The 55,225-nt window shown below is 61.5% G+C and carries 55 protein-coding genes and 1 pseudogene (1 of these 56 cut by a window edge); 32 read left to right on the top strand and 24 right to left on the bottom strand.

Annotation, left to right across the window (positions count from 1 at the left end):
• Nucleotides 1-625: the 5' portion of a 23S rRNA (adenine(2030)-N(6))-methyltransferase RlmJ gene (locus CON76_RS01720; protein ID WP_101101540.1), read on the bottom strand. The gene continues 296 nt to the left of window position 1, outside the view; the window shows 625 of its 921 coding nt (coding positions 1-625); it begins with the start codon at nucleotides 623-625; its stop codon lies beyond the left edge, outside the window.
• A gap of 103 nt (nucleotides 626-728) precedes the next feature.
• Here CON76_RS01720 and CON76_RS01715 point away from each other — a divergent pair, with 103 nt between their 5' ends.
• From CON76_RS01715 to erpA, 4 genes are all read left to right on the top strand, one after another.
• Nucleotides 729-932 (top strand): putative motility protein, encoded by a 204-nt coding sequence (locus CON76_RS01715; RefSeq protein WP_101101464.1) that lies wholly within the window; start codon nucleotides 729-731, stop codon nucleotides 930-932.
• 175 nt (nucleotides 933-1,107) lie between these two features.
• Nucleotides 1,108-1,542 carry a 50S ribosomal protein L13 gene (rplM, locus tag CON76_RS01710; RefSeq protein WP_101101462.1) on the top strand — a complete coding sequence of 145 codons (435 nt, stop codon included), beginning with the start codon at nucleotides 1,108-1,110 and terminating at the stop codon, nucleotides 1,540-1,542.
• Between the two features lie 9 nt (nucleotides 1,543-1,551).
• Entirely contained in the window at nucleotides 1,552-1,944 is a 393-nt protein-coding gene (gene rpsI, locus CON76_RS01705) for a 30S ribosomal protein S9 (protein WP_101101460.1), read from the top strand.
• 209 nt (nucleotides 1,945-2,153) lie between these two features.
• Nucleotides 2,154-2,531, top strand: coding sequence for an iron-sulfur cluster insertion protein ErpA (gene erpA, locus CON76_RS01700; RefSeq protein ID WP_101101458.1), 378 nt, complete (start codon nucleotides 2,154-2,156; stop codon nucleotides 2,529-2,531).
• Nucleotides 2,532-2,555: 24 nt separating this feature from the next.
• Here erpA and CON76_RS01695 read toward each other — a convergent pair whose 3' ends face one another.
• The 3 genes from CON76_RS01695 to CON76_RS13410 are packed head-to-tail and all read right to left on the bottom strand — an operon-like array spanning nucleotide 2,556 to nucleotide 5,029.
• Entirely contained in the window at nucleotides 2,556-3,680 is a 1,125-nt protein-coding gene (locus CON76_RS01695; RefSeq protein ID WP_101101456.1) for an anhydro-N-acetylmuramic acid kinase, read from the bottom strand.
• Nucleotides 3,681-3,689: 9 nt separating this feature from the next.
• On the bottom strand, nucleotides 3,690-4,880 hold the full coding sequence (locus tag CON76_RS01690) for a M23 family metallopeptidase (protein WP_240592712.1): 1,191 nt from the start codon (nucleotides 4,878-4,880) through the stop codon (nucleotides 3,690-3,692).
• A complete protein-coding gene (locus tag CON76_RS13410) occupies nucleotides 4,844-5,029 on the bottom strand; it encodes a hypothetical protein (protein WP_240592711.1) in 186 nt (61 codons plus the stop codon). The genes CON76_RS01690 and CON76_RS13410 overlap by 37 nt, the downstream gene beginning before the upstream one ends.
• A 219-nt stretch (nucleotides 5,030-5,248) precedes the next feature.
• Here CON76_RS13410 and tyrS point away from each other — a divergent pair, with 219 nt between their 5' ends.
• Both tyrS and CON76_RS01680 read left to right on the top strand, forming a co-directional pair.
• Nucleotides 5,249-6,502 carry a tyrosine--tRNA ligase gene (tyrS, locus tag CON76_RS01685; RefSeq protein ID WP_101101454.1) on the top strand — a complete coding sequence of 418 codons (1,254 nt, stop codon included), beginning with the start codon at nucleotides 5,249-5,251 and terminating at the stop codon, nucleotides 6,500-6,502.
• 80 nt (nucleotides 6,503-6,582) lie between these two features.
• Entirely contained in the window at nucleotides 6,583-7,422 is an 840-nt protein-coding gene (locus CON76_RS01680; RefSeq protein WP_101101452.1) for an HDOD domain-containing protein, read from the top strand.
• 33 nt (nucleotides 7,423-7,455) lie between these two features.
• Here CON76_RS01680 and CON76_RS01675 read toward each other — a convergent pair whose 3' ends face one another.
• Together CON76_RS01675 and CON76_RS01670 are read right to left on the bottom strand one after the other, a co-directional pair.
• Nucleotides 7,456-8,574 (bottom strand): S-(hydroxymethyl)glutathione dehydrogenase/class III alcohol dehydrogenase, encoded by a 1,119-nt coding sequence (locus tag CON76_RS01675; protein ID WP_101101450.1) that lies wholly within the window; start codon nucleotides 8,572-8,574, stop codon nucleotides 7,456-7,458.
• 98 nt (nucleotides 8,575-8,672) lie between these two features.
• Complete coding sequence (locus tag CON76_RS01670; protein WP_101101448.1) at nucleotides 8,673-9,770, bottom strand: NAD(P)-dependent alcohol dehydrogenase; 1,098 nt, start codon at nucleotides 9,768-9,770, stop codon at nucleotides 8,673-8,675.
• 173 nt (nucleotides 9,771-9,943) lie between these two features.
• Here CON76_RS01670 and dbpA point away from each other — a divergent pair, with 173 nt between their 5' ends.
• The gene (dbpA, locus tag CON76_RS01665) at nucleotides 9,944-11,377 is read left to right on the top strand and encodes an ATP-dependent RNA helicase DbpA (protein WP_101101446.1); all 1,434 of its coding nucleotides are present in this window, start codon (nucleotides 9,944-9,946) and stop codon (nucleotides 11,375-11,377) included.
• Nucleotides 11,378-11,381: 4 nt separating this feature from the next.
• Here the strand turns inward: dbpA and ybeY are convergent, their stop codons facing one another.
• The 5 genes from ybeY to CON76_RS01640 all read right to left on the bottom strand — a co-directional run bounded on the left by ybeY (nucleotide 11,382) and on the right by CON76_RS01640 (nucleotide 15,580).
• Nucleotides 11,382-11,846, bottom strand: a complete 465-nt coding sequence (ybeY, locus tag CON76_RS01660; protein WP_101101444.1) for an rRNA maturation RNase YbeY — start codon at nucleotides 11,844-11,846, stop codon at nucleotides 11,382-11,384.
• Nucleotides 11,847-11,987: 141 nt separating this feature from the next.
• Entirely contained in the window at nucleotides 11,988-13,844 is a 1,857-nt protein-coding gene (locus CON76_RS01655; protein ID WP_101101442.1) for a DNA recombination protein RmuC, read from the bottom strand.
• A gap of 8 nt (nucleotides 13,845-13,852) precedes the next feature.
• Nucleotides 13,853-14,875: a PhoH family protein gene (locus tag CON76_RS01650; protein WP_101101440.1), complete on the bottom strand. Its 1,023-nt coding sequence runs from the start codon at nucleotides 14,873-14,875 to the stop codon at nucleotides 13,853-13,855.
• Between the two features lie 25 nt (nucleotides 14,876-14,900).
• Nucleotides 14,901-15,140: a hypothetical protein gene (locus CON76_RS01645; RefSeq protein ID WP_101101438.1), complete on the bottom strand. Its 240-nt coding sequence runs from the start codon at nucleotides 15,138-15,140 to the stop codon at nucleotides 14,901-14,903.
• Entirely contained in the window at nucleotides 15,140-15,580 is a 441-nt protein-coding gene (locus tag CON76_RS01640; RefSeq protein WP_101101437.1) for a putative toxin-antitoxin system toxin component, PIN family, read from the bottom strand. Before CON76_RS01640 ends, CON76_RS01645 begins: the two co-directional genes overlap by 1 nt.
• 78 nt (nucleotides 15,581-15,658) lie before the next feature.
• Here CON76_RS01640 and ruvA point away from each other — a divergent pair, with 78 nt between their 5' ends.
• From ruvA to CON76_RS01600, 8 genes are all read left to right on the top strand, one after another.
• Nucleotides 15,659-16,240: a Holliday junction branch migration protein RuvA gene (gene ruvA, locus CON76_RS01635; RefSeq protein ID WP_101101435.1), complete on the top strand. Its 582-nt coding sequence runs from the start codon at nucleotides 15,659-15,661 to the stop codon at nucleotides 16,238-16,240.
• Nucleotides 16,241-16,253: 13 nt separating this feature from the next.
• A complete protein-coding gene (locus tag CON76_RS01630) occupies nucleotides 16,254-17,864 on the top strand; it encodes a site-specific DNA-methyltransferase (RefSeq protein WP_101101433.1) in 1,611 nt (536 codons plus the stop codon).
• 2 nt (nucleotides 17,865-17,866) lie between these two features.
• Nucleotides 17,867-18,136: a DUF4160 domain-containing protein gene (locus CON76_RS01625; protein WP_101101538.1), complete on the top strand. Its 270-nt coding sequence runs from the start codon at nucleotides 17,867-17,869 to the stop codon at nucleotides 18,134-18,136.
• A 12-nt stretch (nucleotides 18,137-18,148) separates the two neighbouring features.
• Nucleotides 18,149-18,400, top strand: coding sequence for a DUF2442 domain-containing protein (locus CON76_RS01620; RefSeq protein WP_101101431.1), 252 nt, complete (start codon nucleotides 18,149-18,151; stop codon nucleotides 18,398-18,400).
• Nucleotides 18,397-21,099: a DEAD/DEAH box helicase gene (locus CON76_RS01615; RefSeq protein ID WP_101101429.1), complete on the top strand. Its 2,703-nt coding sequence runs from the start codon at nucleotides 18,397-18,399 to the stop codon at nucleotides 21,097-21,099. Before CON76_RS01620 ends, CON76_RS01615 begins: the two co-directional genes overlap by 4 nt.
• Complete coding sequence (gene ruvB / locus CON76_RS01610; RefSeq protein ID WP_101101427.1) at nucleotides 21,099-22,169, top strand: Holliday junction branch migration DNA helicase RuvB; 1,071 nt, start codon at nucleotides 21,099-21,101, stop codon at nucleotides 22,167-22,169. The genes CON76_RS01615 and ruvB overlap by 1 nt, the downstream gene beginning before the upstream one ends.
• Before the next feature lie 105 nt (nucleotides 22,170-22,274).
• Nucleotides 22,275-22,616 (top strand): energy transducer TonB, encoded by a 342-nt coding sequence (locus CON76_RS01605; protein ID WP_145995298.1) that lies wholly within the window; start codon nucleotides 22,275-22,277, stop codon nucleotides 22,614-22,616.
• 81 nt (nucleotides 22,617-22,697) lie between these two features.
• On the top strand, nucleotides 22,698-23,924 hold the full coding sequence (locus tag CON76_RS01600; protein WP_101101423.1) for a hypothetical protein: 1,227 nt from the start codon (nucleotides 22,698-22,700) through the stop codon (nucleotides 23,922-23,924).
• 24 nt (nucleotides 23,925-23,948) lie between these two features.
• Here CON76_RS01600 and CON76_RS01595 read toward each other — a convergent pair whose 3' ends face one another.
• Entirely contained in the window at nucleotides 23,949-24,599 is a 651-nt protein-coding gene (locus tag CON76_RS01595) for a histidine phosphatase family protein (protein WP_101101421.1), read from the bottom strand.
• Between the two features lie 134 nt (nucleotides 24,600-24,733).
• Between CON76_RS01595 and CON76_RS01590 the strand changes: the two genes are divergently transcribed.
• Nucleotides 24,734-25,720 carry a chemotaxis protein gene (locus CON76_RS01590; protein WP_101101419.1) on the top strand — a complete coding sequence of 329 codons (987 nt, stop codon included), beginning with the start codon at nucleotides 24,734-24,736 and terminating at the stop codon, nucleotides 25,718-25,720.
• A 17-nt stretch (nucleotides 25,721-25,737) separates the two neighbouring features.
• Here the strand turns inward: CON76_RS01590 and ttcA are convergent, their stop codons facing one another.
• Genes ttcA through CON76_RS01570 form a run of 4 tightly spaced genes read right to left on the bottom strand, consistent with a single transcriptional unit; the run spans nucleotide 25,738 to nucleotide 28,391 of the window.
• Nucleotides 25,738-26,682: a tRNA 2-thiocytidine(32) synthetase TtcA gene (gene ttcA / locus CON76_RS01585; RefSeq protein WP_101101417.1), complete on the bottom strand. Its 945-nt coding sequence runs from the start codon at nucleotides 26,680-26,682 to the stop codon at nucleotides 25,738-25,740.
• Between the two features lie 49 nt (nucleotides 26,683-26,731).
• Nucleotides 26,732-27,115: a dihydroneopterin aldolase gene (locus CON76_RS01580; protein WP_101101415.1), complete on the bottom strand. Its 384-nt coding sequence runs from the start codon at nucleotides 27,113-27,115 to the stop codon at nucleotides 26,732-26,734.
• A 14-nt stretch (nucleotides 27,116-27,129) separates the two neighbouring features.
• Nucleotides 27,130-27,561 (bottom strand): dihydroneopterin aldolase, encoded by a 432-nt coding sequence (locus tag CON76_RS01575; protein WP_240592710.1) that lies wholly within the window; start codon nucleotides 27,559-27,561, stop codon nucleotides 27,130-27,132.
• Nucleotides 27,558-28,391, bottom strand: coding sequence for an SDR family oxidoreductase (locus CON76_RS01570; RefSeq protein ID WP_101101413.1), 834 nt, complete (start codon nucleotides 28,389-28,391; stop codon nucleotides 27,558-27,560). Before CON76_RS01570 ends, CON76_RS01575 begins: the two co-directional genes overlap by 4 nt.
• A gap of 108 nt (nucleotides 28,392-28,499) precedes the next feature.
• On the opposite strand from CON76_RS01570, the gene CON76_RS01565 reads away from it, so the two are divergent.
• The 6 genes from CON76_RS01565 (at nucleotide 28,500) to trxC (ending at nucleotide 33,686) form a co-directional block, all read left to right on the top strand.
• The gene (locus CON76_RS01565) at nucleotides 28,500-29,717 is read left to right on the top strand and encodes a class I SAM-dependent methyltransferase (RefSeq protein WP_101101411.1); all 1,218 of its coding nucleotides are present in this window, start codon (nucleotides 28,500-28,502) and stop codon (nucleotides 29,715-29,717) included.
• A gap of 185 nt (nucleotides 29,718-29,902) precedes the next feature.
• A complete protein-coding gene (locus tag CON76_RS12710) occupies nucleotides 29,903-30,487 on the top strand; it encodes a hypothetical protein (protein WP_145995297.1) in 585 nt (194 codons plus the stop codon).
• A 95-nt stretch (nucleotides 30,488-30,582) separates the two neighbouring features.
• On the top strand, nucleotides 30,583-31,854 hold the full coding sequence (locus CON76_RS01560) for a DNA cytosine methyltransferase (protein ID WP_101101410.1): 1,272 nt from the start codon (nucleotides 30,583-30,585) through the stop codon (nucleotides 31,852-31,854).
• Entirely contained in the window at nucleotides 31,851-32,873 is a 1,023-nt protein-coding gene (locus CON76_RS01555) for a hypothetical protein (protein WP_205758157.1), read from the top strand. Before CON76_RS01560 ends, CON76_RS01555 begins: the two co-directional genes overlap by 4 nt.
• Before the next feature lie 59 nt (nucleotides 32,874-32,932).
• A complete protein-coding gene (locus CON76_RS01550) occupies nucleotides 32,933-33,127 on the top strand; it encodes a DUF2905 domain-containing protein (protein WP_101101408.1) in 195 nt (64 codons plus the stop codon).
• A 100-nt stretch (nucleotides 33,128-33,227) separates the two neighbouring features.
• Nucleotides 33,228-33,686 carry a thioredoxin TrxC gene (gene trxC, locus CON76_RS01545; protein ID WP_101101406.1) on the top strand — a complete coding sequence of 153 codons (459 nt, stop codon included), beginning with the start codon at nucleotides 33,228-33,230 and terminating at the stop codon, nucleotides 33,684-33,686.
• Between the two features lie 7 nt (nucleotides 33,687-33,693).
• On the opposite strand, the gene CON76_RS01540 is transcribed toward trxC, so the two are convergent.
• From CON76_RS01540 to CON76_RS01525, 4 genes are all read right to left on the bottom strand, one after another.
• A complete protein-coding gene (locus CON76_RS01540; protein WP_101101404.1) occupies nucleotides 33,694-35,031 on the bottom strand; it encodes a multifunctional CCA addition/repair protein in 1,338 nt (445 codons plus the stop codon).
• Nucleotides 35,032-35,036: 5 nt separating this feature from the next.
• Nucleotides 35,037-35,357, bottom strand: coding sequence for a metal-sensitive transcriptional regulator (locus tag CON76_RS01535; RefSeq protein WP_101101532.1), 321 nt, complete (start codon nucleotides 35,355-35,357; stop codon nucleotides 35,037-35,039).
• 102 nt (nucleotides 35,358-35,459) lie between these two features.
• Nucleotides 35,460-36,404: a complex I NDUFA9 subunit family protein gene (locus CON76_RS01530; protein ID WP_101101402.1), complete on the bottom strand. Its 945-nt coding sequence runs from the start codon at nucleotides 36,402-36,404 to the stop codon at nucleotides 35,460-35,462.
• A gap of 60 nt (nucleotides 36,405-36,464) precedes the next feature.
• A complete protein-coding gene (locus tag CON76_RS01525; RefSeq protein WP_240592709.1) occupies nucleotides 36,465-38,525 on the bottom strand; it encodes a lytic transglycosylase domain-containing protein in 2,061 nt (686 codons plus the stop codon).
• A gap of 11 nt (nucleotides 38,526-38,536) precedes the next feature.
• Here CON76_RS01525 and CON76_RS01520 point away from each other — a divergent pair, with 11 nt between their 5' ends.
• Together CON76_RS01520 and CON76_RS01515 are read left to right on the top strand one after the other, a co-directional pair.
• Nucleotides 38,537-39,160 (top strand): 5-formyltetrahydrofolate cyclo-ligase, encoded by a 624-nt coding sequence (locus CON76_RS01520; protein WP_101101400.1) that lies wholly within the window; start codon nucleotides 38,537-38,539, stop codon nucleotides 39,158-39,160.
• A 104-nt stretch (nucleotides 39,161-39,264) separates the two neighbouring features.
• Entirely contained in the window at nucleotides 39,265-40,245 is a 981-nt protein-coding gene (locus tag CON76_RS01515) for an MBL fold metallo-hydrolase (RefSeq protein ID WP_101101398.1), read from the top strand.
• 18 nt (nucleotides 40,246-40,263) lie between these two features.
• On the opposite strand, the gene CON76_RS01510 is transcribed toward CON76_RS01515, so the two are convergent.
• From CON76_RS01510 to CON76_RS01500, 3 genes are all read right to left on the bottom strand, one after another.
• Nucleotides 40,264-40,764, bottom strand: coding sequence for a DUF6691 family protein (locus CON76_RS01510; protein ID WP_240592717.1), 501 nt, complete (start codon nucleotides 40,762-40,764; stop codon nucleotides 40,264-40,266).
• Between the two features lie 87 nt (nucleotides 40,765-40,851).
• A complete protein-coding gene (gene iscB / locus CON76_RS01505) occupies nucleotides 40,852-42,180 on the bottom strand; it encodes an RNA-guided endonuclease IscB (protein ID WP_101101394.1) in 1,329 nt (442 codons plus the stop codon).
• A gap of 325 nt (nucleotides 42,181-42,505) precedes the next feature.
• Nucleotides 42,506-42,910, bottom strand: coding sequence for a YeeE/YedE family protein (locus tag CON76_RS01500; RefSeq protein ID WP_101101392.1), 405 nt, complete (start codon nucleotides 42,908-42,910; stop codon nucleotides 42,506-42,508).
• A gap of 79 nt (nucleotides 42,911-42,989) precedes the next feature.
• On the opposite strand from CON76_RS01500, the pseudogene CON76_RS13405 reads away from it, so the two are divergent.
• From CON76_RS13405 to CON76_RS01490, 3 genes and pseudogenes are all read left to right on the top strand, one after another.
• Nucleotides 42,990-43,559, top strand: a pseudogene (locus CON76_RS13405) (MBL fold metallo-hydrolase); the annotation flags it as partial.
• 204 nt (nucleotides 43,560-43,763) lie between these two features.
• Nucleotides 43,764-44,171, top strand: a complete 408-nt coding sequence (locus CON76_RS13400; protein ID WP_240592716.1) for a rhodanese-like domain-containing protein — start codon at nucleotides 43,764-43,766, stop codon at nucleotides 44,169-44,171.
• Nucleotides 44,172-44,198: 27 nt separating this feature from the next.
• Nucleotides 44,199-44,978, top strand: coding sequence for a type III pantothenate kinase (locus CON76_RS01490; RefSeq protein ID WP_101101388.1), 780 nt, complete (start codon nucleotides 44,199-44,201; stop codon nucleotides 44,976-44,978).
• A gap of 18 nt (nucleotides 44,979-44,996) precedes the next feature.
• On the opposite strand, the gene CON76_RS01485 is transcribed toward CON76_RS01490, so the two are convergent.
• Complete coding sequence (locus tag CON76_RS01485) at nucleotides 44,997-46,214, bottom strand: M20 aminoacylase family protein (RefSeq protein ID WP_101101528.1); 1,218 nt, start codon at nucleotides 46,212-46,214, stop codon at nucleotides 44,997-44,999.
• Nucleotides 46,215-46,317: 103 nt separating this feature from the next.
• Between CON76_RS01485 and rfbB the strand changes: the two genes are divergently transcribed.
• The 5 genes from rfbB (at nucleotide 46,318) to CON76_RS01460 (ending at nucleotide 55,197) form a co-directional block, all read left to right on the top strand.
• A complete protein-coding gene (rfbB, locus tag CON76_RS01480; protein WP_101101526.1) occupies nucleotides 46,318-47,385 on the top strand; it encodes a dTDP-glucose 4,6-dehydratase in 1,068 nt (355 codons plus the stop codon).
• Complete coding sequence (gene rfbD, locus CON76_RS01475) at nucleotides 47,382-48,344, top strand: dTDP-4-dehydrorhamnose reductase (RefSeq protein ID WP_101101387.1); 963 nt, start codon at nucleotides 47,382-47,384, stop codon at nucleotides 48,342-48,344. Before rfbB ends, rfbD begins: the two co-directional genes overlap by 4 nt.
• A gap of 366 nt (nucleotides 48,345-48,710) precedes the next feature.
• Nucleotides 48,711-49,304 carry a YjbF family lipoprotein gene (locus CON76_RS12705; RefSeq protein ID WP_145995296.1) on the top strand — a complete coding sequence of 198 codons (594 nt, stop codon included), beginning with the start codon at nucleotides 48,711-48,713 and terminating at the stop codon, nucleotides 49,302-49,304.
• Between the two features lie 2 nt (nucleotides 49,305-49,306).
• The gene (locus CON76_RS01465) at nucleotides 49,307-52,783 is read left to right on the top strand and encodes a YjbH domain-containing protein (RefSeq protein ID WP_101101385.1); all 3,477 of its coding nucleotides are present in this window, start codon (nucleotides 49,307-49,309) and stop codon (nucleotides 52,781-52,783) included.
• Nucleotides 52,784-52,827: 44 nt separating this feature from the next.
• Nucleotides 52,828-55,197, top strand: coding sequence for a polysaccharide biosynthesis/export family protein (locus CON76_RS01460; RefSeq protein WP_240592708.1), 2,370 nt, complete (start codon nucleotides 52,828-52,830; stop codon nucleotides 55,195-55,197).
• Nucleotides 55,198-55,225 lie beyond the last annotated feature (28 nt).

Genomic DNA, 55,225 nt, shown 5'->3' with positions numbered 1-55,225 from the left:
GGTACCACACCGCGTAGGTGCCGGTCGGGAAGCGTTTGAGCGCGTCCTCCAGGCACGTCACCACCTCGGCGTAATCGGTCTTGAGCTCGTAGCTGGGGTCGATCAGCACCAGGCCGCGCCGCGTGGGCGGGGGCAGCAGCGCCTTGAGGCCTTCGAAGCCGTTGCGGCGCAGCACCTCGATCTGGCGCCCACGCTCCAGCTCGGCCACCTGCTTTTCCAGCAGCTTGCTGTCGGTGGGGTGGACTTCAAACAGCTTGAGCTTGTCCTGCGGGCGCAGCAGCGCTTGGCTGATCCACGGCGAGCCGGGGTAGGTGCGCCAGACCGGGCTGCCGTGGTTGAACTGCGCCACCTGCGCCAGGTAGGCCTGTACCGCCTCCGGCACCGTCTGGCCCGCAGCGCGCGCCGCGTCGGCCACCACCTGCAGCTGGTAGATGCCGTGCTCGGACTCGCCCGAGGTGCGGGCGTGGTCCTGATCCAGCCGGTACACCCCGGCCCCGGCGTGGGTGTCCACCAGCAGCAGGCCGGTGTCCTTCTGGGTCAAATATTGCAACATGGCCACCAACGTCATGTGCTTGAGCACATCGGCGTGGTTGCCCGCGTGAAAAGCGTGGCGGTAACTGAACATGCGCGCATGGTACACCGCCGGGGGCCGCCTGTCGCCGTGGCTTGCCAGCACGCGGTGGGCGCTCCATAATGAAGCATCTACCACGTTCTCAAGGAGTTGAACCATGGACATGTCCGTTACCGCCGCTGCCACCGGTGTCATGCAGATGCAGCAAGCACGTGCCAACCAGGACGCGCAGGTCAACATGATCAAGATGTCGCAAGACATGGAGAAGGTGCAGGCCGCCAACCTGCTGCAGACCCTGCCCGGCCCGCTGCCGCTGGCCAGCGAGGGCACGCTGGGCACCCAGCTCAACGTCATGGCCTGACGCCACCTGCCAAAAAGCGTTTGCACGGCTGGGTGCTTTCTTCATATAATCGTCGGCTTCGCAGCGATTTTCTGGGCTCCGCGGCGAAGTTCATCCCCACCTAAGAGGCTTCCTTCAGAGAAGCACCGACCGTGGAAAAGAGCCTGCCAAACCCTCTTTCCTCAAGAGCAATCTCATGCAAAAAACAACCGTCAGCGCCAAGCCCGCTGAGGTGGTGCACGAGTGGTTTGTTGTTGACGCCACCGATAAGGTGCTCGGACGTGTCGCCAGCGAAGTGGCACGCCGTCTGCGTGGTAAACACAAAGCCATTTACACCCCTCACGTTGATACCGGTGACTTCATCGTCATCGTCAACGCCGCCAAGATCAAGGTCACGGGCACCAAGTCCCTGGACAAGATGTATTACCGTCACTCGGGCTTCCCGGGCGGTATCTACGGCACCAACTTCCGCGACCTGCAAGCCAAGCACCCTGGCCGTGCGCTGGAAAAAGCGGTCAAAGGCATGCTGCCCAAGGGTCCCCTGGGCTACGCCATGATCAAGAAGCTCAAGGTGTACGGTGGTGCCGAGCACCCGCACACCGCCCAGCAACCCAAAGTGTTGGACATCTAAGGAGCCGCCATGATTGGTGAATGGAACAATGGCACCGGCCGTCGCAAATCCAGCGTCGCCCGCGTGTTTCTGAAAAAAGGCTCCGGCAAGATCACGGTCAACGGCAAGGACATCGAATCGTTCTTCGGCCGTCAGACCTCGATCATGATTGCCAAGCAGCCGCTGGTGCTGACCGAAAACACCGAAGCGTTTGACATCCAGGTCAACGTGCATGGTGGTGGCGAATCCGGTCAGGCCGGCGCCCTGCGCCACGGCATCACCCGCGCCCTGATCGACTACGATGCGTCGCTCAAGCCCGCACTGTCGCAAGCTGGTTTCGTGACCCGCGATGCGCGTGAGGTCGAGCGTAAGAAGGTCGGTCTGCGTTCCGCACGCCGCGCCAAGCAGTTCAGCAAGCGTTAATTCGCTGTTGCGCTGCCGGGGTGCCTGTTGGGCTGCCCCCGCCAAAACGCCGCCCCCGGCCTTGTGCTGCGGGCGGTTTTTGTTTGTCCGGCGCGTAGGCCAAACTTGGGCCGTATCCACAGGCCGCAAGACCCCAGGGCTGCATTCCCGACTGTTTTGGTTTACTATTCCGCTTCTTTTCCCTTTTTTGTTTTCCACAAGGTTGCCCCATGAGTGCCGTTGCCGCTGAAGTTGCCCAAGACGTTGAAACCGACATGCCCGCGCCGCTGGTGTTCACCGACAGCGCGGCCGCCAAGGTGGCCGACCTGATCGCCGAGGAAGGCAATCCGGATTTGAAACTGCGCGTGTTCGTGCAGGGCGGCGGCTGCTCGGGTTTCCAGTACGGTTTCACGTTCGACGAGATCCAGAACGAGGACGACACCGTGATGAGCAAGAACGGTGTCTCGCTGCTGATCGACGCCATGAGCTACCAGTACTTGGTGGGCGCCGAGATCGACTACAAGGAAGACCTGCAAGGCGCGCAGTTCGTCATCAAGAACCCCAACGCCACCACCACCTGCGGTTGTGGCTCCAGCTTCAGCGTTTAAGCTGAAAAAGCGGCCCCGCCAGCGTCAGGCGGGGTAGATGGCACCCAGCACGCGCCGCCCGCGTGCGCCGGTGACTTGGGGTTCGTTGCCGGGCAGGCCCAGCAGGGTTTGCCGTGCCAGCCACGCAAACGCGGCCGCTTCCACCCACGAGACTGGCCAGCCAGCGTCGCTGGTCGGGCGCACGTGTGCCTGCGGCAACTGCTGTTGCAGCGCAGCCATCAGGGCGGCGTTGCAGGCGCCACCGCCGCATATCCAGACGTCTTGTACCGCATCGGCCTGCCACGGCAATTGGCGCAGGCCTTGTGCGATGCTGTGCGCGGTGAGCTGCACCAGCGTGGCTTGCACGTCCACGGCGCGCAGGTGCTCAAAGCCGCGCAGGTGCTGTGCCAGCCAGTCGGCGTGGAACAGGTCGCGCCCGGTGCTCTTGGTGCCGCTGCGGCTGAAGTAGGCATCGGACAGCAGCTGTTGCAGCAGGGCGGGGTTGGCGTGGCCCTGGGTGCCCCAGGCGCCATCGGCGTCGTAGGGCTGGCCGGTATGGCGCGCGCACCACAAGTCCAGCAGCACGTTGCCGGGGCCGGTGTCCAGACCCAGCACGCGGCCATCGCCGGGCAGGGCGCTGGCGTTGGCAATGCCGCCGATGTTGACCACCGCCAGCGCGCGGCCCGGCTGGCCAAAGACGTGCTGGTGGAACGCGGGCACCAGCGGTGCGCCCTGGCCGCCCGCGGCCACGTCGCGGCTGCGGAAGTCCGCCACCACGGTGATGCCGGTGGCTTCGGCCAGCAGCGCAGGCTGGTTGAGTTGCAGCGTGTAGGCTGGCACAGCGGGTGGCGGCTGGTGCCGCACCGTCTGGCCGTGCGCGCCGATGGCGGCAATGGCGCTGGCGGGCAGGCCGCTGCGTTGCAGCAGGGCGTGCACGGCGTCGGTGTACAGTGCCACCAGTTGCTGCGCGGCGGCGCTGGCGCGGTGCAGTTCGTTGTGGCCGGGGGTGTTGAGGGCCAGCAGCTCGGCGCGCAAATCATCTGGCATGGGCACGAAGTGGCTGGCCAGTACGCGCGGCTGCGTGCCAGAAAAATCGGCCAGCACGCCATCCACCCCGTCGAGCGAGGTGCCGGACATCAGCCCGATGCAGTGGCCCGACGCGGGTGCCATCGGCTGGCTTTAGTCGGCGCTGGCCTGCACCACGGTGGCGGCGATGTCGAGTTGCCGGCGCATGGCCTGGGCCACTTGCTCGAACTCCTGGCGCGCGGCCACGGTCATGGACTGGCCACCGCCGTCGCGGGCAATGTTGAGCGGATCCTGGTGCTGGCCCGCAATCTTGTATTCAAAGTGCAGGTGCGGGCCGGTGGAGGCGCCGGTGGAACCCACCAGCCCGATGCGGTCGGACTGGCCTACGCGCTGGCCGCTGCGCACGTCGATGCGGCTGAGGTGGGCGTACACGGTGCTCTTGCGCTCGGTGTGCTCGACCTCGATCACGTTGCCGTAGCCGTTCTTCCAGCCGGCAAAGGCGACGGTGCCTTCGGCCACGCTGCGCACCGGGGTGCCGGTGGGGGCGGCGTAGTCCACGCCCAGGTGGGCCTTGAGGCGGCCCGAGATGGGATGGAAGCGCATGCCGTAGCCGCTGCTCATGCGCGAGAACTCCAGCGGCGAGGCCAGGAAGGCGCTGCGGTTGCTCTGGCCGTCTGCGCCGTAGTAGGCGCCTTTCTGGCCGGGTTCCTCGAACCACAGTTTCTGGTGTACCTGGCCCTGGTTGATGAATTCGGCCGCCAGCAGGCGGCCAAACTGCAGCACTTCGCCATCGGCTTCCAGAGTCTCGTACACCACGCTGAAGCGATCGCCCGGTTGCAGGTCGCGGCGGAAGTCGATCTGCGAGCCAAACAGGTCGGCCAGCTGGGCCGCAATCTCGTCGGGCAGGCGTGCGGCGTCGGTGGCGGCAAACAGCGAGTGGCGGATGGTGCCGCTGCTCAGGCGCGTGGAGCGCGTCAGCGGGGCTTCCTCGGTGTAGCTGTGCCAGCCCAGCGCGGGGTGTTTTTCCACCACCAGGCGGTTGTAGTGCTCGGCGCGTTCGTCGGGCAGCCAGCGCGCGGTCAGGCGCACCAGCTGGCGCTGGTCGTCGGTTTCGGCGCTGACGAGCTTGCGCGACTGGCCTTGCAGCAGCTGGCGCGCGTGGGCGTCCTGGCGCAAAAAGGCGGCGGCGGCGCTGTCCTGCACGCCCAGGCGGCGCAGCAGGCTGTGCACGGTGTCGTCGCGGCGCGTCACGTCGCTCTGGAACAGCACGAACGGGGTGCCGGCCTCGGGGCTGTGTTGCGGGGTGGTCAGCGCAGGTTGCACAGGCTCGACGAAGTTTTGCACCACCACCGGGGGGTGCTGGCCGTGGGGCTCAACGGGGCCACGCCAAAAGCGGTGACGCCGGTGCCCAGCAGCAGCACGCCCAGACCGCCCATGAAGCGTTTGGGGTAGTGCTGGAACAGGCGGGCCAGTTCTTGAAGGAGTGTGTTCATAGGTTGTGCGTGGGCCAGTTACCCCACGCAACCGGGGTTGCAGGGCCGCTGGCCTCAGGGCGAGGGCTGGCACGCAAGGCCACGCAGTCGCCGGGAAAGGGGGCATTTGCCGGGTGCCGGTCGGTGCAAGACCGTGGCGCCCACTAGAATGACAAGCCAAGATAGCGCACCAGTATAGCCCGATTGTCCGGGCACTGCACCTGTTTGTCCTGCCGTCCCATGAACCACACACCTGCTCTCTCCTCCTGTTCTTCCTCGCCCGCGCCGGTGTTGTCCGATGCGGTGCAGCACGCGCTCGCCGTGACGCGGCGCGGCTGCGAGGAGCTGATTCCCGAAGCCGACTGGGTCAAGAAACTGCAAAAAAGCGAGGCCAGCGGCGTGCCGCTGCGCATCAAGCTGGGGCTGGACCCGACCGCGCCCGACATCCACATCGGCCACACGGTGGTGCTCAACAAGATGCGCCAGCTGCAGGACTTGGGCCACACCGTCATCTTCCTGATTGGCGACTTCACCACCCTGATCGGTGACCCGTCGGGCCGCAACAGCACGCGCCCGCCACTGACACCGGAGCAGATCAAGGCCAACGCCGAGACCTACTACAAGCAGGCCAGCCTGGTGCTGGACCCGGCCAAGACCGAGATCCGCTACAACAGCGAGTGGTGCGAGCCGCTGGGTTCGGTGGGCATGATCCAGCTGGCGGCCAAGTACACGGTGGCGCGCATGATGGAGCGCAACGATTTCCACCAACGCTTTAGCGCCGGTACCTCCATCAGCGTGCACGAGTTCCTGTACCCGCTGATGCAGGGCTACGACTCGGTGGCCTTGAAGAGTGATCTGGAGCTGGGCGGCACCGACCAGAAGTTCAACCTGCTGATGGGCCGCCACCTGCAGCAGGAGTACGGCCAGGAGCCGCAGTGCATTCTGACCATGCCGCTGCTGGTGGGGCTGGACGGGGTGGACAAGATGTCCAAATCCAAGAACAACTACATTGGCATTACCGAAGATGCCAACACCATGTTTGCCAAGGTGCTGTCGATCAGCGACACGCTGATGTGGGACTGGTACACGCTGTTGAGCTTCAGAAGCGAGGCCGAGATCGCGGCGCTCAAAACCGCTATCGCCCAGGGTGCCAACCCCAAGGACGCCAAGGTGGCACTGGCCAAGGAGATCACGGCGCGCTTCCACAGCGCGGCGGCGGCGGACGCGGCGGAGCAGGACTTTATCAACCGCAGCAAGGGCGGTGTGCCCGACGAGATTCCCGAGGTGGCGCTGGCGGGCGCGCCGCTGGGCATCGGGGCGTTGCTCAAGCAGGCCAATCTGGCACCCTCGACCAGCGAGGCCAACCGCCTGATCGACGGCGGCGGTGTGCGCGTGGACGGCGCGGTGGTGAGCGACCGCGGCCTGAAGCTGGATGCGGGCACCTATGTGGTGCAGGTGGGCAAGCGCAAGTTTGCCCGCGTGACGCTTGCGTAAGGCCCGTCGGCCGCAGGGCGTGGTGGGGCGCGCATAATGAAAGCAACGCCACCACCACCCGCAGACAGGAGCACGCACACATGGCAGGACTGGAGCAACCGTTGCGGGATCTGGACGCTTGGGTGCGCCATTTCAAGCCCGCCGACATGCCCGTGTGGGACACCACTGCCACCGCGCTGGAGGCCTTGCGCGAGGCCGAGGAGCAGGTGGCGCCATCGCAGCTGGCGGCGGTGATCGAGGCCGACCCGCTGCTGACGCTCAAGTTCATGGCCGATCTGGCCACCCGTTGGCGGCGCTGGGGCGATGACGACGCCGAGCTGCCCGATTCGGTGCTGGGTGCGCTGGTGATGAGCGGCATCTCGCCGTTCTTTGCCCACTTCGGGCCGCAGATGACGCTGCAGGTCTGGCTGCAGGACCAGCCCGCCGCACTGGAGGCACTGGCCGCGCTGCACCGGCGCAGCGAGCGGGCGGGCCGCTTTGCGCTGGCGTTTGCGGTACACCGCGCCGACCCCGACGCGTCGCTGCTGGCGCTGCTGGCACGCCTGCAGGACGTGACCGAGATGCTGATGTGGTACCACGCCCCGGCGCTGATGCTGCGCCTGGCCGCCGCCCGCCAGGCCGACCCCACCTTGCGCCGCGCAGCGGCCCAGCGCCAGGTGCTGAACGTGGAGCTGGACGCGTTGCGCCAGGCCCTGCTGCAACGCTGGCGCTTGCCGCCCCTGTGGGCGCGCCTGAGCAACCCGCAGCAAATGGAGGCCAGCGCCAAGGTGCAAAGTGTGGTGCTGGCCGCGCGGCTGGCGCGTCACACCACGCGCGACTGGGAGTCCCCGCTGCTGGCCAACGACATCGACCAGATCTCCGCCCTGCTGCACGCCGCGCCCCGGGTGGCGCTGGCGTACGTCAAGAAGGTGGATGTGTAACCGTGGTGTCGCCGTAGCGCTGCGGCTGAAGGGTCAGAACAGCACCACGCCGCGGATGGATTCGCCGCGCTTCATCAGGTCGAAGCCGTGGTTGATGTCTTCCAGCGGCATGGTGTGGGTGATGAGGCTGTCGATGTCGATTTTGCCGTCCATGTACCAGTCCACGATCTTGGGCACGTCGGTGCGGCCCCGTGCGCCACCAAAGGCTGAGCCCTCCCATTTGCGCCCGGTCACGAGCTGGAACGGGCGGGTGGAGATTTCGGCGCCGGCCTCGGCCACACCGATGATGATGCTGCGGCCCCAGCCCTTGTGCGTGCATTCCAGCGCTTGGCGCATCACGGTGGTGTTGCCGATGCACTCAAAGGAATAGTCGGCACCACCATCAGTAAGTTGCACGATGGCATCCACGATGTTGCCGCCAGCGGCTTCGATATCCTTGGGGTTGAGGAAGTGCGTCATGCCGAACTGGCGGGCCATGGCTTCGCGCGCCGGGTTGATGTCCACGCCGATGATCTTGTCGGCGCCGACCATGCGCGCGCCCTGGATCACGTTCAGGCCAATGCCACCCAGCCCAAACACCACCACGTTGGCCCCGGCCTCGACCTTGGCGGTGAAGATGACGGCACCAATCCCGGTGGTCACGCCGCAGCCGATGTAGCACACCTTGTCAAACGGCGCGTCGGGGCGGATCTTGGCCAGCGCAATTTCGGGCACCACGGTGTGGTTGGCAAAGGTGCTGGTACCCATGTAGTGGAAGATGGGTTCGCCGTTCAGGCTGAAGCGGCTGGTGGCATCGGGCATTAGGCCCTTGCCTTGGGTGCCACGGATGAGCTGGCACAGGTTGGTCTTGCGGCTGAGGCAGAACTTGCACTGGCGGCATTCTGGCGTGTAAAGCGGGATGACGTGGTCGCCTTTCTTGAGCGTGGTCACGCCGGGGCCGACATCGACCACCACGCCCGCGCCTTCGTGGCCCAGGATGGCGGGGAAGATGCCTTCGGGGTCGGCACCGCTGAGGGTGTAATAGTCGGTGTGGCAGATGCCGGTGGCCTTGATTTCCACCAGCACCTCGCCAAAGCGGGGCCCTTGCAGGTCGACGGTTTCAATGGTCAGGGGCTGGCCAGCTTTCCAGGCCACGGCGGCGCGGGTTTGCATGAGGGGTGTCCTTTGCGGTTGAACGGAGGAAAAGGTTGTGGCCGCTAGTTTACAAACACCGCGCACGCGCCGCTGGCCGTGGCCCCGACGCCCGTTTTTCAGGGTTTGATGGCCACCTTGAGCACGCCGTCGCGCTGGTGCGAGAACAGGTCGTAGGCGGCCACGATGTCGTCCAGCGCGTACTGGTGCGTCACCAGCAGGCCCAAGTCCACCCGGCTGGAGGCCACCACGTTCATCAGGCGGCGCATGCGCTCCTTGCCACCGGGGCACAGCGCGGTGCGGATCTGGTGGTCGCCCAGGCCCGCCGCAAACGCCGACATCGGGATCTTGAGGTCGGACGAGTACACGCCCAGGCTCGATAGCGTGCCGCCGGGCTTGAGCACGCGCAGCGCCGCCTCGAAGGTGGTTTGCGTGCCCAGCGCTTCGATCGACGAGTCCGCACCGCGCCCGCCGGTGAGTTTCATGATCTCGTCCACCACGTCGCACTGGTTGAAGTTGAGCGTGATGTCGGCCCCCATTTTTTGCGAGATGCCCAGGCGGTGGTCGTTGCCGTCGACGGTGATGATGGTGGTGGCCCCCAGCAGGCGCGCGCCAGCGGTGGCGCACAGGCCAATGGGGCCTTGGGCAAACACCACCACGGTGTCGCCGATTTTGATGTTGGCGTTTTCGGCGCCCTTGAAGCCGGTGGACATGATGTCGGGGCACATCAGCACCTGCTCGTCGGTCAGGCCGTCGGGGATAGGGGCGAGGTTGGCCTGGGCATCGGGCACCAGCACGTACTCGGCCTGCGTGCCGTCGATGAGGTTGCCAAAGCGCCAGCCGGCGGTGGCCTTGTAGCCGTGGCAGCCGCACAGGCCTTGCGGAATCAGATAGCTGCCGTCCTGCGACGGTGCGCCATCTTGCGCGGCATAGGAGTTGAAGTTGGGGCATATGGCCCCGGCAATCACGCGCTGGCCTTCGGTGTAGCCCACCACGGCGCTGCCGAGTTTTTCGATCACGCCCACGGGTTCGTGGCCGACGGTCAGGCCCTTGGCCACGGGGTACTCGCCCTTGAGGATGTGGACGTCGGTGCCGCAGATGGTGGTGGTGGTGATGCGGATCAGCGCATCGTTGGGCCCGACGTTGGGGATGGGCTTGTCGGCCAGCTCAATGCGGCCCGGTTCCACAAACACGGCGGCTCTCATCAGGGTACTCATGGCATTTACTCCTCGGTTGTCGGGCACGGCGGCGGCAAGATGCGCCCACCCTTGGCCGTGGCGTGTGCGCTGGCGCGGGCGGGTCTGATGTGCCATTGTGCGAGGCTGGGCGCCAAACGGCTATCTGGCGTTTACCCTGATGGCGCGGCTGCCACGCCAACGATAATCACCCGATGAATATCCCTTCGCCTTCTGTTGCCCCCGCCGCCCCTGTGTTGACCGCCGCCACCGCTGGCCCGTCTTTTGCTGGCCTGAACTTGCCCGAGGCCGCCTTGGCCAACCTGGCCCAATTGGGCTACACCACCATGACACCGATCCAGGCCGCCAGTTTGCCGCTGACGTTGGCTGGGCGTGATGTGATCGCCCAAGCCAGCACGGGCAGCGGCAAGACGGTGGCGTTTGGCCTGCCGCTGGTGCAAAAGCTCGACCCGGCGCGTTGGCAGGCGCAGGCGCTGGTGTTGTGCCCTACGCGGGAGCTGGCCGACCAGGTGACGCTGGAAATCCGCCGCCTGGCGCGCGCGGTGGGCAACATCAAGGTGGTGACGCTGTGCGGTGGCGTGGCCTTGCGCGGCCAGACCTTGAGCCTGGAACACGGCACGCACGTGGTGGTGGGCACACCGGGGCGGATTCTGGACCATCTGGAGCGCGGCTCCCTTAGCCTGGACGCGGTGCAAACGCTGGTGCTGGACGAGGCCGACCGCATGCTGGACATGGGGTTCTTCGAGGACATCGCCCAAGTGGCGAAGCGTTGCCCGGCACAACGCCAGACCTTGTTGTTCTCAGCCACTTACCCCGATGGCATTGCCCAGCTGGCGGCGCAGTTCATGCGCGGGCCGCAAACGGTGAAGGTGCAGGCGCAGCACAGCGGCCACAAGATCCGGCAGGTGTTTTACGAGGTGAAAGACAGCGAACGCCTGCACGCGGTGTCGCTGCTGCTGAACCACTTCCGGCCCGAATCAACGCTGGCGTTTTGCAACACCAAGCAGCAGTGCCGCGACGTGGTGGCGGTGCTGCAAGCGCAAGGCTTCAGTGCGCTGGCGCTGTACGGCGAGCTGGAGCAGCGCGAGCGCGATCAGGTGCTGGTGCAGTTTGCCAACCGCAGCTGTTCGGTGCTGGTGGCCACCGATGTGGCCGCACGCGGCATCGACATCGCGCAACTGGCGTGCGTCATCAACGTGGACGTGACACCCGACCCGGAGGTCCACGTCCACCGCATAGGCCGCACCGGGCGCGGTGACGCCGAAGGCTTGGCCCTGACGCTGGCCAGTCTGGACGAAATGGGCAGCGTGGGCCGCATTGAGCAGTTGCAGGGGCGTGAATCCACGTGGCAACCGTTGGCCAGCTTGACCCCGGCGGCAGGCGGCCCGTTGCGCCCGCCGATGGCGACGCTGCAGATTCTGGGCGGCCGCAAGGAAAAAATCCGCGCCGGCGATGTGCTGGGTGCTTTGACCGGTGAGGCCGGTTTTGCCAAGGAGCAGATTGGCAAGATCAACATCAACGAGTTTTCCACCTACGTGGCGGTGGATCGCGCCATTGCCAAGCAGGCCGAGGCCAAGTTGGCCACCGGGCGTATCAAGGGCCGCAGCGTGAAGGTGCGGCTGCTTTGATGTTTCAGGTGGCGTAAGGGTTGTCAAACCCCAGCCCGGCCAGGATCTCGATCTCGCGCGCTTCCATGGCCTCGGCATCGGCTTCGCTGGTTTCGTGGTCCCAGCCTTGGGCGTGCAGCGCGCCATGCACCAGCAGGTGGGCGTAGTGGGCTTGCAGGCTTTTGCCTTGTTCGGCGGCTTCGCGGGCCACCACGGGGGCGCACAGCACCAAGTCGGCCATCACCACGGGGTCGGTCTCGTAGTCGAAGGTGAGCACGTTGGTGGCGTAGTCTTTCTGGCGGTAGTCGCGGTTGAGGGTCTGGCCCTCTTCGGCATCGACGATACGCACGGTGATTTCGCCGTCGGCACCGAGCGCGTGGCGCAGCCAGCGTTCCACCTTGTGGCGGGGCAGGGCGGTGCGGTGGTCGGCCACGCCGTCAAAGCGGGCAAATTGCAGGGACAGACTCAGGGCGGGCAGGCGGGTGGACATGAGGGCGTGTGGTGGTGGACAGGTAAAACGGTGGATAGATACAAAATTTCTAGCATTTATTAGCACTTGTCAACACAGGTCGCCGGAGGAGGCTACAGCGTTCTGCGTGCGGCTGCTTGCCTCAAAACCAGCAACAGACGTTCAGTCTTCGATGTCGTCGCTGGGGTTGCCCAGTGTGGCGGCAGGGGCATCCTCGGCTGACGGGCTGGGCAGTTCTTGCACCGTGCGCAGCTTGCGCTGGATGGCGCGGGTGCGTACATCGACCTGCTCGAACTTGCGCGCAGCGGCGTCGATGGACTTGCGCGTGGCTTCCACCACCTCGCCAAATTTGCTGAACTCGGTCTTGACCTGGCCCAGCACGGCCCAGACTTCGGACGAGCGTTTCTCGATTGCCAGCGTCTTGAAGCCCATCTGCAGGCTGTTGAGCATGGCGGCTAGGTTGGCCGGGCCCGTGATCATGACGCGGCAGTCGTTCTGCACCGCTTCCACTAGGCCGGGGCGGCGCATGACTTCGGCAAACAGGCCCTCGGTGGGCAGGTAGAGCACCGCAAAGTCGGTGGTGTGCGGCGGCGAGACGTACTTGACGAAGATCTTCTTGGCTTCGAGCTTGATGGAGGCCTCGAACGCGGCGCCGGTGCTCTGGATCAGCGCCTTGTCGGCAGAGTCCTGCGCGTCCAGCAGGCGCTGGTGGTGTTCGACCGGGTACTTGGAGTCGATGGGCAGCCAGACCGGCTGCTCGTCGCGGCGCCCGGGCAGGCGGATGGCGAACTCGACCAGCTCGTCGCTGCCGGGCACGGTCTTGACGTTCTTGGCGTACTGGTCGGGCGTGAGCACGTTGTCGATGATGGCGCCCAGTTGTACCTCGCCCCAGGTGCCGCGGGTCTTGACGTTGGTCATGACGCGCTTCAGGTCGCCCACGCTGCTGGCCAGGGTCTGCATCTCGCCCAGCCCCTTGTGGACTTGTTCGAGCCGGTCGCTGACGAGTCTGAACGATTCGCCCAGGCGCTGCTCCAGCGTGGCGTGGAGTTTTTCATCGACGGTGCGGCGCATTTCCTCGAGCTTGGCGCTGTTGTCGGCCTGGATGGCGGCCAGCCGGTCGTTAAGCGCCAGCCGCAGCTGCTCGGCGTTCTGGCTGGAGTTCTGCACCAGCGCCGACAGTTGCTGCCCCACGCCATCCTGCAGCGTGGCCAGCTGGTGGCGCAGTTGCTGGCCGTTGCTGTCGAGCTGGTTCTTGAGCGCCAGCGACAGCGCGCTCAGGCGCGACTGGGTGTCGGTGCGGATGGAGTCCAGCGTTTGCTGGGTGGTTTGCATCAGCGCGCCAAAGCGTTCCTGGATGTGCTGCTGCATCTGCTGCTCGAAGCGGTTGGCGCTGGCGCTGGCGCTCTGGTGCGCGTGCTGGGTCTCGCTGGACAGGCTTTGCAGGCCCTGGCCAATTTCGCTGCGGAACAGGCCCAGGGTCTGGCCCAGTTCATCGCGTGCCTGCACCGCTTGGGCTTGCGCCTGTTGCAGGTGGTCGTTGAGGGTCTGGCCGTTGTGGTCCAGGCGGCCCAGCAGGGCGTGTTGCAGGCTGTCAAAGCGTTGGCCCATGGCGCTGTCAAAGCCGCCCAGGCGCTGCTCCAGCCGTTGTTCGAGCTGCTGGAAGGCTTGCGTCAGTTCCTGGCGGCTGTGGCGGGTTTCCTCGTGCGAGCGCGCGAGTTTGTCGTCCAGCGCCTGGCGCGTGGTTTCGAGCTGGTCGCCGGTGCTTTTTTGCAGCTGCGCTATGTGCTGGATCAGGGTGTTGTCCAGGCTGGTCAGGCGGGACTCGACCCGCTCGTGGCCGCCTTCTTGCCGCGTGCTGGTCTGCAGCAGGTTGTGCAGGTTGTGTTCCAGCAGCGTCAGGCGGGTGTTGAGGTCGGGTGGCAGCTCGAACGGGCGCTTGCGCACCAGGTGCAGCACTTGCAAACCGATGACGGCCAGCAGGCCCGCCAGCAACAGGTACAACAGGGTGTCGGGGCTCATGGGGTGGGTCAATCCAAGGTGGGGCGGGGCGTGCGCCCGGTGCGGCTGGCGCGGCGCGGTGCGGGGGTGGCGTTGATGCCAGTATCGTCCAGGCTGGCGCTGGCGCTGCCGCTGTCGTAAGCGTCCACGATGCGGGCCACCAGTGGGTGGCGCACCACGTCGGCGCTGGTCAGGCGGTTGATGGCGATGCCTTGCACGCGCTTCAAGACGCGTTCTGCGTCAATCAGGCCACTGAGCTGGGTGCGCGGCAGGTCGATCTGGCTCACGTCGCCCGTGACCACCGCCTTGCTGCCAAAGCCGATGCGGGTGAGAAACATTTTCATCTGTTCGGGCGTGGTGTTCTGCGCTTCGTCCAGAATGACGAAGGCGTGGTTGAGCGTGCGCCCGCGCATGAAGGCGAGTGGTGCAATTTCAATTTGTTGGCGCTCGAACGCTTTTTGTACCTTGTCGTGGCCCATCAGGTCGTACAGCGCGTCGTACAGCGGGCGCAGGTAAGGGTCCACCTTTTGCGTCAAATCACCGGGCAGAAAGCCCAGCCGCTCGCCGGCCTCCACCGCTGGGCGCGTCAGCACGATGCGCTGCACGGCGTTGCGCTCCAGCGCATCGACGGCGCAGGCCACGGCCAGGTAAGTCTTGCCCGTGCCCGCCGGGCCTATGCCAAAGGTGATGTCGTGTGTGGCCATGCTGGCCAGGTAGCGTTGCTGGTTGGCGGTGCGGCCCCGCACCTCGCCGCGTCGGGTGTGCATGGCCACGGTGTCCACGCTGCCTTCGGGCAAGCTGGTGTCGCCCGCCAGCATGAGTTGAATTTGCTCGTCTGGGATGGGGTGGCGCGCCAGCTCGTACAGCGCCTGCAACACCTCCAGTGCCTGCTCGGCTTTGGCTTTGGGGCCTTCGATGCGGAACTGCTCAAAGCGGTGCGCGATCTTGACTTGCAACGCCGCTTCGATGGTGCGCACGTGCTGGTCCATCGGGCCGCACAGGTGGGCCATGCGGGTGTTGTCGGGGGGGGCGAAGGTGTGGGTGAGAATCAAGGTAGGTCGGGGCGGTAATGGGCTATCAAGGCAGTTCGTCACCTGGCAGGGGCCGGGCGTTGGGGCTGGCCGCCAGCCACGTATCCAAGGCGTTGAGGTCGCCTTGGGTTTGGCGTTCGCGGAAGTAGGCTTCGGTTTTGAGGGCCGAGACTTTCTCAGCAATGGCCGTGACAAAGAACTGGTTCATCGAAACGTGTTCCTCCTGCGCCACCGATCGGGCGTAGGCAAACAGCGATTCCGGCACGCGCAGTGCGTAATTGGCCATCAGGTATTCTCCTCGTTCAGTTGTTGCAGAAAAGCGCCTGGCGTGAGCACGGGCAGGCCAAAGTGAGCGGCTGGGGCAAAGTCTTTCACATTGAGCGTGATCAGCCCTTGCGCCCGCCCGTTGAGTGCGGTTTCAAGCACCATCTCGTCGGCGGGATCGCGCAATTGGGGCCGCCACAGGTAATGCAGGTGGACAGGCTCGATGCACAGCGACAAGGCGTTCAGCATGGCATCGACCATCGCCGGTGTGCGGCTCCCAGGGGCGAGCTGTTCGGGGCGCTTGAGCACAGCTTCATATTCCAACATCAGTGGCACCGACACCAGTGCTACTAACCGGCCAGTACGCAGTTGGCGTAACAGTGCGTGGGATGCACCCACTTGGCTGCGTGCCGCTGCCACCAAAATGTTGGTGTCGAGCACCACCCGCCATGCTTTTTTCATATGATTAATGATATGACGTTAGGGGCGAAAGTCAAGCTGCACAATGCGGTATAAGTGTGCATACAAAGGAATAAGCGAATGATAGGCAAACTGACCGGCACGTTGCTGGAAAAAAATCCCCCGCAAATTCTCATCGATTGCCACGGCGTAGGCTACGAGGTGGATGTGCCCATGAGCACGTTTTACCACCTGCCCAACGTGGGCGAGGCCGTGGCGTTGCTGACGCATTTTGTGGTGCGTGAGGATGCCCAGATTTTGTACGGTTTTGCCACCGCGACCGAACGTGAGGCATTTCGGCAGTTAATCAAGGTCACGGGCGTGGGGCCACGCATGGCGCTGGGGCTGTTGTCGGGCCTGACGGTGGCCGAACTGGCGCACGCCGTGACGGCGCAGGAGGTGGCGCGGTTGGTCAAGGTGCCGGGTGTGGGCAAGAAAACCGCCGAACGCCTGCTGCTGGAACTCAAGGGCAAGCTGGGGGCCGATTTGGGGCCGCTGCCCGCTGGGGCCGTGGTGGCCAGCGACGCGCACAGCGACATCCAGCAAGCCCTGCTGGCGCTGGGTTACAACGACAAAGAAGCCGCCGCAGCCCTCAAGGCCCTGCCGCCGGATGTGGGTGTGAGCGAAGGCATCAAGCTGGCGCTGCGGGCGCTGGCGCGTTGAGGGGTACCGCAACATGCCCACACTGAACTGGATAGGCAAAGATGCCGTAACCCGACACCACAAAGAAGTGCCGTTCCGTCTGCTGGAGCCGGTGCCCAACTTGTCTTGTGGCAACCACCACGGCCAAGACAGCGGCAACCTGATTGTGCAAGGCGACAACTTGCACGCGCTCAAGGCACTGCTGCCGCGTTATGCGGGGCAGGTCAAGTGCATCTACATTGACCCGCCCTACAACACCGGCAACGAAGGCTGGGCGTACAACGACAACGTCAACAGCCCGGAAATCCGCCAATGGTTGGGCGAGGTAGTTGGCAAGGAAGGCGAGACGCTAGACCGGCACGACCGCTGGCTGTGCATGATGTATCCGCGTTTGGTGCTGCTGAAGCAGTTTCTGCGTGAGGACGGGGCGATTTTTATCTCCATCGACGACAACGAAGTGGCAACGCTACGGCTGTTGATGGATGAGATTTTTGGGGCTTCAAACTTTGCTGCCACATTTATCTGGGAGAAGCGCACCACCAGAGAGAACCGTCGGGTTTTTTCGTTCAGCCATGACTATGTACTGTGCTATGCACGGCGGCTCGATATGTTCGAGAAAACTAGAGGTGAATTGCCGCTCAGTCAAGAAGTCAAAGATCGACACAAAAACCCTGATAACGATCCTCGTGGCCCATGGCAATCCGTTGCGATAACCGCACAAGCAGGCCATGGTACATCCGCACAGTTCTACACCATTACCACCCCTGGCGGTCGCCAGATTGAGCTACCACATGGCAACTGCTGGAGGTTTACACAAAGCAAACTTGACGAACTGATTGCGGATAATCGAATTTACTTTGGTGTAAATGGAAATAATGTCCCGCGCCAGAAAAAATTTCTTTCAGAAGTAAGTCGCGGTCTTACGCCACATACGCTGTGGCAGGCCGATGAAGTGGGAACAACAGATATTGCAACAAAGACCGTTCTTGAAATTATGGAGCGGGATGCAACATTTGAAACCCCTAAGTCAGTTGGATTATTGCAGCGCATCCTGCAAATCGCCACAGACCAAGACTCCATCATTTTGGACAGCTTTGCTGGTTCCGGCACCACCGGCCACGCCATCCTGAAACAAAACGCCGAAGACGGCGGAAACCGCCGTTTCATTCTCGTTGAAATGGACGAGCACATCGCGCAAAATGTCACCGCTGAACGTGTGCGCCGCGTGGCCCAAGGCTACACCAGCGCCAAAGGGCAGGCGGTGCAAGGTTTGGGGGGAGGCTTCCAGTTCTGTCGCTTGTCCGATCAGCCGCTGTTCGATGCCATGGGCGAGATCCGCAGCGATGTCACTTTCGCACAGCTGGTCAAATTCGTCTGGTTCTCTGAAACCCAAACCGGTTACAGCGGCAGCGCCGACTCGCCACTACTGGGCGTGCATGAAGGCCGTGCTATCTACCTGCTCTACAACGGCATCCTTAAAGACAAATCCGTGGGCGGAGGCAACGTCCTGACACCCCAAGTATTCAATCTGTTGCCGACGTTTGCCGGGCCGAAAGTGATCTACGCCGCCGCCGACCGCATGGGTGCCCGCGCCGCACGCGAAGGCATTACCTTCAAGCAAACCCCTTACGCGCTGGAGATTTGATCGTGCCCACAATCAGCATGTTTTACGGTATTTTGGTGGCCATGTATGTGTTGGACATCGACAGGCACCACCACCCGCACATCCACGTGCGTTACAACGAGTTCAAAGCGGTGCTTCAAATTCCAGACGGCGAGCTGCTGGATGGTGAGTTGCCAGGGCGACAAATGAAATTGTTGCAAGCGTGGCTCGAAATCCACCGTGACGAGCTGATGGCGGATTGGTACCTGGCCAGCACCGGGCAAACGCCTTTCAAAATCGATCCGTTGCGTTAAAGGAGAGCCGCTATGACTCCCGATGTGGTTCAGGTGTATCCCTTGTCCAATTACACTTTGTTGGCGAAATTTGCCAACGGCGAGCGCCGCCGTTTCGAGATGGGCAATTATTTGCATTATCCGGCCTTTTCCGCATTGCAAGACCCTGCACTGTTCCAGCGCGCCCATGTGGAACATGGCACGGTGGTGTGGACGGATGAGATTGATTTGTCGCCAGACACGTTGTACCTGCGCGGACAGTCGGTGTCAGAGGAGGCTGTGTGAAAGCATTTGCGCCAAAAATTTACCAGCAGCAGGTGCTGGACAGTGTGCAAGCCTACTTTCAATCTTGCCATGAGCTGAATTCGCCGTCGCTGGCTTTCACCAGTACTACGCAACAGCTGTGGGGCTGGGGCAACCCGTACCACGCGCTGCGGGGTTTCCCTGCCGATATGCCGTACTTTTGCCTGCGTGTGCCCACGGGGGGCGGCAAAACCTGGCTGGCGGCCAAAAGCGTGGCACTGGTCAACACTCACTTGCTGCGCTGCCAACACAGCGTGATTGTGTGGCTGGTGCCCAGCAAGCCCATCCGCGAACAAACCCTCAAGGCGCTCAAAGAGTGCACCCACCCGTACCACGCTGCATTGCGTGAGGCTGGCCCCGTCACGGTGCTGGATTTGGAGGAAGCCCGCAGCGTCACCCGCGCTACGCTGGACACTTCCACCACCATCATCGTGGCCACACGGCAAGCATTTCAGGTGGAAGAAGAGGAATTCCGCAAGGTGTACCAGTCCAGCGGCGCGCTGATGCACCATTTCGACAACTTGGCCCCGGCCCAGCGTGCCGAGTTGCTGGGGGAAGGCGAAGGCGCGCAGTGCACCACGCCGTATTCATTGGCCAACGTGTTGCGCTTGCGCCGCCCGTTTGTGGTGGTGGATGAGGCCCACAACAGCCGCACCGAATTGGCGTTTGACATGTTGGCACGCTTCAGGCCCAGCGGTGTCATGGAGTTGACCGCCACGCCCGATCTGGAGCGTACACCCAGCAACGTGTTGCACAGCGTATCAGCCGCTGAACTCAAGAGTGAGGAGATGATCAAGCTGCCGGTGGTGCTGGAGGCAGAATCCAACTGGCAGCAATGTCTGGCCGATGCCATTGCCCGGCGCGAAGCCCTGCAACAGCTGGCTGATGAAGAGCACCGTACGGGTGCGCCTTACCTGCGCCCGCTGGTGCTAATTCAGTCAGAACCCCGCCGCGCAGGTGTGGAAACGCTGGATGTTGGCAGGGTGCGCCAAGAGTTGATGGCACACCACAACATTCCGGCCAGTGAAATTGTGGTGGCCACCAGCGAAGAAAAAGGGTTGGAACAGATAGATGTCGATTACAAACTGGGGGTTGCCGACCCGGCTTGCCCGGTCAAGTTTGTGATTACCCAAAAGGCGCTGGCCGAGGGCTGGGATTGTCCCTTTGCCTACATTTTGGTCAGCATGGCAACGCTGCATTCTGCTACCGCCGTGGAGCAGTTGCTGGGCCGCGTGCTGCGCCAGCCCGGAGCGAGCCACCGCCGCGCTAAGGCGTTGAACCAGTCTTATGCTTTTGTGGTGTCGTCCAGTTTTGTGGAAACCGCTGGTGCTTTGCGCGATCGGCTGGTAGCTGGCGCGGGTTTTGAGCGGCGCGAGGTGGCCGAATTTGTCAAGGCCGCCAAAGAGGAGCAAGACCGCTTGGACTTGGAAGGCCACGCCGGGCGTGTGGTGGTGCGGCCCGTGGTGGTTGCCTTGCCCGAAAAGCCCAACCTCAAGATTGTGCCCAAACCCGTGCGTGACAAGGTGCGTTGGGACGGCAAGCTCAACACCTTGACGATTCACACGCCGCTGACGCAAAACGAGGCCGAAGCCCTTAAGACCAGTGTGAGTTCGGCCAGTGCAGTCCAAGCCATTGAGCAAGCCGCCGAAACCAGCCGCACCACTGCGATTGAGTTTTTTCAGACACCGGCTGAAAAAGGGCAGCACTTTTGTGTGCCACAGCTGGCGCTGCGTGTACAAGGCGAGTTGCAACTGTTTGACGACCCGGAGTTGCTGGAATACCCGTGGGATTTGTCGCCTTACGATGCCACCCCCACTGTCGACGATTGGAGCGCGCTGGGTGCAGGGTTGAAAGTCAAAGAAGGCGGTTTGCTGGACATTCACGACAACGGCAAGCTTGTTTCCACATTTTTACCGGAGTTGCAACGCGATTTAGGACTGGCTTACCAGCCCGAGCATTGGGATGAAGTCCGTTTGGCCACTTGGTTGTGCCACAACTTGCCCGAGCCGTCCTTGACACATGCCAGCAAGCGGGCGTTTGTGGCCGCGTGGTTGATGCACTTGTTGGAGCATGACGGGTTCACGCTGGCACGCGCCAATTTGCAAAAATTCATGATCCGCAGTTTGCTTGAAAAGCGCATCCGGCAATTGCGACAGCAGGCTGTGGCCCAAGCCTTTCAGCAAGCACTGTTTGGCGATGAAGCGGCGCAGCGGATGGCATTGACGGACGACAACGCTTTTGACTTTCAGAACCAGATGTACGCGCCCAGCCGAGACTACGACGGCGAGCGTTTTGGTAGCTTCGACTTTAAGCGCCACTTTTATGGGCGCATGGGCGACTTTGACAGCAAAGAGGAATTTGAGTGTGCCTGCACGCTCGATATTCTGGCGCAACAAGGTCGCATCCAGTTTTGGGTACGCAACTTGGTGAACCGAGGGGGTGGTTCGTTCTTTTTGCAGAAAGCCAATGGCCGTTTTTACCCGGATTTTCTGTGCCAGTTGCCCGACATCGACGGTCGGCCTGGCCCGGTCTTGATAGTGGAATACAAGGGCGCAGACCGTTGGAAGGAAGCCAGTGATGACCGGGTGATTGGTGGCTTGTGGGCCAATTTGTCGCAGGGGCGTTGCCGGTTTGTGATGGTGAAAAACAAGCGTTGGGACTGGATTGAGGAGCAGCTGTAATGGCCATTGAAACCGACGATTTTGCCCGCGCACCCGCCAAGCGCATGGTGGCGGCGGTGCCGGAATCGCCGCGCGAAGAGGCGCTGGAACGTGCCTTGCGGCCCAAGGGACTGGACGAGTACGTGGGTCAGGCCAAGGTGCGCGAGCAGCTGGAGATTTTCATTGGCGCGGCCAAGAAGCGCCACGAGGCGTTGGACCACGTGCTGCTGTTTGGCCCGCCGGGGCTGGGCAAGACCACGCTGAGCCACATCATTGCGCATGAGCTGGGCGTGAACCTGCGCCAGACCAGTGGCCCCGTGCTGGAAAAGCCCAAGGACTTGGCCGCGTTGCTCACCAACCTGGAGCCCAACGACGTGCTGTTCATCGACGAAATCCACCGCCTCAGTCCGGTGGTGGAGGAAATCCTGTACCCCGCGCTGGAGGACTACCAGATCGACATCATGATCGGCGAAGGGCCGGCGGCGCGCAGCATCAAGCTCGATTTGCAGCCCTTTACGCTGGTGGGGGCCACCACCCGTGCCGGCATGTTGACGAACCCCTTGCGCGACCGCTTTGGCATTGTGGGGCGGCTGGAGTTCTACACCCCGGCGGAGCTGGCGCACATCGTCAGGCGCAGCGCAGGCTTGTTGCAGACCCCCATGCAGGCCGATGCGGCGCTGGAGGTGGCGCGCCGTTCGCGTGGCACCCCGCGCATTGCCAACCGCTTGTTGCGCCGGGTGCGCGATTACGCCGAGGTCAAGGGCGATGGCACCATCACGGTGGAGATGGCGCAGCGCGCGCTGGCCATGCTGGATGTAGACCCGCTGGGCTTTGACCTGATGGACCGCAAGCTGCTGGAAGCGGTGATCCACAAGTTTGACGGTGGCCCGGTGGGGCTGGACAACATTGCAGCCAGCATAGGTGAGGAGGCGGGCACGATCGAGGACGTGATCGAGCCCTACCTGATTCAGCAAGGTTATTTGCAGCGCACCCCACGCGGGCGGGTGGCCACGCTGGCGGCTTGGCGGCATCTGGGCTTGGAAGCGCCGTCGGTGGAGCCGGGTTTGTTCAGCCCGGGCGCAGCGGGCTAAATTTGGCTGCAGTCTGGCCGATATGAAACGATAAGCGCGTCCTCAGGGCGCATTTTCTTGTGGGTCTGGCCGCTGGCGGGCCGTTTCAGCGCCAGACCTTGCACCATGTTTCTCAACTCCATCTCAGGCCCCGGCACGTGGTACTTGCCCAGCGCAGAGCACCTGCGCGTGGCGGGCAGCCACTCGCCTTACGCGGCGCAGGTGCAGGCCGAGCTGATGGGCAAGATCGTGTTCGAGGGCAAGGTGGACGAAGTGGCCTCTGTGGCCGAGGTGGCCATCCGTGCCCGCGCCAACGGCAGCGTGGAGGGCTTCAACCTGACGCGCTCCAGCGGCTCCGAGGCCTGGGACCAGGCCGTGCTGCGTGCGGTGCAGGGCACCACCCACCTGCCGCAGGCCGACAAGGGCAAGATGCCGAGCACCGTGATTGTGCAGCTGCGCCCGCAGTAGCGCCTGGCCCGCAGGCCAGCCGACCAACGGCGCCTTGTAACCCTTGCCGCCGTTCCCGCTTTGGCCGATGATGGGGCCACTATGCGCATTACCTCCTCTGCCTTGCAATTGGCCCAGCAACACAGCGCCAGCTCCAGCACGCAGGTGCAGGAGCGGTTGTCGGTGTGGCAGGATCGGGACGCGGCACGCCCCGCCACCGCCCGTATCGGCGCTGGTGCCGGTACTTCGGCGGGTGCGACGGTGCAGGTGCGCGCCGAGCTGTCGCAGACCACGGCGCGCTCGGGCGTGTTGCTGCAGTTGTCCGACGCCGCGCGCCAGGCCCGTGCGCAAGACGTGCCCAGGCTGGCGCTGGGGCGGCCTGCCGTGCTGGCGGGCCAGGTTCCGGCGGCCCATGGGGCCAAGGCCGATGCGGTGGATCAGACCAGCGCCACCGCCGCCACCACCGACGAGGAAGACGCGGTCGAGCCGCGCTTGCTGATGCTGGCCCGCATGGTGGAGGCCATGACCGGCTTCAAGGTGCGCGTGACGGTGGCCGACACCGGGCGCGGCAGCGGCGCTTCTGCCCACGGCGAGGTGCCACCGCAGGCGGCGGGCGGCGCAGCGGCCCAGGGCCAGTCCGAGGCCCCGCAGCGCGTGGGCTGGGGCCTGGAATACGACCGCGTGGTGGTGCGCCATGAAAGCGAGCGCAGCACCTTTGTGGCGCGGGGCCGTGTGCAGACCGCCGACGGCCGCACGCTGGACCTGGCGGTGGGCCTGCAGATGGAGCGCAGCCACAGCGAGCGCGAATCGGTGTCGGTGCGCGCGGGCGATGCGGTGATGAAAGACCCGCTGGTGCTGCACTTTGACGGCGCCTTACCCGCACTGACCGACACGCGCTTTGCGTTCGACATCGACGCCGACGGCCAGACCGAGAACATCCCGTTTGTGGGCCAAGGCAGCGGTTTTCTGGTGCTGGACCGCAACCGCAATGGCCGTGCGGACGATGGCAGCGAACTCTTTGGCGCCGTCAGTGGCAACGGCTTTGCCGAACTGGCCGCGTGGGACGACGACGGCAACGGCTGGATCGACGAGGCCGACTCGGTGTTTGCCGAATTGCGCTTGTGGCAAAAAGATGCAAGCGGGCAAGACCAGTGGCGCACCCTGGCGCAGGCCGATGTGGGCGCGGTGTCGGTGCAGGCGGCGGCTACGCCGTTCAGCTTGCGCAACGACCAGAACGCCACGCTGGGCCAGGTGCGCGCCAGCAGTGTCTATCTGCGTGAAAGCACCGGCCAGGCCGGGGTGGTGCAACAGATCGACGTGGCGGTGTAGCCCGCCTTGGGCCCAGACGGGGCGTCAGGCGGTGCTGGTGTCGTCGCGGGCGGCCTCGGGGGCGTCGCTCAGGTGGGCCACGTCGCCCCAGCCGATCAGTGAGGTACCTTGCGGCGTCCACAGCAGGCGGTTGATGGCGGCGTTGCCCAATTGCCAGGTGCGTGGGGCTTGCAAGTCCAATTGCGTGGCAATGCGGTACAGCACGTCCAGCACGCCACCGTGCGCCACCAGCACAATTTGTTCGCCGATGTGCCGGGCCGCCAGTTCGTTCAGTGCTTGTTCAATGCGTGCGCGCAGTTGCAGCAGAGTTTCGCCGCCAGTGGGGGCAAAGTCGGGCACGCGCTGGCGCCAGGCTTGGGCTTCGGCGGGCCAGCCGGTTTCCAGTTCGGCCCAGGTCTTGCCCTCGAAGTGGCCAAAGCTGCGTTCGCGCAACTGGCGGTGGGTGTGGACCGGGCGCTGCACGGCCTGGCCTATGGCCTGCGCGGTGTGGTGGGCGCGCTGCAGGTCGCTGCTGTAGATGGCGGCCACGGGCTCGTCGCGCAGGGCGTGGGCCACGCGCTGGGCTTGCCAGCGGCCGGTGGCGTTGAGCGCAATGTCAAGGTGGCCTTGCAGCCGCGTGTCTTTGTTCCAGGCCGTTTCGCCGTGGCGGATGGCCACGATGCGGGTAAATTGCACTTGCTGCTCCTGTGGGGTGGCATTTGGGGGCGGGCACGCATCAGGACGGGCCGCTTGTGCCTAGAATGGTAGCCATTTGCACAACATCAGGGGCGGTGGTTGCCGCGCCGGTTTGGCCAGAGGACACCAGATACATGAGCTCCATTCAACAAGACATCGACGAACGCACCAACCTGACCGGCTCCAACAAGTTTGAGATGCTGCTGTTTCGCCTGGGCGACACCGCTGGCAGCGACCGCTCGGAGCTGTTTGGCATCAACGTGTTCAAGATCCGCGAGATCGTGGCCATGCCGCCTGTGACGGCGATGGCGGGTTCGCCGCCCAACGTGCTGGGCGTGGTCAACCTGCGTGGTCAGGTGATTCCGGTGATCGATTTGCCCGCCGTGGTGGGCTGCGTGCCCAAGACCGGGCTCAACATCATGCTGGTGACGGAGTACGCGCGCAGCACGCAGGCCTTTGCCGCCGAGTCGGTGGAAGACATTGTGCGCCTGGATTGGAACCAGATCCTGTCCGCCGACAACTCGGTGGCCAGCGGCATGGTGACCAGCATTGCCCGCTTGGATGGCAACGACAGCAGCACCACCCGCTTGGCACAAATTTTGGACGTGGAGTCCATCCTGAGCAATGTGTTGCCCACCGATGCCGCTCCTGTGACCGAGGACTTGGTGGGCCCAGCGGTACGCATCAAAACCGGCAGCGTGGTGCTGGCGGCGGACGACTCGTTTGTGGCCCGCAGCCTGATTGAGCGCGAATTGCAGGTGCTGGAGCTGCCCTACCTCATGACCAAGACCGGCCAGGAAGCGTGGGACAAGCTGCAAAGCATTGCCGCCGACTGCCAGAGCAAGGGCATTCCGGTGCAGGACAAGGTGGCGCTGGTGTTGACCGACCTGGAAATGCCCGAGATGGACGGTTTCACGTTCACGCGCAACATCAAAAAAGACCCGCGCATGCGCGGCATTCCGGTGGTGATCCACTCCTCGCTGACGGGCGATGCCAACGAAAACCACGTCCGCACCGCTGGGGCCGACGCCTACGTGGCCAAGTTTGCCGCTGAAGAGTTGGCCACCGCGCTGCGCAGCGTGTTGGCCAAGTACGACGCCCACCGCGCGTCGGGCGGCTGAGCGGCGGTGCCTGGGCGTCAGTCGGCGCCGGGCATCAGCTGGATGATCTGCTCCCCCGGCAGCGTGGCCGGGGTCAGTGGCAGTTCTTCCTCGTCGAAGGCGGTGTCGCCGTTGGCATCGGCCACGCCGGTGGTTTTCAGGGTCTCGAACGGGAACAGCTGGCGGTCCATCAGGTGGCTTGGCACCACGTTTTGCAGTGCCGTCAGCATGTTGTTGATGCGGCCCGGAAAGCGTTTGTCCCAGTCCTGCAGCATGGCTTTCATGTTCTGGCGCTGCAGGTTTTCCTGGCTGCCGCACAGCGTGCAGGGGATGATGGGGAACTGGCGCACCTGCGCCCAGCGGATCAGGTCTTTCTCGGGCACGTAGGCCAGCGGGCGGATCACCATGAATTCGCCGTTGTCGCTCACCAGCTTGGCGGGCATGCCCTTGAGCTTGGCGCCAAAGAACATGTTGAGCAGCAGGGTTTGCAGGATGTCGTCGCGGTGGTGGCCCAGCGCAATTTTGTTGCAGCCCAGCTCTTTGGCCACTTTGTACAAGATGCCCCGGCGCAAGCGGCTGCACAGGCTGCACATGGTCTTGCCTTCGGGAATCACTTTTTTGACCACGCTGTACGTGTCTTGCGTTTCGATGTGGAACTTGATACCCAGTTGGCTGAGGTAGTTGGGCAGCACCTCGGCCGGAAAGCCGGGCTGTTTTTGGTCCAGGTTGACGGCAATCAGCTCAAAGTGGATGGGCGCACGCTGTTGCAACTTCATCAGAATGTCGAGCAGGGCGTAGCTGTCTTTGCCGCCGCTGAGGCAGACCATCACGCGGTCGCCGTCCTCGATCATGTTGTAGTCGGCAATGGCCTGGCCCATCTCGCGGCACAGGCGCTTTTCGAGCTTGTGATCCTCGCGCTCGATCTTGGCGCTGTTCTTGGGGGCGGGGGTGTCGGTGGCGGCAGGGGTGGCGGTGCTGTTCATGGGGTCAATAGGGTCGATGGGGTCGTGTATCAGGCGGAAAAGAAAGGGGTCACCACTGGCCGCTTTCCATGCGGATGGCCACTTCGCAGTCGGCAAAAATTTCGAGCTTGGCAATCTTGACGCGCACGCCAATCACGCCGGGCAACTGCATCAGCCGGTGCGCGAGTTTGCCAATCAGTGTCTCCAGCAAGTTGACGTGTTCGGCGGTGCATTCGTCGATGATGATCTGGCGCACGTGGCGGTAGTCCAGCACGTGGTCGATGTCGTCGTTGTGCGGCAGCAGTGGTTGGGTGCCTTGGTTGAGTTCGGCATCCACTTGTATGGGCTGCGGGCTGGTTTTTTCGTGGTCGAGGATGCCCAGATTGGCCACAAAGCGCAACCCGGTCAGGGTTAGCGTTTGGGTACCAGCTTGGGGGGCGAGGTTGGGTTTCATGGCGGGGTGCAGGCTCAGGGCTGGGCGTTGAAGTCGGGCTTGAGGCGGAACACTTCCACGCCCACGGTTTCGCAGTCGGGGTACACGTCGGGCTTGCTGGTCGAGAGGCGTACCGCACGCACACCGGGGTGGGCCAGCAGGCGCGCGGCCAAGTCGTCGCACAGGGTTTCTTGCAATTCGATGTGGCCTTGCGCCAGCCGGGCCACCACTTCGGCGCGGACGAAATCGTAATCGACCACTTCGTGCAACTGGTCGGCGCTGGGGGTGGATTGCGCGAGTGGCACCCACAGTTCCACGTTGATCCACAGGCGCTGCGTCACGTTTTTTTCAAACGCGTGTGCGCCGATGTGGGCGTGGACTTCGTGGTTCTTCAGGAACAGTTTGCGGCAGTGCAGCCGCAGGTCGTCCATCAGCGACAGGTGCAGGGGCGGGGTCACGTCGTTCATATGGAGGCTTCTACGGTGGGATGAGAGGGCAGGGTATCGGCAACGAACATCACGTCGCGTTCCAGCGGCACCAGGTGCTGGCCGCTGTCCACGGGCAGCGTGCAGCCGGTGATGGAGCGCGTCTGTGCCAGAAACAGGCAGGTGCGCGCCACGTCTTGCGGGTCGGTGGGACGGCGCAGCAGGTTGACGCGGCTGGCGCGGTCGAAGTTCTCTTGCGTCTGTGGCCCGCTGAGGTACAGCAGCCCCGGCGCCACGCCGCATACGCGCACCCGGGGCGCCAGTGCTTGCGCTTGCAGGGCCACCGCGCGTTCCAGTGCCAGCTTGGTCACGGTGTACGAGAAGTAGTCCGGGTTCAGGTTGAACACCTTTTGGTCCAGGATGTGGATGACGCTGGCGTTGCGCTGGTCGATGCGGCTGTCGGCGGGCAGGGCGGCGGCCATCAGGCGCGACAGGTGCAGCGGCGCAATCAGGTTCACCTCCAGCTGCTGGCGCGCCAGTTCGGGGTTGAAGCTGGCGCCGGTGTCGGGCTCGAACGCCGAGGCGTTGTTGATGAGGCAGTCCAGCGGGCCACCGGCCAGCACCTCTTGCATCAGCGCCTGGCGGCCCGCTTCGGTGGTCAGGTCGCCTGAAAGGGTCTCGATCTGGTGGCCCTGTGCGGTCAGGTTCAGGCGCAGCGCGTGGGCAGCGGCCTCAGAGGCGCGGTATTGGCACACCACCTGGCAACCCGCTTGGGCAAAGGTGGTGGCAATGGCGGCCCCCAGGCGCACGCCGCCGCCGGTGACGAGCACACGGGGCCGACGCGCCGGGGTAGAGGAGGAAGCAAGGGTCATGGTGGAGGGGCACAATTAAAAAAATGGCAAGGCGCAGAAGCAACCAGAATGCGGCGGGGCCGACGCAGGCCCGCGTGGGCACTGGGCAGGCGTGCAGGTGGGTTTATGATGGCGCGCGCCCGCTGGCCGCTGTGGCTGTGCGCGGCGTGCGTTCACCCCACCGGGCAGCTGCCCCAGACCACCTTGGCCCCCTCCAGTTCATCTTCTACCTTGCAAGCCCATATTGTCCGCGAGCTGCACGCTGCGGGCGGCTGGGTGCCGTTTGACCGTTTCATGGCACTGGCTTTGTACACGCCCGGTCTGGGCTATTACGCCAACGACTTGGTCAAATTTGGGGCCATGCCCGACAGTGGCAGCGACTTTGTGACCGCGCCCGAGCTCTCGCCCTGGTTTGGCCGCACGCTGGCGCGCCAGATTGGGCAGGCGCTCCAAGCCACCAGCACGCACGAGGTATGGGAGTTTGGCGCAGGCACCGGCGCACTGGCGCAGCAGGTGCTGCAACAGCTGGCGCACGATGGCTTGACCGAGGTGCGTTACCACATCGTGGACGTGTCGGGCACCTTGCGCGCGCGCCAGCAGGCCACGCTGGCCGCATTTGCCGACCGTGTGACGTGGGAAGACCGCTTGCCCGAGCGTCTGGAAGGTGTGCTGGTGGGCAACGAGGTGCTGGACGCGATGCCAGTGCAACTGCTGTACCGCCGCCAAGGCGTGTGGCACGAACGCGGCGTGGCATTGGCCAATGCAGCCTATCCAGCTGATGACACCCCCGCCGAAGCCAGCCCCTTCGTCTGGCAAGACCGCCCCACCGAGCTGCGCCCGCCCATCGCCATCGACGGCCCGCAGGACTATCTGACCGAGATCCACCCGCAGGCCGAAGCCTTTGTGCGCACGCTGGCCGAACGCTGGACGCGCGGGGCGGCGTTCTTCATCGACTACGGCTTTCCTGAGGCCGAGTACTACCACCCACAGCGCCACATGGGCACCTTGATGTGCCACCGCGCGCACCGCAGCGACGACGACCCGCTGGCCGATGTGGGCGACAAGGACATCACCGCCCACGTCAACTTTACCGGCGTGGCGTTGGCGGCGCAGGACGCGGGCCTGCAAGTGCTGGGCTACGCCAGCCAGGGGCGTTTTCTCATCAACGCGGGTTTGCTGGAACTGGCGCACGACGCACCGCTGGCCGAGCGCGCCCACCTGGCCAAGCTGGTGAACGAGCACGAAATGGGCGAATTCTTCAAAGTGCTGGCTTTTGCGCCCATGCCAAGCGCCGACGGTTGGGTGCCGCTGGGCTTTGTGCGCGGTGACCGTACGCATACACTTTGATTGTTCAAGATGGTGCATACTGGCAACGCCCGCATGGGCTTGACAGGCTAAGCAGGCGAAGCGCGCAGCGAAGTGTGTTGTGTGAGAGTTATAGAACGGCGGTTTCAAATCTGAAATGCAACACCCGGCGGTTTCAAAACTGAAGTGCAACACCCCTTGATGCCTTGATACTTATTTTTTAAAAAATGGCAGCAACCTACTCATCTCCAAATAGAATGGTTTGGGAGTATTTTGAAGCTCTCAGGCGTTTGTGCAGGCGCGTTCAGGAGTGTAAGAACGCAAATGAAATACGGCAAGATGCCGCGCTATGCGTGATCTTGGCAGTTAACGGTGTCGAGGTGTTTCTGAATATTTATTTCAGAATTCTCGTGCCAGAGAGAATGTTTGAAAGTTCTTATGAAAGAATCGTGCAAGATTTAAAGTCAAAAGTTGGGATTGATATAAAAATTCGTGATTGGCCACATGTAGTTTTTGGGTCGAAAATTAATTTCGGGTCTGGCATTGGTCAAAAATTTACTGAACTAAAAAACAAAAGAAATAAGCTAACTCATTTTTCTAGCTCTCATGAAACTATCAAAATTCCTGGTGTGATTATAAATGGCGTTGCAGATACATCAGCGTATGATTCCATGAGCAAAGAAATGGCAATTGCTGCACTGAATATCGCTGAGGATTTTATTTGCGAAGTGTTTCGCATAAGGGGAATTAGTGAAAATGAAATTTATCATGCGCTTCATGAGTGGACAGGCAAAGTACCAAGTCGAATATAATCCTAACAAAAAATCTATCTGAATAATTCGTCGCTTGCGCTCTTAGTAATCGGCTAATTTTGTGTGTCAGTAGATTTATTCATCTACGAAAAAATATGAGCAATACAGTATTTAGTTTATTTTCCGGCGCAGGTGGTTGTTCGCTTGGATTTAAGCAGGCTGGGTATTCTATTTTGTATGCGAACGATATTGATGAGTTTGCAGGAAAATCATATTCAGACAATTTTCCCGAAGCTGCATTTGATTGGGAAGATATTAATAAATTGGATTTCAAATCAATTTTGTTAAAATGCAGAATAAAAGAAGGCGAGCTTGATATATTAGTTGGCGGGCCTCCTTGCCAGGGATTTTCAACGGCTGGTGCTCGGTTTTGGGAAGATCCAAGAAATGAACTGCTGAAAAGCTATGTGAGGGCGTTGGGAGCAATAAAACCAAAATGGTTTCTTATGGAGAATGTCGAAGGCCTTTTGACCGCAAAAAATGGAAAATATCTGTTTGAAGCAGCTAAAGCGTTTATTGCTTTAGGATATAAAATTAGGATTGAAAAAATATATGCTCATGAATTTGGTGTCCCTCAAAGAAGAAAAAGAGTTTTAATAGTTGGAAACAGATTAGGTAAAGACTTCAACTTTCCAAAACCAGCAATTAAATTAAGCGGAAAAATATTCCGAAATTCGGATGTGACATTGGCACACGTAATAGGGGGGCTTCCTAATGCAGCTTCATCGAAGGATATTGTGCTGCCTTATATAGCACCACCAGAGGATCAGTTTGAGGCCTATTTAAGAGGCACTTCTGGTGTGATTAAAGAGCATTTTTGTCCACCAATGAGCGAAATTCAACTTCAAAGAATTATGGCACTATCTCCCGGTCAAACTATGAAAGATATGCCGGAGCATTTACAGCATGAATCTTTCAAGAAAAGAGCAAATAGGAGAGTAATGGATGGAACTCCTACGGAGAAAAGAGGAGGGTCTCCTTCTGGTCTAAAAAGGCTCATTATCAACGAACCATGCCTGACAATAACCGGTGCTGCCACGAGAGAGTTTATACATCCAACGTATCACAGACCACTAACCATCAGGGAGTGCGCGAGAATTCAAACATTTCCTGATGATTTTAACTTTCATGGAAGTGCCTCCGATAAAATTCAGCAAATTGGAAATGCAATACCTCCAATTATTGCTAAAATATTTGCTGAGCATATTCGTGACGACTACGGATTTGATGGAAATATTTCTGGTGATGGCGGTCTAATTGGATATTCTGTTACAAAAGCGAATGCAATGAGTCCATCTCTTAAAAAAACGTGTGCCTTGCTCGATAGTTTAACCATAAATTCACCCCAAAGAAAAATTGCAATATGAAAACTTTATTTATTAGAAATTTATACGCGAAGTGCAAAATGCATGGTAGTGGCGATGCACAAGTTGTTCTATCAGATGGGGAGCTGTACGCACTAATTGTTGTTGCTCTTGATAATCTTGGCTGGTTGGAAGATGGTCTACATACTAAAAATATTAATATCCCAAGGAAGAATTACTATGAAATTTCTTTGGATTGGTTTGAACAAATAAATATTGCTGTTTCAGCATCTGATATTGAGGAAACGCTTGAAAAAGCGAAAGACAAAGAAGAAGATTTTGTTTTGTTTATCGAAAACCTTGCGGCACTTCATAGAAGAAGAGTCAAATATAGAAGAATTTTGTCCTCTCAGCCAATGCCAACAATGGATCAAATTGGTCCGCGTGTCCTGCTAGAGTTTGGTGCTTGCGACTCTAAATTATTAGCAAATTGGATGACATGGAGGAAGTGGATTTACGATATTGATAACAGAGCAGCTCAAGAAACTGGTTACGTGTTTGAACCAATAATTGCAAGCTGTCTTGGTGGGGAATCTGTGGGTGCGAGAAATTCTCCAGTAAAACGCGTTGATGAATCTGGATGCCAAACCGCTAATGGAAGGCAAATTGACTGCTATGTTCCATCATTAAATACAGCCTATGAAATAAAACTTCGGGTAACAATTGCGGCTAGTGGTCAAGGTCGTTTTGGAGAAGAGCTATCATTTCCCGCTGAGTGCAAAGCTGCTGGAATCAAGCCCGTTTTACTTGTCTTAGACCCGACCCCATCAACTCGACTTGATGAATTATCACGAAAGTTCATTGATTGCGATGGTGAGTTTTATCAAGGCGAAGATGCGTGGAATTACATGGAGGAGAAATCCGGTGATGTTGTTTCAGTTTTTATTGAAAAATACATCCGTCCGGCGATCTCGGAAATTGAAGACATTCAGCTTACAACGCTGGAGCAAGTAACTTTATCTTGGGAAGAGCAGCAAATTATCATCTCTGGTTCAGAGGCTTTCTATCAAATTAAAAGATAAAATACTATAAAAATTTGTTCTGGCGAATGCGCTAAAGCGCGCCGCTAAACTCAAACGTTATGCTCCGCTGGTTGATCGTCATTGCGCTGGCGCTGTTGCTCGTAAATGGGCTGAGTGCGCTTTTGCAAAAAATCGGGCTGGGCCAATTGCCGGGTGATTTCCGCTTTCACGCTTTTGGGCGCGATTGGTTCATTCCGCTGGCCAGCACGGTGCTGTTGAGCTTTGTGGTGGGGTTGATCCAGCAGTTGCTTTGAACGCCGTGCGGGCAGGGTCAAAATACCCAATGCGGTATCTATTGAAAACCCGCTGCACCCACCCCAACATGCAGGCATCACCCGCCTTGGAGTACCTGCCATGTCCACCCCCGATCCGCTGCACCTTGTCTGCCCGCACTGTCTGGCCACCAACCGCGTGGCCGCCCAGCACCTGCACAGCGCGCCCGATTGCGGCAAGTGCCACCGCCCGCTGTTCACGGCCCACCCGCTGGCGGTGGACGAGGCCAGCTTCGACAAGCACCTTGCGCGCAGCGACGTGCCGTTGCTGGTGGATTTCTGGGCCCCGTGGTGTGGCCCATGCCGCATGATGGCTCCCGCTTTCGAGGCCGCTGCCGCGCAGTTGGAGCCTCAGATGCGGTTGCTCAAAGTCAACACCGAGGAGCAGCAGGCCTTGGCCGCGCGGTTCCAGATTCGCAGCATCCCCACGTTGGCGTTGTTCCACCACGGGCGCGAGGTTGCACGTCAACCCGGTGCCATGCGGCAGGCCGACATTGTGCGTTGGGCGCACGCGGCACTGGCGGGGCAGCGCGGCGGCTGAATGGGTTTCAGCGGGCCGCTGTGTGGGCCAGCGTGTTGAGCGCCTGTGCCACCGCCGTGGTGCGGGCCGCTTCAATCGCCTGCGCAATCAGCAGGCCGGTCTTGCGCGGGTCGGTGCTGCGGGCTTGCACCTCGGCGGCAATCGGCGCGGTTTCGACCGCCAGCGCCGCGTCCAGCGCGCGTTGCAGTCGGGTGGCTGGCGGGTAGGCATCGTTGGCGTGGCCCAGCCGGCCCCGTGCGTCGCATTCACAGGCCAGCAGCACTTCGGCAAAGCGCGCCGGGCGGCGGATGGCATCGCAACGCTCCAGCAGCCGCAGCGTGGCGGGGGCTGAGAGGTGGGCGCTCTGGTGGATGTGGCCGTGTTCGCGCGCCACCACCTCGGCCAGTTCGCGGCAGTCGCGTGGCACGCGCCAGTGGTCGCACAGCTCGCGCAACAGCTTCACGCTGCGGGCTTCGTGCCCGATGTGGCGCGGCAGCACGTCGGCAGGGGTGTTGCCTTTGCCCAAATCGTGGCACAGGCAGGCCAGCCGCACCGTCAGCGGCGCTTGCAGGCGGGCGGCCATGTCCAACACCAGTTGCAGGTGGAGGCCTGTGTCCACCTCGGGGTGGTGTTCGGCGCGTTGCGGCACCCCCCACAACTTGTCCACGCTGGGCAGCAGCACCGCCAGCGCGCCACAGCCGCGCAGCACCTCCAGCATGCGCGAGGGGCGCTGTTCCATCAGCCCACGCGACAGCTCTTGCCACACGCGCTCGGGCACCAAGTGATCCACCTCGCCATGCGCCACCATCTGCTGCATCAGGGCTTGCGTTTCGGGGGCGATGGTGAAATCGGGCCAGCGTGCCGCAAAGCGTGCCATGCGCAAGATGCGCACCGGGTCTTCGTGGAAGGCTTCGGTGACGTGGCGCAGCACTTTGGCCTGCAAGTCGCGCTGGCCGCCGTAAGGGTCGATCAGGTCGCCGTGCAGTGGGTCAAAACAACCGTCGCTGTCCAGCGCCTCGGCGGGGATGGCCATGGCGTTGATGGTCAGGTCGCGCCGCGCCAGGTCTTGCTCGATGGTGACGTCGGCCTCGGCGTAGAAGTCAAAGCCGTGGTAGCCGCGTGCGGTCTTGCGCTCGGTGCGCGCCAGCGCGTATTCCTCGCGCGTGTGCGGGTGCAGGAAGACCGGAAAGTCCCGCCCCACCGGAATGAAACCCTGCGCGTGCAGCACCTGTGGCGAGGCCCCCACCACCACCCAGTCGCGGTCGGCGTGGACGCTGCCGTCGGGCAGGCGGTGCGCGGTGTGAAAGTGGCCCAGCAGGCCGTCGCGCACGGCGCCGCCCACCAGGTAGGTGCAAAAGTCCGCCATGCCGCTCAGGCGTACTTTTCTAAGATGCGGGTGGAGCGTTCCACTTCTTGTACCAAGTCGCCGTCGGTGTTGGACACCGCTTCCAACATCGAACACGCCATCATGCGGTAAAAGGCTTTGTCCATCGCTTTGCGGGCGGCCGACATTTGTTGCGCCACTTCTTCGCAACTGCGCCCGCTTTCGATCATGTCGGTCAGGGCGCGCACCTGGCCCTCAATGCGGCGCAGCCGGTTGATGATGTCGCGTTGGTGCTCACTGCGGTGTACCGTGGTGGCGCTGGCGGGGCGGGTGGCAACATCGGTCACTGGCTGGGCGGGGTGGGGCATGGTGAATTCAAAAAGGGACAGCAATGGGGCCTGCGTGGTACAGGCCCCTTTGGTTAAAAGGCGCACAACGGCCAAGACCGCCGAAGTGCGAAGTATCGGGCTTTAGCGGCCCGCGCGCAAACGCGCTTGCAACAACGGATCGGCCCGGCCTTGCAAGTCCAAGTACTGTGCGGCGGTGGGCTCCAGCGCGGCGGGGGTGATGTCGAAGGCTTCCAGGCCCGGCAACTGGCCATTGGCCACGTTGTCGCGCATCAGCGAGCACACGTTGTCGGTGCTCATCAGCGGCTCGCCCGGCATGATTTCCATCAGGCCGGCTTGCAGCCAGCCCAGTGCCAGCGGCATACCAATGACGGGGCGCGGGTGTTCCGAGAGTTTGCCCGCCATCTGCACCAGTTCGCGCAAGGTGAACACTTGCGAGCCACCCAGTTCATAGGTTTGGCCCATGGTGTGTTCGGGGTCTTGCAGGCAGCGCAGCACGGTTTTGGCCACGTCGCCCACCCACACGGGTTGGAATTTCACATCGGCCCCGGCCAATGGCACCACGGGCAGGCAGCGTTGCAGGCGCGCAAACAGGTTCATGAACTTGTCTTCGGCCCCAAAAATCACGCTGGGGCGCAGGATGGTCAGTTGCAGGCCGGCCCCTTGCAGTGCCGCCTCGCCCGCGCCTTTGCTTTGCAGGTAGTTGGACGGGCCGTTCACGTCCGCCCCAATCGCACTGATGTGAACCAGCCGTTGCACGCCCGTGGCCTGCATGGCGCGGGCCAGCTTTTGCGGCAGTTCTACATGCAGTTTGTCAAAATTTTTGCGGCTGCCGTGCAACGCGGCCACCAAGTTCACCACCGCATCGTGGCCGGGCAACAGGCGTTGCAGCGTGGCTTCGTCGTGGACATTGGCTTCCAGCACATCCACCATGGGCAGCATTTGCACATGCTGTGCATTGATGGCGCGCCGTGTGGGCACGGTCACGCGGATACCTGCACGGGTGAGCTGTTCGCACACATGGCGACCGACAAAGCCGGTACCGCCGAGAACCAGAACTTTTTTCATGGGGAGACTCCAGGGTGTAATGAAGAAGGAAAACGGATCAACCCGCCAACGGGGGGTGGTTCAGGGCAGATCGCGTTGCACAGCAGGGGCCTGGGCCGCACGCGGCCCAATGGTGCCCAGCCGCGTGCTGGGTTTTTGCGGCTGTCCGGTCAGGCGCACCGAGTAGTTGAGCGTGTTGGCCAGCACGTTTTTCACGTAGTCGCGCGTTTCGGTGAACGGGATATTTTCAACCCAGACCGCGCCCTCCAGCACAGGGCCGTTGCGCCAGTTGCGCGGGCGGCCCGGTCCGGCGTTGTAGGCGGCGGCGGCCATGGGCATGGAGCCCTCCACGTCGTCCAGCGCAAACTTGAGGTAGGCGGTGCCGATGCGGATGTTGGTGTCGCGCTGCGTGATGTCCGACGCCTTGAAGTCGCTCAGCCCGATGCGCCTGGCCGTCCAGGCGGCGGTGGCGGGCATCACTTGCATCAGCCCCGAGGCGCCCACGCCGGAGCGCGCGTCCATCACAAAGCGGCTCTCCTGCCGGATCAGGCCATAGACGTAGGCCGGGTCGAGGTTGACCTCCTGCGCGCGGCGCGCCACCAGGTCGTGGAACGGGGTGGGGTAGCGTTGCAGGTGGTCGATGCTGGCCCGGGTGCGCTCGCTGGTGTTGATGCAGCGGTCCCACACTTCGTGCTGGCAGGCCAGGTCGGCCGCGGCCAGCAGCTCGCGCTCGTTCATGCCGCCGGGGGTGTGCAGGTTGGTGGCGTAGTTCCACTCGCGCACGCCTTCGGCGCGCAGCCCGATGCGGATGGCGTGCAGCGCGCGTTGCAGCGACGGGTTGTGTTGTGCGCTGGCGCTTTCCTGTGCGCTCAGCGGTGCGGGGGCGGGCGGCAGTGTCACCAGCTGGCCCAGGGCCTCCAGCGCCAGCTGTTCGTAAAAGCCCTTGCTGCCCGCGATGCGCTGGTACAGCGTTTGCGCTTGGGCCTGCTGGGCCGCGTCGCTGGGGTAGAGCGCCTGCAGCGCGCGAGCGCGCCAGTAAGTCCAGGCCGGTTCTTGCTGCTGGGCCAGGCCCATGGCCGCAATGGCGGCCGCCACCTGGGACCAGGCGCTCGCGCGCAGGGCGGCGCGGGTTTTCCAGGCCAGCTGGTCGTCGCTCAGGCGGGCGTCGTCGGTGTGGGCAAAGTGATCCAGCGCCTGGGGGTGGAGGTTGAGCGCCGCGCGCTTGCCAATCACGCCCCAGACCCAGCCCAGTTCCTCGTCGGTGAGCTGGGCGCGCCAGCGCAGGCGGCTGGCGTGCTCGGCGGCGGCGGCCTCGTCGCGGGTGGCCAGGCGCACCAGCGCCAGCGTCACCAGCTCCTTGGTGCGGGGGCGCAGCGCGGTGATCTTGTCGTCCAGGTAGCGTTGCGGGTTGGCGTAGATCTCCTGCAACACGGGCAGCGAGGCGCTGTCCACCAGCTCCACCGCCTGCGTGGCGGCGCGCTGGCGGCCATTTTCCAGCGCCAGCCTGGCGCGCTGCCACGCCACCGCCGGGGCCATCTGGCCGCTTTGCAGCAGCTCGCGCGCGGCGCTGGCGCAGCCCTGGTCGATGTCTTTTTGCGCCAGCCAGCGTTCGGCCACCTGGGCCGCCACGTTGGCGGGGCGGGGCTGTGCCAGCAGCAGGGCGTAGCACTGCACCTCGCGGTCGTCGTTCATGCGGAACAGGGGCAGCTCGGCGGCAAAGGTGGCCCAGTCGGCGCGCTTGCCCAGCAGCAGCAGCCAGTCGTTGCGCAGGCGGTCCTCGTAGTAGCTGCCCGCGTAGCGCGCCAGAAAGGCGCGGATCTCGTCGGGGCTGGCCTGCTCCAGCCGGGTTTTCAGGGCCCAGTACGCCGCCAGCGGCTCCAGCGGGTGGCCTTGCACCTGGGGCAGCAGCTCCTGCAGGCGCAGCGCGTCGTTCTTGCGCACGGCCTCGCGCATTTGCAGCAGCACGGCGTCACCCGTGGCGTGGCTGGCGCTGGCAGCGCCCATGATGACGCTGCCAACGACGCTACCGCTGACGCTGGCCCCCACGGGTGGGCTGGCGTGGGGGATTTCTGCCAGTGTCGGCAGCGCCAACGCCGTCATAATGGTCAACAATTGTCGCTGCATGATGGTTGTAATACGCATAGCCCGGAATTATGGACAACAAACCCCCTGCCACCGCACCCGATGCGGTTCCACGCAAAGCTTTATGGCGTCAACAACTGGTGGCAGAGCGGCTGCGCCTGCCCGACCGGCTCGCCCGCGCCGAGGCCCTGCAGCGCGTGCTGCGCGTCTGGCTGGTCGATCGGCCCGACGTGGTGATTGGTGCCTACTGGCCCATCAAGGGCGAATTCGACCCGCTGCCCGCGCTGTTCCGCTGGCAAGAGGCGGGCATGGAAGCCGACGCGCGCCACGCCAGCCAGCGCCGCCGCATCGGCCTGCCCGTCATCAACAAGATCGACCGCACCCTGAGTTTCTACACCTGGTACCCAGGCTGCCCGATGGAGGAAGACGCCTACGGCATCCCCAAGCCCAAGGACACCGAACTTATCCAGCCCACGCTGCTGTTTGTGCCTTGCGTGGGCTATGGCCCCGGCGGCTACCGGCTGGGCTACGGCGGCGGCTTCTACGACCGCACGCTGGCGCAGCTGCAACCCAAGCCCTTCACGGTCGGGCTGGGCTACACCCACGGCTTCTTGCCCGACCTGGAGCCCGAGCCGCACGACGTGCCGCTGGACGCCATCCTGAACGACAACGGCGTGGTCTGGCCGCTGGAATGACCCTTTTTGTGCCAGGGTTGGAATTCAATAATGTGTAACTCGTTTTGTTTAGGTAGAATTCCAGACGTCAAGACCTTATCCCCCCGCAACCCCGGAGACACACCATGAGCAAAGCCTTTGCCAGCCAGGCCGACCTGGAAGAAAAAAAAATCACTTTTGAGCAACTCAGCGCCCACTGCTGGGCCTATACCGCCGAAGGCGACCCGAACTCGGGCGTCATCATTGGCGACAAGTACATCATGGTCAGCGACGCCACCGCCACCCCGGCCATGGCGCGCGACCTGATCGCCAAGATCCGCACCGTGTCCGACAAGCCCATCAAGTACGTGCTGCTGACCCACTACCACGCCGTGCGCGTGCTGGGTGCCAGTGCCTACGTGGACGAGGGCGCGACCGAAATCATCGCCAGCCGTGGCACCTACGAACTCATCGTTGAGCGCGGCGCACAAGACATGAAGAGCGAGATGGAACGCTTTCCGCGTCTGTTCCGTGGTGCCGACAGCATCCCCGGCCTGACTTGGCCGACGATGGTGGTGGGCGATGGCCAACCGGGCCGTCAAGGCACGCTGGAAATTGACCTGGGTGGTGTCAAAGTGCAGATTTGGCATCCGGGCGCGGGCCACACCCGTGGCGACACCATTGCCTGGGTGGAAGAAGAAAAAGTGCTGTTCAGCGGCGACTTGGTTGAGTACGAAGCAGGCGTGTACACCGGCGACGCACAACTCGAAGAATGGCCCGCCACTTTGGAAGCTCTGCGCGACCTCAACGCCGAATTCATCGTGCCGGGCCGTGGCGAAGCCATGAAAGGCAACGACAACGTGAACAAGGCGCTGGACTACACCCAGCGCTGGGTGAGCACCCTGTTCCAGGCCGGCAAGGAAGCCGTGGCCGCCAACATGGACCTGAAAGCCGCCATGGCCCACACCCGCAAGAGCATGGACCCCGTCTTCGGCCACGTGTTCATCTACGAACACTGCCTGCCGTTCGACGTGACCCGCGCCTACGACGAGGCCAGCGGCATCAAGAACCCGCGCATCTGGACCGCCGAGCGCGACAAGGACATGTGGAACGCGCTGCAGTCCTGATGGCGGGAGCGTGGTGGTTCAGCGGCTGGTGCGTTGCGCCAGCCACATCCCCGCCAGCATGGCGGGTACAAACCACCACACGTCGCTGCCACCGGTAAACAGCGACGCCAGCGCCGGGCCGGGGCAATAACCGGCCAAGCCCCAGCCAATGCCAAACAGCGCCGCACCCGTGAGCAGGCGCGCGTCCAGCTCGGTGCGGGTGGGCAGTTCAAACCTCGGTGCCAGCCACGGCTTGCGCTGCGGGTGCTGCGGATCGGCGGGCGTGATCCAGAACGCCATCAGCGTCACCAGCACCGCGCCGCCCATCACAAACCCCAGGCTCGGATCCCACGCGCCCGGAAATTCCCCTTGCGCCATGCCCGCCAGGTTCAAAAAGCCCAGCACCTTGCCCGGCTGCGTCATACCCGACACCACAAGCCCCAGCGCAAACAGCACCCCGGCCACCAGCGCCAGCAGCAGCACCGCCACGCCCGGCGTATTGTTGGCAGGTTGATTCGGATTCAGCGTCGTTGTTGTCATCAAAGCTGCGCGGGAAACCTCGGCATTCATGCCGGGGAGGCAGAGCGCGTCGTGCCCTAGCACGACCCTTACCCGCATCCTTTTTCGTTATGCCCTGTAGTTGAAGAAATAGCCATAGCCGTCGGCGCGCTGCACCAAGTGGCAATACTTGTGTGAGATGCCTTGCACCAATTCGCCGCTGGTGCGAATGTTGAAGCTGCCGCTCGCGCGTACCGCTACACGACCAACATAGTTGCCGACTTTCTTGCCGGAAGTGACGTGAGCCCGCACCATGTCACCAGTCCCAAAGCCTTTGACGCGCTTGGTTCGCATCAAGTAGCCTCTCGGGAAGCCGTACTGATCCAGGCGTGTGCGCTGGTAGCTGCCTCGCCCCGTACACGTGATCGTCAACGTCGGTTGTTGGCTGTGGGTCACGGTTGTTCCTACTACACCCACGCAAACCGCATCTAAGGCATGGGTTTTTTGCAACCCCAAGCGAACTCGGTTGTATTTTGTTTGACCGCCTGAAGCCAGTTCGACCGGCAAGCCAGTGTCTTTGAGCGCATTGGCCAAGGCCCACCGGGTGGTGTTGACGGCAGCGGCATCTTTCAAGGGACGTTTGGCTTGCGCTAGGACGCTCGCCAGCCGTTGCGGCTCTTTAGCTAGAAACTCTTGCACCGGCCTAGCTGCCTTGCGCTCGTTGCACGGTCGGCACGCCAAGGTCAAGTTGCTGATGCGGTTAGTTCCACCTCGGGCCTTTGGCTGGATGTGCTCTACCTGCAATGGCACCTCAGTGGCGCAACAATAAGCACACTTGCGGCCCCACTTCTCCAGCAGGTATTCACGTACTTCGTAACCTGCCAGCGTGCCTTGCTGGTACTCTACGCCAGCAATCTCGGAATTGGCAAGCGCTTGCATATTGAAACGCACCAGCTCCGAAGAGATGGCCACGACAGGCGTCCAGCGCCGCAAACGTTCGACCCAAGCCACGGTGGTATCCACTCTATGCCGCAGTGACGGTGGCAACCAACCTTGCGGCTTGCGCCGGTTCAAGAACCTAGGAGCTCGGTAGCGCAAATTGCCGCGACGACACCTGCGCATACGGCTGCGCGCACTCAATGCTTCTGAAATCTGACGCCCACGGTGCACCAGCTCCATCAGGTTTAGGACAGCGGCTTCCCGCTGAATCTCACCCGTGGTGACATCAATGCGCTCCGCGTCACGCACCAATGCCAAGCCCGTGGTTTTGCTGCCTGGGTCCAACTTCACGCGCACCGGCTGCAGCGTACAGTCCGCCACCTGTCGGTCAACCAGGCGTATGACCATCGGCACGACGCGATGCACCCGGGCACGACCACGCTCGAGCAACAATCTCGCACGCTTTTCGCTGCAAGGCATTAAAGGTTTACCGCTGCGATCCAATACCAATACAGCCACGACATCTCCTACACACTGTGAACAGCACAGCTACCGGCTGGATACAGCTTTGCCCTTACGGGCCTTGTGACAGATACCTTGCGGCATCGCTCCCCTCGACCATGTTGTCAGCCAGCTTGGCACCTGAGTGCCTATCGCAGCCCGGTTCGTACGTACCCGACGCTTGTCTGCTGCTGCGACTTTCAGAGCTCAGAGCTGAGGAAGCACTCCGAGGTGAGTCTTGTACTTACTGGCAACGTAGTAGCTTTTCGACTACTCGGTCTGATCAATCTCAGGCTTCAAGCAATTAATGCCCAAGCCTCGTCCTTTAGGACGGGGTGATTGACTACAGTTGTCCCATCACAAACACGGTGGCAAACGCGGTGGCCATGAACGTCAGCACCGCCACCAGCGAACGCACGGAGCGCCGCCCCAGCCCGCACACGCCGTGGCCACTGGTGCAACCCGAGCCCCGCACCGTACCGTAGCCCACCAGCAGCCCCGCCGCCAGCAGCAGCAGCGGCGAACGCTCGGGCAGCGTCGGCGGCTCCAGCCACAGCCCGAACAGCGTGCCGCCCGCCACCAGCCCGACCAGAAACGCCCAGCGCCAGCGCACCGCTGGCGTCTGCGGGCCCATTACCCCGCAGGCAATGCCGCTGATGCCAGTGACCCGCCCCAGCCCGGCCAGCACCAGCCAGCTGGCCAGTCCAATCAACCCGCCACCCACGGCGGCCTGTACATAAGGGTGCATCACACGCTCCTTGCATTAACAAACAAACCCATACCAGTATTTTCGCACCAACCGGCCGTTTTGCCTCTTTGGTGTAAAAATGCCAAGGTTCACCCGTTCAACACCCCTTGGCCCTTCACCTGCGAGGTTCCCGCCCATGTTGCCCATCCAGCTGTTCGATCCCGACTCCAGCACCTACACCTACATTCTGTTCGACGACGTGACGCGTGAGGCCCTGCTGATCGACCCGGTGGACACCCAGCTCCAGCGCGACCTGGCCACCCTGCGCCAGTACGGCCTCAAGCTGCTGTGGACGGTGGAAACCCACGCCCACGCCGACCACATCACCAGCGCGGCAGTGCTGGCCGAACACACCGGCGCGCGCACCGCCGCCCCGGCGGCTTGCGGCATCGGCAACGCCTCGGTGCAACTGCAGCACGGTGACACCTTGGCCTTTGGCCGCCACCAGCTGCGCGCCCTGGCCACGCCCGGGCACACGGCGGGCAGCATGTCCTTCACCTGGGACGACGGCGAACAGCGCCACGCCTTCACCGGCGACACCCTGCTCATCAACGGCTGTGGCCGCACAGACTTCCAATCCGGCAGTGCGCAGGCCATGTACCACAGCCTGACGCAAGTGCTGTTGGCCTTGCCTGACGACACCCTGGTCTGGCCCGGCCACGACTACCAGGGCCGCAGCCACTCCAGCATCGGGCAAGAAAAAGCCACCAACGCCCGCGTGGCGGGCAAGACCGAGGCCGAGTTCGTTGCCATCATGGCCGGGCTGCAACTGCCTCGGCCGCGCCGCATCGACGAAGCGGTGCCCGCCAACCTCAGCTCCGGCCTGCGTCACGACGTGGACGGTGCCTTGCTGATGCAACCGCGTCCCGCCACCGGCTACGCGGGCGATGTGTCGGCACCACTGGCTTGGCAATGGGTGCAGGCGGGCGAAGCGGTGTTGGTGGACGTACGCACCGATGCCGAACGTGCCTGGGTCGGCTTTGTGCCCGGTGCCCTCAACGCCGCTTGGAAGCAATGGCCCGGCATGCAGGCCAACCCCAACTTTGATGCCGAAGTGCAACAAGCCGCTGCCCACGGCCAGAAACTGCTGATGCTGTGCCGCAGCGGCGTGCGCTCCGTGGCCGCCGCCCAACGCGCCACCGAACTTGGCCTGACCGCTTACAACATCCTCGAAGGCTTTGAAGGCGACCCCGATGCCAACGGCCAGCGTGGTCACTTGGGTGGCTGGCGATTCCACGGACTGCCGTGGCGCCAGAACTGAGGCCGAAGCCGACTATCATCCACGTCCATGAGCTTTCTTGCCCTGGACGTTGGAAACACGCGCCTCAAATGGTCGCTGTACGAAGCCCCCCGCGCCGATGCCCCCTTGCTGGCGCACGGGGTGCAGTTTCTGGAAAACATTGAATCGCTGGCCGAAGGCGACTGGCGCCGCCTGCCCGCGCCGCAATGGATACTGGGCTGCACCGTGGCGGGTGACGCCGTCAAGCGCCGGGTGCAGGAGCAGCTTGAAGTCTGGGACGTACACCCACGCTGGGTCGTCTCCAGTGCCACCGAGGCGGGCCTGACCAACGGCTACGACCACCCCTCGCGCCTGGGCTCCGACCGCTGGGTGGCCATGATTGGCGCCCGCCAACGCCTGCTGGCGCGCGGTGATGGCCACAAGCCCTGCGTGGTGGTGATGGTGGGTACCGCCGTCACGGTCGAGGCCATCGACGCCGACGGCAAGTTCCTGGGGGGCATCATCCTGCCTGGCCATGGCATCATGCTGCGCGCGCTGGAATCTGGCACCGCTGGCCTGCACGTGCCCACCGGCAACGTGTGCAACTTTCCCACCAACACCAGCGATGCACTGACCAGTGGCGGCACCTTTGCCATTGCCGGTGCCGTTCACCGCATGGTGGACAACCTGCGCCAACATACCGGCCAAGAGCCTGTGTGCATCATGACCGGCGGTGCGGGCTGGAAAATGGCCCCCAGCATGACCGTGCCGTTCGAGCTGGTGGATGGCTTGATCTTCGACGGCCTGTTGGCCATTGCCGCACACCGGTTGGCGCAGCAACCAGCTTAAAGCGGTGGCGTTGCTGGTTCAGGCGGCAGGCTGCTGTAACCAGCGCCGCGCCAGTTCCACCCAATACGTGCCCCCGATGGGCAGCAGCCGGTCGTTGAAGTCGTAGCGCGGGTTGTGCAGCGTGCAGGGGCCAGCATCGTGGCCACCCCCGGCGTAACCGGCGCGGTGTGCGCCTTCGCCGTTGCCCAGGAACACATACGCCCCCGGCTTGGCTTGCAACATGTAGGCAAAATCTTCGGCGCCCATCGTGGGTTCTTGCGCCAGCACGCGCTCCGGGCCCACCAAGTCCAGCATTACCTGCCGCGCAAAAGCGGCTTCGGCGGCGCTGTTGACGGTAGGCGGGTAGTTGCGTTCAAACTCAAACGTGCAGCTGGCCCCAAACGCGGCGCAGGTGTGCTGTGCGATATCGCGCATGCGTTGCTCCACCATGTCCAGCACCGCCACACTGAAGGTGCGCACCGTGCCCTGGATCTCGCACACATCGGGCACCACGTTGGTGGCCTCGCCGGTGTGGATCATCGTCACCGACACCACCGCCGCTTCCACCGGCTTGGTGTTGCGGCTCACTACTGTTTGCAGCGCCAGCACCAGCTGGCACGCCACCGGCACCGGGTCGATGGTGTTGTGTGGCATGGCAGCGTGCCCGCCCTTGCCCCGAATGGTGATCTTGAACTCGTTGCTCGACGCCATCACCGGCCCGGCACTCACGGCAAACGTGCCTTCGGGCAACCCCGGCCAGTTGTGCAACCCAAACACCGCTTCCATCGGAAAGCGCTCGAACAGCCCATCGTCCATCATGCGTTTTGCTCCGCCACCACCTTCCTCTGCGGGCTGGAAGATCAGGTACACCGTTCCATCGAAATCGCGTTGCTGTGCCAGCGCCTGGGCCGCGCCCAGCAGCATGGCGGTGTGGCCATCGTGGCCGCAGCCGTGCATCTTGCCGGGGTGTTGGCTGGCGTGGGCAAAGGTGTTGAGTTCCGTCATCGGCAGCGCGTCCATATCGGCGCGCAGGCCGACCGCACGGCCACAGGCTCCGCCATCGCGGCCATGCACCACCGCCACCACGCCGGTCTGGCCCAGTCCGCAGCGCGCTTCAATGCCCCATTGCGCCAATTGGCGCACCACCACATCGGCGGTGCGCACCTCCTCAAAACACAGCTCGGGGTGGGCGTGCAAGTCGCGTCGCAGGGCGGTCAGCGTGTCCGTGGCACGCAACAGGGTCTCGTTCAATTGCATGGCTTGTCCCTTGTCGTCGTCGCAAAACCCCATGTTAGCCAACTTGAACGGCCCTTGCATCACGGATAATCAAAAGATTTTCGACACAACAAGGGTGAACAACATGATTCTGGTGACAGGCGGTGCAGGCTTTATCGGCAGTAATTTCGTGCTTGACTGGCTGGCCCAGTCGGGTGAGGCCATCGTCAACCTCGACAAGCTGACCTACGCCGGCAACTTGGAAAATCTGGCTTCCCTGCAAGACAACCCCAACCACATCTTTGTGCAAGGCGATCTGGGCGACAGCGCGTTGGTGGCGCAACTGCTGGCACAGCATCGCCCGCGCGCTGTGGTCAACTTTGCGGCCGAAAGCCATGTGGACCGCTCCATCCACGGCCCGGAAGACTTCATCCAGACCAACATCGTCGGCACCTTCCGTTTGCTGGAGGCTGTGCGCGCCTACTGGCTGGCGCTGCCCGAGGCCGACAAGACCGCTTTCCGCTTCCTGCACGTCAGCACCGACGAAGTCTATGGTTCCCTGACCAAGGACGATCCGCCCTTCGCTGAGGACAACCGCTACGAGCCCAACAGCCCTTACTCGGCCAGCAAGGCGGCCAGTGACCACCTGGTGCGTGCCTGGCACCACACCTACGGCCTGCCGGTGGTCACCACCAACTGCTCCAACAACTACGGCCCCTACCACTTCCCCGAAAAACTCATCCCGCTGATGATCGTTAACGCGCTGGCAGGCAAACCGTTGCCGGTGTACGGTGATGGCCAGCAAATCCGCGACTGGCTCTACGTCAAAGACCATTGCAGCGCCATCCGCCGTGTGCTGGAGGCGGGCACCTTGGGCGAAACCTACAACATTGGCGGCTGGAACGAAAAACCCAACCTCGAGATCGTCCACACCGTTTGCGCCTTGCTCGATGAACTGCGCCCCAAGGCCGACGGCAGTTCCTACGCCACCCAGATCACCTACGTGACCGACCGCCCCGGCCACGACCGCCGCTACGCCATCGATGCGCGCAAGATCGAGCGCGAACTGGGCTGGAAACCCGCTGAGACCTTCGAAACCGGCATCCGCAAGACCGTCGAGTGGTATCTCGCTAATTCGGACTGGGTGGCTCATGTACAAAACGGCAGCTACCGCGATTGGGTCAGCAAGCAATACGCCGGGAGCGTGGCATGAGCGACACTGGCACAGGCTCGTCTACCTTACCGCGCCCGTTGCCTCGCATCCTGCTGCTGGGCAAAAACGGGCAAGTCGGCTGGGAGCTGCAACGCAGCTTGGCCCCGTTGGGCGAGGTCATTGCCCTGGACCGCCACGGCACACCGCACCCCACCGATGCCAACGCACCTGCGCTGTGCGGTGACTTGACCGACCTTGATGGCCTGATCCGCACCGTGCAAGTGCTGCGCCCGGATGTCATCGTCAACGCCGCCGCCCACACCGCCGTGGACAAGGCAGAGAGCGAACCCGAACTCGCCCGTCGCCTCAACGCCGAAGCGCCGCAAGTTCTGGCCCAAGCAGCGCAGGCCGTGGGCGCTTGGCTGGTGCATTACAGCACCGATTACGTCTTTGATGGCAGCGGCAGCACCCCGTGGCAGGAAACCGACCCCACTGGCCCGCTCAGCACCTATGGCCGCACCAAGCTGGAAGGTGAACAAGCCATTCAAGCCAGCGGTTGTCGCCATCTCATCTTTCGCACCAGTTGGGTGTATGCCGCGCGCGGCGGCAACTTTGCCAAGACCATGTTGCGCTTGGCCGCCGAACGCGAACGCCTCACCGTCATCAACGACCAATTCGGTGCCCCCACCGGTGCCGACCTCATCGCCGACGTGACCGCCCACGCCATCCGCCACGTGCTGCACACCGGCCAAGGGCAGGGCGTGTACCATTTGGCCGCTGCGGGCGAAACCACCTGGCACGGCTACGCCAGCCACGTCATCGCCGCCGCCCGCACCCTCAAGCCCGAGCTGACCCTCAAGGTCAACACCATCGACCCCGTGCCCACCAGCGCCTTCCCGACCCCGGCGCAACGCCCGCACAACTCGCGCCTCGACACCACCCAGCTCCGGCACACCTTTGGCTTGACACTGCCCCCGTGGCAACAGGGTGTGCAGCGCATGTTGGCTGAGGTATTGTGAGTGGCGCAATGCCCATTGCAACATCCTGTTTCCTGATGCATTGTGTAATAATAAGTCATACTTTTACCGAAAGGGGTTTTTATGATCAAGCAAATTCTGGCTTCTTTGGCTGTTCTGGCCATGGCAACCGCTCCTCTGGCCCATGCCCAAACTGAAACGGGTGGTTCAGCTGCCGCAGCGGGCGCTGGTGCGCCGGCAGGCGCTGGTGTAGCTGCTGGTGCCGCCGCTGGTGCCGTAACCGCTACCACCGTCGCTCTGGCTGTGGTTGCTGTAGCTGCTGTGGCTGCTGTGGCTAGTGATGGTTCTAGTGGTACCACGGGCACTACCGGTACCACAGGTACTACCGGTACGAATTAATCTGTGCTGTTGAGGCACAAGACCATCGTTTCGATGGTCTTTTTTTCGTCTGTCAGTGTGCTGCTGGTGGCTTGTCAAAGCCGTTTTCAGTTGTTGGAGCTCTGGCAGGCTAATCGCGCTGAAGCTGTCAAACAGTTTCCCACGTTTGAAACGGGTTTAAACCCCAGCATGCGTTATCTGGTGGCGCACGTCTCAGACGGTCCACTGGCACTGCTGGCGTTGTCGCATCAACATGTACCGACGCAAGGACTGCTTGAGACTTGGGTGGGAGCCAACCATCAGGTTATTCAAACCATGAATGTGGTGCCGCACGCTACGCACGGATTGCCCAACGATTTGTTGCCCCAAAAGCTTTCTCAGCCAGTGCCTGTTTCTGTTGAGTGGCAACAAGTTCCAGAGCAGGCACGTCCAGCATTGCCAAGCCAAGCCGCACCTTGGGGGCAATTGGATTGGTACAAAATTCCTGGCGTTGTCCCGTCTTACTTTGCTGTTGCGCAGCACCGAGGCGCGACACAGCCAGTTTACGCCTACCGTTGCTGGTCGCCTGATGTCTGTCTGCACACCTACCGCTGGCCCATGGATTACACCTTGCCTGCCAGCTGACCATGTCTGAGTTTGTATTGCCCTCTCGCACTGCGGTGTGTGTTGCCTGTTGTTTGGTGTGTTCGGCACCGGCCTTGGCCCAATCCGTGCCACCACAGCCTGCCACCGTCGGCGAATGGTTGCTCAACGCCAGCAGCAGTGATGCGTTGGTCGAGCCGCCTGTGGCGCATTGGTTGGTGCCACAGCAGCGTCGGCCCCAAGCGCAGCTCAAGCAACAAGCTTTGGATGCTGCCGCAACGGCCTACAGCAATGACTGGCTGGCTTGGTGGTTGTCTTTGCCTGTGACGGGTCGTACCCCGCTGGCTTCTTCCAACCCGCTGGCGCTCATAGGTTCCTTGCGTGACGATCCGCCGCTGGAGCTGGATCAGACCCTCAAAACGTATCCTAATGTGCAACAAGTGGCGGTGGTGTTGCCCGATGGCCAAGTGTGTGCTGTACCTTGGGTGGACAAGGCTTACGCCCAATCCTATGTGCAAGCTTGCTTTTCCTTGCCATCACACATTTCTCATGTCGGCTTGGCGCAGCCCGACATGACCACCCATGTGGTGGGCGTTCAGCCCTACAGCGAACACAGCCAGCCCCATCCTCAGCCCGGTAGCTGGGTGGTAGTACCTGCCGGTGCAGACCATCCTACGCTGTACACGTTGCCCGCCCAGTTGCAGTGGTTGGCGACGTTGCCACCGTTTGAATATCTGGTGGAGCATCACCCTGCGCCTGCTCCAATAGCGGTAGCGCGTGAGGTCGATGTGACCATCCCGCAACGTCCTATGTCCGATTTGGCCATTTCTGCCAGCGACTGGGGCGAAACAGGTTTGCTGCAAACGCCTACCGCTCGCATGGCCGAAGCGGGCAACGCACGCTTTACGTTGTCACACGTGTCCCCGTACACCCGTGGCACCATCATGTTGCAGCCATTTGATTGGCTGGAGGCTGGGTTTCGCTACACCAACATCGCTAACCGCTTGTATGGCCCCAAAGATTTTTCTGGCGATCAAGATTTCAAAGACAAATCCATTGATCTAAAACTTAAGCTGTTGCCCGAGTCCGGTGCATGGCAGCCACAGGTGGCACTGGGTATCCGTGACATTGGCGGTACGGGACTTTTCTCTTCGGAATATTTGGTGGCCAGCAAGCGCTGGGGCAACTTGGACACTTCCTTGGGGCTCGCTTGGGGCAACATGGGTTCACGTGCCAATTTGCGCAACCCCTTGTCGGGACTGCTGGGCAGCGATTGGAACCACCGGCCTACTGGCGTAGGTGGCGATGTAGGGGGTGAGATTGGCACCAAAGCCTTTTTCAAGGGGTCGGTGGCGCTGTTTGGTGGTGTGCAGTACCAAGCCTCGCCACAATGGTTGCTGAAGGCCGAAATTGATGGCAACAACTACCAATCGGAGCCATTGAACAACCCGCAAAAAACATCTTCCCCCATCAATTTTGGGGTTACATGGCGTTACAGCCCCTATGTTGATGTGGGAGTCGGATGGGAGCGTGGTCAGCGTCTTGGCCTGTCACTGACGTTGCACACAGGCCCTCAGCCTTTTGGGCGTATGTACATGCCTAAGACGCTGGACACGCCTTTACCACGCTTGACAATTGATCCTCCTGTCCAAGCGTCTGCTACCGATACCCTTCGCCGCACGTTGGAAGGGGTATCTGCTTGGACGGTACTGGACATTCAAGAAAATCAGCCTCTGATTCGGGTCACATTGCAGACCGAATTTGCGGCCTATACCCAAGAGCGAATCGATCGCATGGTGGCGGTATTGCACGCACATTTGCCCGCAGCGTTCCAGAAAATAGAATTCCGTTTGCAGGACAGAGGATTAAATTTGGTTACGGTAGACGTAGACCGTGCTGAGTGGTTGCGTGGCCGTGTGTACCCTGTGCCAGAAGAAACCCGTCTGCCCGCGCAAACCATACGCCCCTCTGACAGCAGCCTCAGTGAGGAAGCTTCCAGCATATCTGCGCAACCTCACCGTTTGGAATGGTCGCCTTACTATGCACAGAGTCTGGGGGGGCCCGATGGTTTTATCCTGTTCCAGACGGGTGTCCGTGCTTACGCTGAATACAGTTGGTCGCAACAAACTTGGTTAGCTGGTCAGCTGAACCTGCGCTTGCTGGACAACTATGACCAGTTTAAGTTTGGTGGTTTTAGCGAATTACCGCGTGTCCGTACCCATGTCAAAGACTATGTGACCACGTCCCGTGTCAATCTGCCATTGGCCCAACTGACCACGGTGGCAGATTTGGGGGATGGGCATTACAGCAGTGTGTACGGTGGCTTGCTGGAGTCCATGTTTGCAGGGGTAGGGGCAGAGTGGTACTACCGCCCATGGAATTCAAGTTGGTCGGTCGGAACGGACATCAACCATGTGCAACAACGTGATTTTGCACAGGACTTTGGTTTGCGGGATTACCGTACTACCACTGGGCACGCCACCTTGTATTGGGACACCGGCTGGTCTGGGTTGCAAACCCAAATTTCCGCAGGTCGCTATTTGGCGGGTGATGCTGGCATAACGATTGACCTCAGCCGCAGATTCGACAACGGTGTCAGCGTAGGTGCGTGGGCCACCAAGACCAATATTTCCGCACAGCAATTTGGCGAAGGCAGTTTTGACAAGGGCATTTACGTCCGAATTCCCTTCGATCTGATGTTTCCGCGTTCTACAGGTGGTATGGCCAACTTGATCTGGTCACCCTTGACACGTGATGGTGGTGCCAGATTGTCCCGCCGTTTTCCTTTGCACGACATCGTCCGTTTGCGCGATCCATCCGCTTGGCGATTGCAGCCAGCTCTGGATTCGCGTTTGCGTTCCGGAGAAATGCCTGCCACCACAGGCGCTATGCACTCCAGTCACTGGGTCAGTCCCAAAGACACAGCATCAGATTTGTGGCGCTCAGCCCAAGAAACGCCTGTTTCAGCGTGGTTGGGCATGGCGGGTGCGGTCGGGCTCAGTGCTGCGTTGGATCGACCAGCCCGGCGTTGGGCTGATCAGCATACCGACGGTCACTGGAGTCGCGCCGCCACTGTGAGCAACGCTATTCCCGCTGTTTTGGGTGTCACCAACCTCGCGTTGGCCACAGGTGTGGTGGGGGAGGCTTCTTCCTTGGTCGCACAGCGCGCACTGCATGCAGGAGTTTATGCCCTAGCGGGCAGTATGGCATTGAAGACCTTGGCCCAACGTGATCGGCCTAACGGACGATCTGGCGCTTTTTCCTCCAACCACATGGCGGTTGCCATGGCGTTGGTCACGCCTTGGGCGGAATACAACGATTCCCCTTGGTTGTATGGGCTTGCAGCGGCTACAGCCTATGGTCGCGTTCAGAGCCGGGAGCATTGGGTGTCTGATACGGTGACTGGTGGATTGCTGGGTTATGTAATTGGACGTTGGGTGGGGGCTCCAAGCACAGCGCCACGTACCGATCGTCAACTGTTTGTTCAGGACAGACACGTTGGTGTCCAGTGGCATTATTGAGTTGAAAACTTTTTTACAGAACACTGTTCAGATTTACATTGAAAATGAAAAAAACAACTAGTGCATGTATTGCATCTGCAATCGTCAGCGTTTTTGTAACCGCTCATGCGCAAAATTCGGCTGCGGGCTACATGTCGCCTGCTGTTCCGGGCGAGTCTGCCGTGGGTTTAACAGGCTTTGCTGCGGCTTCGGCACCTTTGCCAACCGACGGGTTGGCCGCGATGGCGCAGCAATCGCTGAAAAACAATGGTATTGGTGCCAATATTCAGTCTGACAGCACCACAGCGTTGACATCCCCTGCGGCACGCGTTGTTAAGCCTCAAGAGCCAAGTCAGTTTGAACTGTTTGTAAAAAATGCTACAGGAAAGCGTTTGCCTATCTACGGCGCAGAGCTGTTTGAAACGCCACAAACTTTTTCCCCCGTTACCAACGTTCCGGCACCAGTCAATTATGTGCTGGCACCAGGTGATGAAGTACAGTTGCAAGTATGGGGCGCAACCAACCTGAACTTGAATTTAACCATAGATCGACAAGGTCAAGTGATGGTGCCCAGAGTAGGGCCCTTGTCTCTGGTTGGTGTACAAGCTGGTCAATTGGACGGTGTCTTTAAAGCCCATTTGACCAAGGTGCTGGCCAACGTAGAAGTTGCAGCGCATGTGTCCAAACTGCGCAGTATTCAAGTGTATGTGGTTGGCCATGCGGCACAACCCGGTGTTTACACGCTCAGCAGTTTGAGTACTTTGGTCAATGCCTTGTTTGCCAGTGGCGGCCCCGGCAACAAAGGCAGCATGCGCCAGATTCAATTGAAGCGTGGTGGGAAAACCGTTTCTCAGCTCGATTTGTACGATTTTATTGGTGCAGGGAACGCTCAGACCGATGTTGCATTGCAAACAGGTGACGTAATTGTCATTCCTCCCGTCGGACCACGTGTGGCCATTCATGGTGCTTTTGACCATGCTGCCATCTACGAACTCAAGCCTGCTGAAACTACACTGAAAGATATTCTGGCCAAAGGTGGTGGCGTACCTGTTTTAGCCACAAGTCAGAAAGCGCTGTTGGAACGCGTGGTGCCTTCGGCTCAACCGCCGCGTCAAGTTGCGGACTTGGCACTCAATGATATCGGGTTATCAACCGCATTGAAAGATGGTGATATCGTCACTTTGTTGGGTATCAGTCCTGAATTTTCCAATGCTGTCACACTTCAAGGCAGTGTAGATACGCCATCTCGGCATGCTTATAAAAATGGTATGCGCGTCAGTGATCTGATACCTGATGTTGAGGCTTTGATTGTCAAAGATTACTATAACAAAAAAAATTCCCGTGTACAGGTTGATGACAGAAAAAAAACCATCTCCGAAAATAAAAATTTTGTAGCCAAAAATGTTGACAGGATAGATGTAGATGATGTAAATAAAAAAATAAAAAACGACTTAGAGTCCATCAATTGGAGTTATGCTTCTATTGAGCGATTAAATAGAAAAACCCTTGAAAATCAATTAATCTCATTCAACTTGGGTAAGGCGGTATTGGAGCGTGACTCTAACCATGATATTGAATTGCAGCCGGGCGATGTGGTAACCGTATTTAGTACCAAAGATATCCAGCTGCCGATGGACAAGCAGTTGCGTATGGTCAAGGTGGAGGGGGAGGTGGCTGCGCCTGGGTTGTACCCGTTGTTGCCCGGCGAGACTTTGCCCCAGTTGTTGCGACGAATTGGTGGATTGACACCTCAAGCGTACGTGTATGGCATGGAATTTACCCGCGAAAGTGTGCGCAAGCAGCAGCAGGAAAATTTGAACAAAATTATTTCTAAACTTGAACAAACCCTCACGGCACAGGTTGGATCTGAGGCAGCCTCTTTGTCTGGAGAGTTGGGTAGTAAAGCTCTCGCAAATTTTGAATTGCAGAAGCAATCCACCCAACAACAAATCAGTCGCCTTAGAAATTTTCAAAGCAATGGCCGTGTCGCTCTTGAGCTGAATACCCAAGATCAGAGTTTGGCAGCCTTGCCGACCATGCCGTTGGAAGATGGTGACCGTATTGTGGTACCTGCATTGCCCAGCTTTGTTTCTGCTTATGGCGCTATCAACAACGAAAATGCCTTGGTGTACCGCTCAGGCCGTACGGTGTCCGATGTGTTGAATGCTGTTGGGCCAACCTCCGATGCGGATCTGGATCAGACGTTTGTACTTCGGGCAGACGGTACAGTGGTTACAGCAAACAGTCAGAATAGCTGGTTTGGGCGTGGTTTGAATGGATTGCGTTTGATGCCTGGTGATACCGTGGTTGTGCCACCTAAAACGCCTTCAATTTCTACTTTTGACAAAACTTTGGGTTATGCTAAAGACATTACTCAAATTTTCAGCAATTTAGGTCTTGGCGTTGCTGCAATTCGTTCTATTCAAAACAATTGATGCGGGATGGCTTTGTTGCACAAACACC

The sequence above is a fragment of the Macromonas bipunctata genome, assembly GCF_002837135.1.
Lineage (GTDB): Bacteria > Pseudomonadota > Gammaproteobacteria > Burkholderiales > Burkholderiaceae_C > Macromonas_A > Macromonas_A bipunctata.
The sequence above is the reverse complement of the archived record's forward strand: the minus strand, read 5'-3'. Positions and strand labels throughout refer to the sequence as shown.

What these genes read in the sequence shown, in the direction of transcription:
- CON76_RS01715 (WP_101101464.1), top strand. Translation starts at nt 729, where the DNA reads ATGGACATGTCCGTTACCGCCGCTGCCACCGGTGTCATGCAGATGCAG.
- rplM (WP_101101462.1), top strand. Translation starts at nt 1,108, where the DNA reads ATGCAAAAAACAACCGTCAGCGCCAAGCCCGCTGAGGTGGTGCACGAG.
- rpsI (WP_101101460.1), top strand. Translation starts at nt 1,552, where the DNA reads ATGATTGGTGAATGGAACAATGGCACCGGCCGTCGCAAATCCAGCGTC.
- erpA (WP_101101458.1), top strand. Translation starts at nt 2,154, where the DNA reads ATGAGTGCCGTTGCCGCTGAAGTTGCCCAAGACGTTGAAACCGACATG.
- CON76_RS01695 (WP_101101456.1), bottom strand. Translation starts at nt 3,680, where the DNA reads ATGGCACCCGCGTCGGGCCACTGCATCGGGCTGATGTCCGGCACCTCG.
- CON76_RS13410 (WP_240592711.1), bottom strand. Translation starts at nt 5,029, where the DNA reads ATGAACACACTCCTTCAAGAACTGGCCCGCCTGTTCCAGCACTACCCC.
- tyrS (WP_101101454.1), top strand. Translation starts at nt 5,249, where the DNA reads ATGAACCACACACCTGCTCTCTCCTCCTGTTCTTCCTCGCCCGCGCCG.
- CON76_RS01680 (WP_101101452.1), top strand. Translation starts at nt 6,583, where the DNA reads ATGGCAGGACTGGAGCAACCGTTGCGGGATCTGGACGCTTGGGTGCGC.
- CON76_RS01675 (WP_101101450.1), bottom strand. Translation starts at nt 8,574, where the DNA reads ATGCAAACCCGCGCCGCCGTGGCCTGGAAAGCTGGCCAGCCCCTGACC.
- CON76_RS01670 (WP_101101448.1), bottom strand. Translation starts at nt 9,770, where the DNA reads ATGAGTACCCTGATGAGAGCCGCCGTGTTTGTGGAACCGGGCCGCATT.
- dbpA (WP_101101446.1), top strand. Translation starts at nt 9,944, where the DNA reads ATGAATATCCCTTCGCCTTCTGTTGCCCCCGCCGCCCCTGTGTTGACC.
- ybeY (WP_101101444.1), bottom strand. Translation starts at nt 11,846, where the DNA reads ATGTCCACCCGCCTGCCCGCCCTGAGTCTGTCCCTGCAATTTGCCCGC.
- CON76_RS01655 (WP_101101442.1), bottom strand. Translation starts at nt 13,844, where the DNA reads ATGAGCCCCGACACCCTGTTGTACCTGTTGCTGGCGGGCCTGCTGGCC.
- CON76_RS01645 (WP_101101438.1), bottom strand. Translation starts at nt 15,140, where the DNA reads ATGGCCAATTACGCACTGCGCGTGCCGGAATCGCTGTTTGCCTACGCC.
- CON76_RS01640 (WP_101101437.1), bottom strand. Translation starts at nt 15,580, where the DNA reads ATGAAAAAAGCATGGCGGGTGGTGCTCGACACCAACATTTTGGTGGCA.
- ruvA (WP_101101435.1), top strand. Translation starts at nt 15,659, where the DNA reads ATGATAGGCAAACTGACCGGCACGTTGCTGGAAAAAAATCCCCCGCAA.
- CON76_RS01630 (WP_101101433.1), top strand. Translation starts at nt 16,254, where the DNA reads ATGCCCACACTGAACTGGATAGGCAAAGATGCCGTAACCCGACACCAC.
- CON76_RS01620 (WP_101101431.1), top strand. Translation starts at nt 18,149, where the DNA reads ATGACTCCCGATGTGGTTCAGGTGTATCCCTTGTCCAATTACACTTTG.
- ruvB (WP_101101427.1), top strand. Translation starts at nt 21,099, where the DNA reads ATGGCCATTGAAACCGACGATTTTGCCCGCGCACCCGCCAAGCGCATG.
- CON76_RS01605 (WP_145995298.1), top strand. Translation starts at nt 22,275, where the DNA reads ATGTTTCTCAACTCCATCTCAGGCCCCGGCACGTGGTACTTGCCCAGC.
- CON76_RS01600 (WP_101101423.1), top strand. Translation starts at nt 22,698, where the DNA reads ATGCGCATTACCTCCTCTGCCTTGCAATTGGCCCAGCAACACAGCGCC.
- CON76_RS01590 (WP_101101419.1), top strand. Translation starts at nt 24,734, where the DNA reads ATGAGCTCCATTCAACAAGACATCGACGAACGCACCAACCTGACCGGC.
- ttcA (WP_101101417.1), bottom strand. Translation starts at nt 26,682, where the DNA reads ATGAACAGCACCGCCACCCCTGCCGCCACCGACACCCCCGCCCCCAAG.
- CON76_RS01580 (WP_101101415.1), bottom strand. Translation starts at nt 27,115, where the DNA reads ATGAAACCCAACCTCGCCCCCCAAGCTGGTACCCAAACGCTAACCCTG.
- CON76_RS01575 (WP_240592710.1), bottom strand. Translation starts at nt 27,561, where the DNA reads ATGAACGACGTGACCCCGCCCCTGCACCTGTCGCTGATGGACGACCTG.
- CON76_RS01570 (WP_101101413.1), bottom strand. Translation starts at nt 28,391, where the DNA reads ATGACCCTTGCTTCCTCCTCTACCCCGGCGCGTCGGCCCCGTGTGCTC.
- CON76_RS01565 (WP_101101411.1), top strand. Translation starts at nt 28,500, where the DNA reads ATGGCGCGCGCCCGCTGGCCGCTGTGGCTGTGCGCGGCGTGCGTTCAC.
- CON76_RS12710 (WP_145995297.1), top strand. Translation starts at nt 29,903, where the DNA reads ATGGCAGCAACCTACTCATCTCCAAATAGAATGGTTTGGGAGTATTTT.
- CON76_RS01560 (WP_101101410.1), top strand. Translation starts at nt 30,583, where the DNA reads ATGAGCAATACAGTATTTAGTTTATTTTCCGGCGCAGGTGGTTGTTCG.
- CON76_RS01555 (WP_205758157.1), top strand. Translation starts at nt 31,851, where the DNA reads ATGAAAACTTTATTTATTAGAAATTTATACGCGAAGTGCAAAATGCAT.
- CON76_RS01550 (WP_101101408.1), top strand. Translation starts at nt 32,933, where the DNA reads ATGCTCCGCTGGTTGATCGTCATTGCGCTGGCGCTGTTGCTCGTAAAT.
- trxC (WP_101101406.1), top strand. Translation starts at nt 33,228, where the DNA reads ATGTCCACCCCCGATCCGCTGCACCTTGTCTGCCCGCACTGTCTGGCC.
- CON76_RS01540 (WP_101101404.1), bottom strand. Translation starts at nt 35,031, where the DNA reads ATGGCGGACTTTTGCACCTACCTGGTGGGCGGCGCCGTGCGCGACGGC.
- CON76_RS01535 (WP_101101532.1), bottom strand. Translation starts at nt 35,357, where the DNA reads ATGCCCCACCCCGCCCAGCCAGTGACCGATGTTGCCACCCGCCCCGCC.
- CON76_RS01530 (WP_101101402.1), bottom strand. Translation starts at nt 36,404, where the DNA reads ATGAAAAAAGTTCTGGTTCTCGGCGGTACCGGCTTTGTCGGTCGCCAT.
- CON76_RS01525 (WP_240592709.1), bottom strand. Translation starts at nt 38,525, where the DNA reads ATGCGTATTACAACCATCATGCAGCGACAATTGTTGACCATTATGACG.
- CON76_RS01520 (WP_101101400.1), top strand. Translation starts at nt 38,537, where the DNA reads ATGGACAACAAACCCCCTGCCACCGCACCCGATGCGGTTCCACGCAAA.
- CON76_RS01515 (WP_101101398.1), top strand. Translation starts at nt 39,265, where the DNA reads ATGAGCAAAGCCTTTGCCAGCCAGGCCGACCTGGAAGAAAAAAAAATC.
- CON76_RS01510 (WP_240592717.1), bottom strand. Translation starts at nt 40,764, where the DNA reads ATGACAACAACGACGCTGAATCCGAATCAACCTGCCAACAATACGCCG.
- CON76_RS01500 (WP_101101392.1), bottom strand. Translation starts at nt 42,910, where the DNA reads ATGCACCCTTATGTACAGGCCGCCGTGGGTGGCGGGTTGATTGGACTG.
- CON76_RS13400 (WP_240592716.1), top strand. Translation starts at nt 43,764, where the DNA reads ATGCAACCGCGTCCCGCCACCGGCTACGCGGGCGATGTGTCGGCACCA.
- CON76_RS01490 (WP_101101388.1), top strand. Translation starts at nt 44,199, where the DNA reads ATGAGCTTTCTTGCCCTGGACGTTGGAAACACGCGCCTCAAATGGTCG.
- CON76_RS01485 (WP_101101528.1), bottom strand. Translation starts at nt 46,214, where the DNA reads ATGCAATTGAACGAGACCCTGTTGCGTGCCACGGACACGCTGACCGCC.
- rfbB (WP_101101526.1), top strand. Translation starts at nt 46,318, where the DNA reads ATGATTCTGGTGACAGGCGGTGCAGGCTTTATCGGCAGTAATTTCGTG.
- rfbD (WP_101101387.1), top strand. Translation starts at nt 47,382, where the DNA reads ATGAGCGACACTGGCACAGGCTCGTCTACCTTACCGCGCCCGTTGCCT.
- CON76_RS01465 (WP_101101385.1), top strand. Translation starts at nt 49,307, where the DNA reads ATGTCTGAGTTTGTATTGCCCTCTCGCACTGCGGTGTGTGTTGCCTGT.
- CON76_RS01460 (WP_240592708.1), top strand. Translation starts at nt 52,828, where the DNA reads ATGAAAAAAACAACTAGTGCATGTATTGCATCTGCAATCGTCAGCGTT.